At 50.1% G+C, this 42,299-nt stretch carries 38 protein-coding genes and 2 pseudogenes; 16 read left to right on the top strand and 24 right to left on the bottom strand.

What is annotated here, in order from left to right:
• The 14 genes from truB to EBS36_04775 all read right to left on the bottom strand — a co-directional run.
• Nucleotides 1-810 (bottom strand): tRNA pseudouridine(55) synthase TruB (gene truB, locus EBS36_04840; GenBank protein NBU32478.1); only part of this gene is annotated, 810 nt, incomplete at its 3' end.
• 3 nt (nucleotides 811-813) lie between these two features.
• Nucleotides 814-1,794 carry a bifunctional oligoribonuclease/PAP phosphatase NrnA gene (locus EBS36_04835; protein ID NBU32477.1) on the bottom strand — a complete coding sequence of 327 codons (981 nt, stop codon included), beginning with the start codon at nucleotides 1,792-1,794 and terminating at the stop codon, nucleotides 814-816.
• Nucleotides 1,794-2,234, bottom strand: a complete 441-nt coding sequence (gene rbfA, locus EBS36_04830; GenBank protein ID NBU32476.1) for a 30S ribosome-binding factor RbfA — start codon at nucleotides 2,232-2,234, stop codon at nucleotides 1,794-1,796. The genes EBS36_04835 and rbfA overlap by 1 nt, the downstream gene beginning before the upstream one ends.
• A 35-nt stretch (nucleotides 2,235-2,269) precedes the next feature.
• Nucleotides 2,270-4,900, bottom strand: coding sequence for a translation initiation factor IF-2 (locus EBS36_04825; protein ID NBU32475.1), 2,631 nt, complete (start codon nucleotides 4,898-4,900; stop codon nucleotides 2,270-2,272).
• 150 nt (nucleotides 4,901-5,050) lie between these two features.
• Entirely contained in the window at nucleotides 5,051-5,311 is a 261-nt protein-coding gene (locus tag EBS36_04820; protein NBU32474.1) for a YlxR family protein, read from the bottom strand.
• Nucleotides 5,312-5,374: 63 nt separating this feature from the next.
• Entirely contained in the window at nucleotides 5,375-6,346 is a 972-nt protein-coding gene (gene nusA / locus EBS36_04815) for a transcription termination/antitermination protein NusA (GenBank protein NBU32473.1), read from the bottom strand.
• A 2-nt stretch (nucleotides 6,347-6,348) separates the two neighbouring features.
• On the bottom strand, nucleotides 6,349-6,816 hold the full coding sequence (gene rimP, locus EBS36_04810; protein NBU32472.1) for a ribosome maturation factor RimP: 468 nt from the start codon (nucleotides 6,814-6,816) through the stop codon (nucleotides 6,349-6,351).
• Nucleotides 6,817-6,933: 117 nt separating this feature from the next.
• Nucleotides 6,934-7,662, bottom strand: a complete 729-nt coding sequence (locus tag EBS36_04805) for an HAD family hydrolase (protein NBU32471.1) — start codon at nucleotides 7,660-7,662, stop codon at nucleotides 6,934-6,936.
• Nucleotides 7,663-7,664: 2 nt separating this feature from the next.
• Nucleotides 7,665-9,407 (bottom strand): proline--tRNA ligase, encoded by a 1,743-nt coding sequence (locus tag EBS36_04800; protein NBU32470.1) that lies wholly within the window; start codon nucleotides 9,405-9,407, stop codon nucleotides 7,665-7,667.
• A 78-nt stretch (nucleotides 9,408-9,485) separates the two neighbouring features.
• Nucleotides 9,486-10,325: a GNAT family N-acetyltransferase gene (locus EBS36_04795; protein NBU32469.1), complete on the bottom strand. Its 840-nt coding sequence runs from the start codon at nucleotides 10,323-10,325 to the stop codon at nucleotides 9,486-9,488.
• A 2-nt stretch (nucleotides 10,326-10,327) separates the two neighbouring features.
• A complete protein-coding gene (locus tag EBS36_04790) occupies nucleotides 10,328-11,482 on the bottom strand; it encodes a flavodoxin-dependent (E)-4-hydroxy-3-methylbut-2-enyl-diphosphate synthase (protein ID NBU32468.1) in 1,155 nt (384 codons plus the stop codon).
• 46 nt (nucleotides 11,483-11,528) lie between these two features.
• Nucleotides 11,529-12,833: an RIP metalloprotease gene (locus tag EBS36_04785; protein ID NBU32467.1), complete on the bottom strand. Its 1,305-nt coding sequence runs from the start codon at nucleotides 12,831-12,833 to the stop codon at nucleotides 11,529-11,531.
• A complete protein-coding gene (locus EBS36_04780; GenBank protein ID NBU32466.1) occupies nucleotides 12,833-14,038 on the bottom strand; it encodes a 1-deoxy-D-xylulose-5-phosphate reductoisomerase in 1,206 nt (401 codons plus the stop codon). The genes EBS36_04785 and EBS36_04780 overlap by 1 nt, the downstream gene beginning before the upstream one ends.
• Before the next feature lie 3 nt (nucleotides 14,039-14,041).
• Nucleotides 14,042-15,481, bottom strand: a complete 1,440-nt coding sequence (locus EBS36_04775) for an aldehyde dehydrogenase family protein (protein ID NBU32465.1) — start codon at nucleotides 15,479-15,481, stop codon at nucleotides 14,042-14,044.
• A 37-nt stretch (nucleotides 15,482-15,518) separates the two neighbouring features.
• On the opposite strand from EBS36_04775, the pseudogene gabT reads away from it, so the two are divergent.
• The 5 genes and pseudogenes from gabT to crtI (EBS36_04750) all read left to right on the top strand — a co-directional run bounded on the left by gabT (nucleotide 15,519) and on the right by crtI (EBS36_04750) (nucleotide 21,037).
• Nucleotides 15,519-16,843: pseudogene (gene gabT / locus EBS36_04770) on the top strand (4-aminobutyrate--2-oxoglutarate transaminase).
• A 36-nt stretch (nucleotides 16,844-16,879) separates the two neighbouring features.
• Nucleotides 16,880-17,533, top strand: a pseudogene (locus tag EBS36_04765) (monooxygenase).
• A 58-nt stretch (nucleotides 17,534-17,591) separates the two neighbouring features.
• Nucleotides 17,592-18,407, top strand: a complete 816-nt coding sequence (locus tag EBS36_04760; GenBank protein NBU32464.1) for a carotenoid biosynthesis protein — start codon at nucleotides 17,592-17,594, stop codon at nucleotides 18,405-18,407.
• Nucleotides 18,404-19,504 carry a glycosyltransferase gene (locus tag EBS36_04755; GenBank protein ID NBU32463.1) on the top strand — a complete coding sequence of 367 codons (1,101 nt, stop codon included), beginning with the start codon at nucleotides 18,404-18,406 and terminating at the stop codon, nucleotides 19,502-19,504. The genes EBS36_04760 and EBS36_04755 overlap by 4 nt, the downstream gene beginning before the upstream one ends.
• Before the next feature lie 18 nt (nucleotides 19,505-19,522).
• Nucleotides 19,523-21,037 (top strand): phytoene desaturase, encoded by a 1,515-nt coding sequence (crtI, locus tag EBS36_04750; protein NBU32462.1) that lies wholly within the window; start codon nucleotides 19,523-19,525, stop codon nucleotides 21,035-21,037.
• Here crtI (EBS36_04750) and EBS36_04745 read toward each other — a convergent pair.
• On the bottom strand, nucleotides 21,034-21,675 hold the full coding sequence (locus tag EBS36_04745; protein NBU32461.1) for a CDP-alcohol phosphatidyltransferase family protein: 642 nt from the start codon (nucleotides 21,673-21,675) through the stop codon (nucleotides 21,034-21,036). The genes crtI (EBS36_04750) and EBS36_04745 overlap by 4 nt on opposite strands.
• 111 nt (nucleotides 21,676-21,786) lie before the next feature.
• Here EBS36_04745 and EBS36_04740 point away from each other — a divergent pair, with 111 nt between their 5' ends.
• From EBS36_04740 to EBS36_04725, 4 genes are read left to right on the top strand one after another with little or no spacing between them, the layout of a single operon-like run.
• Nucleotides 21,787-22,848 (top strand): polyprenyl synthetase family protein, encoded by a 1,062-nt coding sequence (locus tag EBS36_04740; protein NBU32460.1) that lies wholly within the window; start codon nucleotides 21,787-21,789, stop codon nucleotides 22,846-22,848.
• 1 nt (nucleotide 22,849) lies between these two features.
• Nucleotides 22,850-24,379, top strand: a complete 1,530-nt coding sequence (gene crtI, locus EBS36_04735) for a phytoene desaturase (GenBank protein ID NBU32459.1) — start codon at nucleotides 22,850-22,852, stop codon at nucleotides 24,377-24,379.
• A gap of 20 nt (nucleotides 24,380-24,399) precedes the next feature.
• Complete coding sequence (locus tag EBS36_04730; protein ID NBU32458.1) at nucleotides 24,400-26,043, top strand: hypothetical protein; 1,644 nt, start codon at nucleotides 24,400-24,402, stop codon at nucleotides 26,041-26,043.
• A gap of 17 nt (nucleotides 26,044-26,060) precedes the next feature.
• On the top strand, nucleotides 26,061-27,038 hold the full coding sequence (locus EBS36_04725) for a phytoene/squalene synthase family protein (GenBank protein ID NBU32457.1): 978 nt from the start codon (nucleotides 26,061-26,063) through the stop codon (nucleotides 27,036-27,038).
• On the opposite strand, the gene EBS36_04720 is transcribed toward EBS36_04725, so the two are convergent.
• Both EBS36_04720 and EBS36_04715 read right to left on the bottom strand, forming a co-directional pair.
• The gene (locus tag EBS36_04720) at nucleotides 27,028-27,420 is read right to left on the bottom strand and encodes a lycopene cyclase domain-containing protein (GenBank protein NBU32456.1); all 393 of its coding nucleotides are present in this window, start codon (nucleotides 27,418-27,420) and stop codon (nucleotides 27,028-27,030) included. The two genes, EBS36_04725 and EBS36_04720, sit on opposite strands and share 11 nt — an antisense overlap.
• Nucleotides 27,417-27,770: a lycopene cyclase domain-containing protein gene (locus EBS36_04715; GenBank protein NBU32455.1), complete on the bottom strand. Its 354-nt coding sequence runs from the start codon at nucleotides 27,768-27,770 to the stop codon at nucleotides 27,417-27,419. The genes EBS36_04720 and EBS36_04715 overlap by 4 nt, the downstream gene beginning before the upstream one ends.
• 85 nt (nucleotides 27,771-27,855) lie before the next feature.
• On the opposite strand from EBS36_04715, the gene pknB reads away from it, so the two are divergent.
• Together pknB and EBS36_04705 are read left to right on the top strand one after the other, a co-directional pair.
• Nucleotides 27,856-29,721, top strand: coding sequence for a Stk1 family PASTA domain-containing Ser/Thr kinase (gene pknB / locus EBS36_04710; GenBank protein ID NBU32454.1), 1,866 nt, complete (start codon nucleotides 27,856-27,858; stop codon nucleotides 29,719-29,721).
• Between the two features lie 6 nt (nucleotides 29,722-29,727).
• Entirely contained in the window at nucleotides 29,728-30,621 is an 894-nt protein-coding gene (locus EBS36_04705; GenBank protein ID NBU32453.1) for a DMT family transporter, read from the top strand.
• Here EBS36_04705 and EBS36_04700 read toward each other — a convergent pair.
• On the bottom strand, nucleotides 30,618-31,943 hold the full coding sequence (locus tag EBS36_04700) for a 3-deoxy-7-phosphoheptulonate synthase class II (protein ID NBU32452.1): 1,326 nt from the start codon (nucleotides 31,941-31,943) through the stop codon (nucleotides 30,618-30,620). The genes EBS36_04705 and EBS36_04700 overlap by 4 nt on opposite strands.
• Nucleotides 31,944-32,073: 130 nt before the next feature.
• Between EBS36_04700 and EBS36_04695 the strand changes: the two genes are divergently transcribed.
• Together EBS36_04695 and EBS36_04690 are read left to right on the top strand one after the other, a co-directional pair.
• A complete protein-coding gene (locus EBS36_04695) occupies nucleotides 32,074-33,297 on the top strand; it encodes a pyrophosphate--fructose-6-phosphate 1-phosphotransferase (GenBank protein NBU32451.1) in 1,224 nt (407 codons plus the stop codon).
• A 12-nt stretch (nucleotides 33,298-33,309) separates the two neighbouring features.
• Complete coding sequence (locus tag EBS36_04690) at nucleotides 33,310-33,864, top strand: TetR/AcrR family transcriptional regulator (protein NBU32450.1); 555 nt, start codon at nucleotides 33,310-33,312, stop codon at nucleotides 33,862-33,864.
• Between the two features lie 25 nt (nucleotides 33,865-33,889).
• Here the strand turns inward: EBS36_04690 and EBS36_04685 are convergent, their stop codons facing one another.
• From EBS36_04685 to EBS36_04675, 3 genes are all read right to left on the bottom strand, one after another.
• The gene (locus EBS36_04685) at nucleotides 33,890-34,978 is read right to left on the bottom strand and encodes a hypothetical protein (protein NBU32449.1); all 1,089 of its coding nucleotides are present in this window, start codon (nucleotides 34,976-34,978) and stop codon (nucleotides 33,890-33,892) included.
• An 88-nt stretch (nucleotides 34,979-35,066) separates the two neighbouring features.
• Complete coding sequence (locus EBS36_04680) at nucleotides 35,067-35,570, bottom strand: hypothetical protein (protein NBU32448.1); 504 nt, start codon at nucleotides 35,568-35,570, stop codon at nucleotides 35,067-35,069.
• A 156-nt stretch (nucleotides 35,571-35,726) separates the two neighbouring features.
• On the bottom strand, nucleotides 35,727-36,431 hold the full coding sequence (locus EBS36_04675; protein ID NBU32447.1) for a 1-acyl-sn-glycerol-3-phosphate acyltransferase: 705 nt from the start codon (nucleotides 36,429-36,431) through the stop codon (nucleotides 35,727-35,729).
• A 135-nt stretch (nucleotides 36,432-36,566) separates the two neighbouring features.
• On the opposite strand from EBS36_04675, the gene EBS36_04670 reads away from it, so the two are divergent.
• Entirely contained in the window at nucleotides 36,567-38,363 is a 1,797-nt protein-coding gene (locus tag EBS36_04670; protein NBU32446.1) for a long-chain fatty acid--CoA ligase, read from the top strand.
• An 8-nt stretch (nucleotides 38,364-38,371) separates the two neighbouring features.
• Complete coding sequence (locus EBS36_04665; protein ID NBU32445.1) at nucleotides 38,372-39,655, top strand: DUF2029 domain-containing protein; 1,284 nt, start codon at nucleotides 38,372-38,374, stop codon at nucleotides 39,653-39,655.
• On the opposite strand, the gene EBS36_04660 is transcribed toward EBS36_04665, so the two are convergent.
• Nucleotides 39,652-40,782, bottom strand: a complete 1,131-nt coding sequence (locus tag EBS36_04660; GenBank protein NBU32444.1) for a glycosyltransferase family 1 protein — start codon at nucleotides 40,780-40,782, stop codon at nucleotides 39,652-39,654. The two genes, EBS36_04665 and EBS36_04660, sit on opposite strands and share 4 nt — an antisense overlap.
• Nucleotides 40,783-40,858: 76 nt before the next feature.
• Entirely contained in the window at nucleotides 40,859-41,077 is a 219-nt protein-coding gene (locus EBS36_04655) for a hypothetical protein (GenBank protein ID NBU32443.1), read from the bottom strand.
• Nucleotides 41,078-41,212: 135 nt separating this feature from the next.
• On the opposite strand from EBS36_04655, the gene EBS36_04650 reads away from it, so the two are divergent.
• Nucleotides 41,213-41,833 (top strand): hypothetical protein, encoded by a 621-nt coding sequence (locus EBS36_04650; protein NBU32442.1) that lies wholly within the window; start codon nucleotides 41,213-41,215, stop codon nucleotides 41,831-41,833.
• Nucleotides 41,834-41,843: 10 nt separating this feature from the next.
• On the opposite strand, the gene EBS36_04645 is transcribed toward EBS36_04650, so the two are convergent.
• On the bottom strand, nucleotides 41,844-42,299 hold a 456-nt coding region (locus EBS36_04645), incomplete at its 5' end, for an anthranilate phosphoribosyltransferase (protein ID NBU32441.1).

Below are 42,299 nucleotides of genomic sequence, written 5' to 3'. Positions count from 1 at the left end.
TACCTGACCATTATCACCGAGCACGCCTACCGTGCCCGACGCATCAATTGGGGCCGGTACTCTGACTCCATGCAGGGCGCGCTCGGTTTGCTCTTCATCAATTTGCACACACTTGAAGGTTGAGCGGATCGTACTAGTTAGATCCAGAACTTCTGGCGCTAAAGCGAGTTGCTCGAGTGAGCTCATGGCCGTAAATGGTCCGCTTCGGGTTCGGCGAAGTGAGATTAAATGACCGCCAACGCCCAGGGCATTACCTAAATCACGAGCTATCGCTCGAATATAAGTTCCAGCACTGCAGACTACTCGAACTTCAATGTCGATGACATCCAACTCGGGGTTATCGGTGGTTGAAAGTGTCACGCAGTCGTGGAGAGTAACCTCTCTTAGCGGAAGTTCTACTTCTTCGCCAGCACGAACCCGAGCGTACGCTCGCTTGCCATCGACTTGGATAGCACTAACTGAGCTTGGTCGTTGCATGATGTGGCCACGAAAATCGCGCAGGTTTTCGATAATTTGTGCTTGAGTCAGGCCTCTGGTACTCGATTTCGTGACCACTTCACCCTGAGCATCATCGGTTGTCGTTGAAATACCTAGCCGAATAGTGCCTACATATTCTTTTTCGGACTGACTTAGATAGCCAAGTAATCTGGTAGCTTTGCCGACGCCGATAATAAGCATTCCAGTTGCCATTGGATCTAAGGTGCCAGCGTGGCCCACTTTTTTAGTGTTAAAAATCTTGCGCAATTTGCGCACCACATCATGTGAAGTTGGACCTTGTGGTTTGTCGACTAATACGATGCCGTCCACCAGTACCTAAACCTTTGCTAGCGCTTCTTTAAGGTCCAGAATCATCTGTTCCAGATTGTCCGATCCGGTGTATCCAGCGGCGTAACTGTGTCCACCGCCACCTAAGGCAGTACCTACTGCACCGACATCAACTGTTGTTTTGCTGCGCAGTGAACCTTTCCAGAGGCCGTCATCTCCTTGCTTAAAAATTGCTGATACTTCGGCTTCTGAGGTGCGGCGCAAAGTATCAATAACTCGCTCCATTGCTAATTCGGGCAAACCACGACGCTCATTTACAGAGATTGAGGTGTAGACAAGTCCACGGCCATTTGCCGCATCAGGCAATAACTGCGCCCGCTTCAAGGCATCCGCCAACATCTGAATTGCCTCAAATGATTCATTATCAAATAGCTCGATTGCCAACTTTGCATGATCGATTCCAGTCGCAAAAAGTCGGGCCGCAATCTGCATTGTGTAAGCAGTAGTTGAGTTGTACCGGAATGAGCCTGTGTCAGTTGCTAGCCCGGCATAGATAGCCGATGCAATATCGGCATTTAGTTCAACCTTAAGCAAATCAATCAATTCCAAAGCGAGCTCAGCGGTAGCCGCAGCGTCTGGATCAACCAAATGAAGTTTGCCGAAGCCAGTAAATGATGGATGATGGTCAATCGCAATGGAATTTTCTGCGCAAGCTAACGTTTCCTCGAGTACTCCAAGTCGTTCATGTGAAGATGTGTCGCACGAAATAACTAGATCCGCTGGCTCCAAATTTTCAGGAGCGACTACTAGGTGTTTTCCTGGCAAAACCTGCAACGACTCCGGAACAGCAAAGCCAGGCTCACCAACTGAAACCTGAACTTTCTTGTTTAGGCTTTCTAGTGCCAAGCCGATTGCCAGCGCTGAACCAAGTGCGTCTGGGTCTGGGCAGACATGTGCAATTAACAGAACAGATTGTGCCTGCTCAATTAGTTCTACTGCCCCAGTCCAGTCTTGGTCGAATTCAATCATCACAAATCGTTATCCATCACATCGCCAGAGGCGCGATAAGGATCTGCGTCCCCCGCATAAGTGGCTTTTGCGGCTTGGGCATTGACCTCTTGATCTGCCTTCTTAGCTTCCCGCAGTAAGTCATCTATGGCTCGCACGGTTTCGGGTAACGCGTCACGAATAAATTCGATAGTTGGCGTGAATTTGATGCCGGTACGCTTACCAATCTCGCTTCGCACTAAGCCCTTTGCCGACTCAAGTGCCGCAGCAGTTCCAATTGCCTCTTCCTCAGTTCCGTAAACCGTGTAAAAAATTGTGGCATCGCGTAAATCAGGAGTTAACCGAGCTGCAGTAACCGTAACGAAACCTAAACGCGGGTCTTTGACCTTAAGTTCTAAGGTCTCGGCAGCAATCTCTTGGATGCGCTCGCCCAAGCGGCGAGCTCTGGCGACATCAACCATGGCTAATCTCCTTTCCTACTCGATACGAACCCGAACTAGTCGAGTTTCTTTTCGCGCAATTCGTAGGTAACGATTACATCGCCGACCTTGATGTCATTGAATGAGCCAAGTCCGATACCGCACTCGAATCCTTCCTTAACTTCGGTCGCATCATCTTTGAATCGACGGAGTGTATCGACCGAAAGTTCTTGATGCACGATTGCGCCATCGCGCATGAGGCGAGCTTTGGCCTTTCGCTTAATTAGGCCGTCAGTGACAATACATCCGGCGATGTTTCCAAACTTGCTCGACCGGAATACTTCACGAATTTCAGCGCTACCCAGCTCAATTTCTTCATACTCTGCCTTGCGCATACCTTTAAGCGCCGACTCTATGTCGTCAATGACTGAGTAGATGACGTTGTAGAAGCGGATTTCGACATCTTCGCGATCGGCCAGTTCTCGCGTCTTGCCTTCTGGTCGAACGTTGAAGCCGATGATGAGCGCGTCTGAGGCGGCAGCAAGAGTGACGTCGTTTTCCGTAATAGCACCAACGCCTCGGTGGATTACGCGCAATGACACATTCTCGTCACCAATATCAAGGGCGAGTAGTGCATCTTCCAGCGCTTCTACCGAACCGGAGACGTCACCTTTAATAATGATCTTAAGTTCGGCTATTTCGCCCTTTTCCAAACTGCGCAGAACGTCATCTAGAGTATGACGCTTGCGACGCTTGGCCAACTCAGCGTTGCGCTCGCGGGCCTGACGCGACTGAGCAATTTGGCGCGCAGTTCTATCTTCATCAACCACTAGGAATGAATCGCCAGCGCCTGGAACTGAAGTAAGTCCGAGCACCTGAACTGCTCGAGCCGGGCCAGCCGATTCAACAGCGACACCATCTTCGTCCAGCAGTGCGCGAACGCGACCGTAGGCATCGCCAACAACAATTGAGGCACCCGGGGTCAAAGTTCCACGCTGCACCAGAACGGTTGCAACTGGTCCGCGACCGCGATCTAGATGTGCTTCGATGGCGACACCCTGGGCATCCTGGTTTGGATTGGCCCGAAGATCAAGGCCAGCATCAGCCGTAAGTAAAACTGAATCAATAAGTTCATCAATGTTGAGCATGCTCTTGGCAGATACGTCCACAAACATGGTGTCGCCACCGTACTCTTCAGGAACCAATCCGTATTCAGTTAACTGACCACGAACCTTTGCCGGGTCAGCGCCTTCCTTATCGATCTTGTTTACAGCTACAACAATCGGAACACCAGCAGCCTGAGCGTGATTGAGTGCTTCAACAGTCTGTGGCTTTACACCATCATCGGCAGCGACAACCAAAATGGCAATGTCAGTTACCTGAGCACCACGAGCACGCATAGCGGTGAACGCTTCGTGACCTGGGGTATCGATGAAGGTAATTGCCCGATCGATGCCTTCATGTACGTGATGGATTTGATAAGCGCCAATGTGCTGGGTGATGCCACCGGCTTCACGCTCAATTACGTTGGTCTGCCGAATTGCGTCAAGTAATCGAGTTTTACCATGATCAACGTGACCCATGACCGTGACAACTGGTGGACGAATTTCCAGCGTGTCTTCGTCGCCTTCATGGCCAAATTCCAGGTCGAAGGATTCTAAGAGTTCGCGATCTTCGTCCTCGGGACTAATAACCTGAACGTCATAGTTAAGTTCGGCGCCGAGCAAAGCCAAAGTGTCTTCATCAACTGATTGAGTTGCCGTCATCATTGCGCCGAGTTTGAAAAGCAACTGAACCAATGCAGCCGGTTCGGTGCCAATCTTTTCCGCAAAGTCGGTTAGCGATGAGCCACGTGGCATCCGCAGTACCTGACCTTGACCCATTGGCAGAGTTACACCACCGATGGTTGGTGCGACCATGTTGTCAAATTCTTGCCGCTTCGCGCGCTTTGACTTACGACCTTTAGAGGGGCGACTGCCAGACTTACCGAAAGCACCGGCCGCATTGCCTCGACCTCCGGTAGCACCAGGACGCCCTGGGCGACCACCAGGACCGCCAGCACTTGGAGCACCTCCAGGTCCGCCAGTGCCAGCGCCAGGACGAGGGCCTGCGAAGCCACCGCGATCTGGACGATCACCGGTTCGGGCGCCTGGTCCGCCAGTGCGTGGACCGCCTGGTCCCCCCGGGCCGCCAGGACGTGGACCGCCTGGACGTGGGCCACCAGCACCAGCTGGACGGGGACCACCTGGGCGAGCTCCACCATCGCCAGTACTAAATGGATTGTTACCAGGACGGGGGCCGCCTGGACGAGCTCCGCCAGTACTAAATGGATTGTTACCAGGACGGGGACCGCCTGGGCGAGGGCCAGGACGTGGTGCGGGCGGCCTTGGAATTGCGCCGGGTGTTGCTGTGGGAGCTGCCGGCTGTGAATCGACGGGCTCGTCAGTGACTTCTGCGACAACCGCTTCAGAAGGTTCAATCGGCTGTTCGGCTGCTTTCTTGGTAGCAGCTTTTTTGGTAGCAGCTTTTTTTACTGCACCTGGAATTACTTCTACATCTAACTCAGGGAACTTCGCTTTTAATTTCTTAAAGACAAAAGGTTCAACTGATGATGATGCAGATTTAACAAATTCATTAATTTCAGCGAGTTTGCTGATGACTTCGCTACTCTCGACATCTGCTGCCTGAGCGATTTCCCAGACCCGAATCTTGGCTGCCACGTTTCTCCAGTCTGATCCGGGTGCTAAGCCAATAGTTACCGGACCGTTTGTGTTTCCTTGGCGTTCATTGTTGAACGCTCTGCTTGCGCACGCTCATTGTTAGAACGCGACCGTGTTGGTTGACATACGGAACTCCCATTACGTAAGTGTTGATGTTGCAAAATCTGCTACTGCGGTGACATCGAGTGAAGTTGGTACTCGCAATGCGCGAGCAATCGCTTTCCTCCCGATTGCAGTGCTGAAACATTCAGGATTAGGGTGCAACCATGCCCCCCGACCTGAGGCGGTCTGGCTGGCGTCAATCACCGCGTGATTGTCGCTGCAAACTACCCGAATCAGCAGATTCTGCGGTTCGCGACCCCGACAGCCAACGCACATGCGAGATGCAGTCATAGTCATGAACCTTCCCTAGTTTAGTCCGAACTTGGACTTAGCCCTATTTTTTGCCTGAAACTGGCGGGTTTAGGCAAGCGCAGTATCGGATTTGATGTCGATTTTGGCACCTGTGAGTCGAGCAGCTAAGCGGGCATTTTGTCCTTCACGGCCAATAGCTAAGGACAATTTATAGTCCGGAACGACAACCCGAACTACCCGATTTTCAAGATCTAGCACTTCAGCTGAGACCACGGGGGCTGGCGAAAGAGCGTGAGTGACATACTCGGCCAAGTCGTCGCTGTAATCAACGATGTCAATCTTTTCGCCATTTAGTTCTGTCATAACCGCGCGAACTCTCGAACCCATCGGACCAATACACGAGCCCTTTGGATTAACGCCGACAACAGCAGTGGCTACTGCAATCTTGGTGCGATGACCTGCTTCGCGGGCTATCCCCTCGATTTTTACTGTGCCATCTGCAATTTCTGGTACTTCGAGTTTGAATAGCTCCTCAACAAAGCGCGGATGGCTTCGAGACAACGTGATGATTGGGCCTTTAGGACCCTTTTTTACCGAAACTATGTAGCAACGGATTCGGCGACCATGTGCATACTCCTCGCCAGGGACCCATTCTTCGGGCGGAAGCACACCTTCAACTACGCCTAGGTCAACGAAAATCAATCGTTTATCACTGCCCTGCTGGATCACACCTGAAACGATGTCGCCTTCTTTTGCGGCGAACTGGGCGACCGTTGCATCGTCATCAGCCGCCTTGAGACGCTGGGCAATAACACCTCTGGCGAGCGAAGCGGCCACCCGACCAAAGCCTTGTGGCGTAACTTCTTGCTCACTAACCACATTGCCGTCATCGTCAAACTCTCTTGAGAAGACAACTACGTGACCGGTTGCCCGATCCAGGTGCACTCGACTATTCGGTAATGAGTCTGCGGTGTGCTGATAGGCAACATTTAGCGCTTGCTCGATTGACTCGACTACATAGTCAAGTGAGAGTCCCCGCTCACGGGTCAAACCTTTTAGCGCTGTCATGTCGATGTCCATAACTAGTCCTGTTCTTCTTCATCAAGTTTTTTGAATTCAACTTGAATAGTCGCTTTGGAAATATCTGTTATGTCGACTTCATGTACCTGGCCCTCAACCGTCAAAGTAACCCTCGGTTCAATGAACCCGGTTATTCGGCCAGTTAGATTGTGTGAACTTCCCTTGATCTCAACTAAGCGTCCAATGTTGCGTCGCCAATGTGCCGGCTTAGTTAGTGGGCGGTCAACACCTCGAGTCGAAACTTCAAGAAGGTATGGCATTTCGCCCATTACAGTGCTGCCGTCAAGGTAGGTGGAAATAGCACGCGAGGTTTCAGCTATGGCAGTTAAATCAACGGGCTGATCGGCATCGATTATCACTTCGAGAACTCGGCGTCGACCGGCCGATGTCAATACGATTTCGTCTACTTCGTAACCAAGTTCGGACACAACAGGACTAAGGTGTTGGGTTAATTCAGCAACCGTAGCCATATCTAGCGCCTTTTCAATTTGGTCGAGCAGTTATGACCGCAAGGATACGCCAGAAATCGATGTCGGCATATTGGTATTCGAATTTGTTTACTAAAAACCAACTATTGTCTGGTCAAACTAGGCGTTTTCTGCACTATTCCAGTTATTAACAATGTGCAAAACATCTGCCAAGCGCTGGGCAATCGCCGCCGGAACAACTCCCAAATCTGGCGTTTCTGCAGCCGGCAACTTGGAATGCGGGATCCAAATTCCGCGCATTCCCACCGACTGCGCGCCGTGGATATCATCAAACATCCGATCGCCAACAAAAGCCGCTTCATGCGGTTCAACATCCAAGTTGTAAAGCACATCGGCAAACACCGTTCTGTGTGGTTTGCCAGTTGCTACATCGCTAGTGAATAGCAGGTAATCAAAAAGGTGCAGTACTCCATCGCGTTCAAGTACTCGTTCATGATGCCAACGAGGCCACATGGTGTTTGATAGCACCCCCGTGCGAATGCCGCGACCGCGCAATGCCTCAAGTAGTGGAACCGCGTCTTCGTCGGTGTAGGTATGGGGGTCCCAAGCCGTCAAGTAACTTTCCAGTGCAGCTTGATGATTTGGGCTCGAAGTGTCCACACCTGCATCAACAAACAGATCTTCTAATACGCCCGTGCCAACCTCGCCCATTGTGTTCAACTGGCGAGACCACCGCGACTGTTCTGCAGTGTGCAGTGCTTCGGCTAGTTCTTCAACTCGATCTGCATCATATGTGGCGGCGTAAGCTCGCCATTGCTCGCGTAAGTCAACAGGGTGCCACGGTGTTAGCGTGCCACCCCAATCGAAAATTACAGCCTTGATTGACATGGCTAGCCTGAGACGACCTCAACGATGTGTGAGTGAGCTTTAGCGAATTCAACATTTGCTTGTGCGCCAGAATGGCGATCGCGAACTTCAACCACGCCATCGGCTAGCCCCTTGCCGACAACAACAATTGTTGGGATGCCCAATAACTCTGAGTCATTGAATTTAACGCCTGGTGAAACTCCCCTGCGATCATCAATCAAAACTCGGATTCCACTGCTTTCAAGTGACTGGGCTAATTCGTCTGCGGCTGAAAACACCTCATCATCTTTGCCGGTGGCCACAATGTGGACATCCGCAGGCGCTACTTCCCGTGGCCAAATCAAGCCTTTTTCATCATGGGATTGTTCAGCAATAGCAGCGACCGCACGGGATACCCCGATGCCATACGAGCCCATTGTTACCGTGACTAGCTTGCCGTTTTCATCAAGAACTTTCAGGTCAAGAGCTTCGGCATACTTGCGACCGAGCTGAAAGATGTGTCCAATTTCGATTCCTCGGGCAATGTTCAGCGGCGCTGAGCATTGGGCACAAGAATCGCCTTCGCGGATCTCTGCAGCGTCAACCACTTCATCCCAACTGAAATCACGGCCAGCAACTAGGTCGTAAACATGCGTATCCACTTTATTAGCTCCGGAAATCCACGAAGTTCCGACGGCAACTCGTGGATCGACAGCAAAGCGGATCCCAGACTGAGAATCTGTGCCCAATATTTGTGGCCCGATGAAACCTTTAACCAACTGCCTATATTTGGCGAAGTCGACATCTTCAAATGGGCGAGCTGTTGCTGGATGAACAGCGGCTTCAAGTCGCTTAACATCCAATTCGCGATCGCCAGGCAGACCAATTACCAATGGGCTTTGCGACCCATCAATGTGTGTGAGCATAACCACGACGCACTTTAAAGTGTCTGCGGCCGTAACTGAGCCGCCGAAATTTGTGTTTGAAAACTCAACCAAATCTGAAATCGAACTTGCACCTGGCGTTGCCTCTTCGTGGAATGCCGGAACATCGCTGGCATCAACCTGTGCTAACGACGGAGTCACAATTGCTTCAACGTTGGCGGCGTGGCCACAAGATGAACATTGCACAAAAGTGTCCTCGCCGATTTCACATGGCGCTAAAAATTCCTCGCTAGCTGAGCCACCCATCGCACCCGAAGTTGCCGAAACAATAACGAACTCCAAGCCAAGACGCTCAAATGTTTTGATGTATGCCTGACGATGCTTTTCATAAGACAGCGCAAGTCCGGCCTCATCAATGTCAAAAGAATAAGAGTCCTTCATGACGAATTCACGGCCACGTAAAATTCCAGCCCTAGGACGAGCTTCATCTCGGAACTTCGTCTGAATCTGGTACAGACTTACTGGCAGATCTTTGTAGGAGGAATATTCACCTTTGACCATTAAAGTGAACATCTCTTCGTGCGTAGGGCCCAATAAGTAATCGACATCTTTACGGTCTTGTAGGCGAAATAAAGTTGGGCCGTACTCGTTCCAGCGAGAAGTCGCCTCGTACGGTTCTCTTGGCAATAGAGCTGGGAAGTGCACTTCCTGGAAGCCCGCGTGATTCATCTCTTCGCGGATGATCCGTTCGACATTTCGATAAACCTGATACCCAAGTGGGAGCCAAGAGAAAATGCCCGGTGAAATACGGCGAACGAACCCGCCCCGAACGAGCAGTTTGTGACTAGGGACTTCCGCATCTGCTGGGTCTTCCCGCAGTGTTCGTAAGAACAGGGTCGACATGCGTAACACTAGGTGGCTCCTTAAAACTCAGACTGCTTAATCGTACCGAGAACTAAGCCAGCAGCGACTCACCTGTCATCAGAAAAGCACGGTGGCGAAACTGTCAACCTGCTTGAAGCCAACTTTTTCATAGACGGAGATGGCTGACCTATTGAAATCATTCACATACAAGCTGACGGTTGGCGCAATGTCAGCTAGCACATATCTGACCACTGTTGAAAGCGCAGAAGCCCCAACACCTTGACCGCGCAATTCTGGATTCACCCAAACTCCCTGCAACTGGGCAACGCCAGCGCCTACGCTGCCAACTTCAGTCTTGAAAGTAACTTGATCATTATCTATTCGAACAAACGAGTGTCTGGCGGAGATAAGTTCACTGATCCGATTTCGATAAGCGGGCCCACCGCCATTGTCCACAGGAGAGATGCCAACTTCCTGAGTAAACATCGAAACACAAGCTGGAAAAATCACATCTAAATCCGTTAAGGATGAGTAGTGGACCCGATCATCGCCGGCAATCAGACTTGGAGTCTGGGTCATCATCAGTGGTTGATTTGGCCGAATAGCTCGGGCCGGCCCCCATGCGTGCTCGAGCATGGACCACAGTTGTAGCACCTCATTTGCTGGACCAACAATCGAAGAGCACTTACGACCTTGTCGGACCAACAAGTCGGCAAAAACCTTCTGAGTCGGCTGCGTAGTTGCTATCGGAACCAAGTTTGCGCCAAATAACATCGCCGACTCCAGTCGCTGCCCAGCAAAAGCACCCACAATTTCCAAAGATCTGCGATTTATTCCAGCCAGACCGTGTTGCTCTAGGCGGGATGCGACGTAACTATTTCTAACTGGATTAGCGCAAATAAGTTCATTAAGTTGGTCGAGGCTGTTGGCATCGATTGGACGGAGTTCGAACCCCATCGTTATGAAATGGAAACGCTTGGCGCTCCGGTCTCGCCCATTTCAGCAGCTAGTTTGTGTGCCTCCTCGAGCAAAGTGGCTACGATTTCTGATTCGGGAACTGTTTTGATAACTTCGCCACGAACAAAAATCTGACCCTTTCCATTTCCGCTGGCAACACCTAGATCGGCTTCGCGAGCTTCACCAGGTCCATTCACCACACAGCCCATAACTGCCACACGCAAAGGAACTTCAAAGTCTTTCAATCCTTCAGTAACCTGCTCTGCCAAGGTGTAGACATCAACTTGAGCGCGGCCACAAGATGGACACGAAACAATCTCGAGGCCACGCTGTTTCAAATTCAAGGACTCCAGAATTTGAATACCGACTTTTACTTCTTCAACTGGTGGTGCTGATAGTGAAACGCGAATTGTGTCGCCAATACCTTGTGATAAAAGTGCACCAAAAGCTACCGCAGATTTGATGGTTCCTTGGAACTGTGGACCGGCCTCAGTTACCCCCAAGTGCAATGGGTAGTCACACTGTTCAGCAAGTAACCGATAAGCCTGCACCATAACCACTGGGTCGTGGTGCTTAACCGAAATTTTTAGATCGCGGAAACCATGTTCTTCAAAAAGTGAGCACTCCCAGAGCGCTGACTCAACTAGTGCCTCTGGAGTCGCTTTGCCGTACTTCTCCAAAAGTCGCTTATCCAAACTTCCAGCATTCACGCCGATACGAATTGGTGTTCCAGTTTCACCTGCTGCTTTGGCAATCTCTTTGACCTTGTCATCGAACTGTTTAATGTTGCCCGGATTTACTCGTACCGCTGCCACGCCAGCATCGATTGCGGCAAATACGTATTTGGGTTGGAAGTGGATGTCAGCGATAACTGGAATACTGCTCTTCTTAGCAATAATCGGCAGGGCATCTGCGTCATCCTGACTCGGCACAGCCACGCGCACTATCTGGCAGCCAGATGCCGTCAACTCAGCAATTTGCTGAAGCGTTGAATTTATGTCGGCGGTCAGTGTGGTGGCCATTGATTGGACACTAACTGGCGCTCCGCCACCGACTAAAACGGGACTCTTATCGTGACGCAGTAACAGCTGTCGACTTTTCCGACGTGGGGCTAATACGGGAGGGGGAAGCTCTGGCATTCCAATCGGTGCTGACATGTTTCTATTATCGGGCACGCCACTAATTTCTGCCTGATGCAGGTGACTAGAACGAGATGGGCTTTATCAAATCCAGCAGAATCGACAGCACGGCAATTGAGATTAGAAACACTCCCATTAGCAGTGCCATCGGCATCATTCGGGCGGTGTCAACGGGCCCAGGATCGGGCTTTTTACGCAATCTGGCCAGCTGCTTTCTGAGGCCTTCGTAAATAGCTCCAGCAATGTGACCACCATCTAGCGGTAACACAGGTACCAAATTGAAGATGAAGAGGAACATGTTGATTGATGCAATCAGCATGAGAAATGCATAAATCTTGTCTGATATTGCAACTGAATCTTCAGTAGCGATTTGCCCACTGACTTGACTGATGCCAACAACGCTGATTGGCCCATTTTCATCTCGGGGCTTTGAGGTGACCAAAGTCTCACTCATGCTTAACGTAGCTTTTGGGAATGAGAGCAGCGCGCGCAAGGTTGTTTTAACTTGCCCATATATGTAGCCAGGCATTTCCAGAATATTTCTTCGTTCCGTGGCATTCTGTGGCCGAATTCCGACAAAGCCGACTGTTTCCTTCTTGCCAGTGTCGTTGCCTTGCTCGTCGTAAACTGGAATCTCGCGCCTTGCCAGTTTGATACTCAGAGACTGCTTTTCGCCATCGCGCAGAATTTGAATCGTCGCCCGCTTGCCGGCTAGCGGATCAATAACTGTTCCCAGCGAAAGCCAGTCAGTCAGCGTCACGCCATTTACCGAAACCAACTGGTCGCCAGGTTTTAGTCCAGCCGAATAAGCCGGCGAAAATAGACCACTGCCACACGAATTATCCGTTGACAGGATTCCTTCGGGGTTAGCAGTCGTTGGAACGCAATCAACCACTTTGGCAATGGTCGTGGTTGGAGTTGAAAGTCCAAGGCCAACATTTGCAATTGAGATCAATACGCAGGCGATGAGGAAATTGGTGAATGGTCCGCCGAACATGACGATAAATTTCTTTGGGGCAGATAGTAAATAGAACGCCCTATCTTCTTCGCCTTCACGAATCTCTTGAAGTGAGGCCGCTCGAGCGCCTTCAATTAACGAAGTGAAGGTTCCCTCTTCACCCTCGACAAGTGGTTTTCTGCGTGGTCCGAACATCCCGACTATTCGAACATAGCCACCAAGCGGTATGGCCTTTAGTCCGTATTCGGTGTCTCCTTTTGATTTAGACCAAAGTGTGGGGCCAAAGCCAATCATGTACTGACTTACTCGGACGCCAAAGCGCTTAGCTGGCAACATGTGACCCAGTTCGTGCAATCCGATTGATGCCAGAAGCGACAAAACGAAGATGACGACTCCGAGCAATCCCGACATTAACTACTCCCGCGCTCATTTAGTTGCCGGGCAAAGTTCGTCGCCCAGTCACTGGCCCTAATTACATCCTCAATTGTCAGGTGTTCATCCGACACGAATCCGCTGATGATGTGCTGCTCAACTGTTGCTTGTACTAATTGCATTATGCCCAGATATGGAAGTTTCTCACCTAGAAAAAGATCCACTGCCACTTCGTTGGCAGCATTCATAACCGCAGGCGCAGTGCCGGCAAGTTGCCCAACTCGCTTGGCGGTTTGCACGGCCGGAAATAACTCGTCATTAACTGGCTCAAACGACCACTGGGTAGCACTCGACCAATCGCAAGCGGCGCTACTGTCGGCCACCCGGTCTGGCCAAGCTAGCCCTAGTGCAATCGGCAGGTGCATATCGGGCGGACTTGCTTGCGCAATTGTTGAACCATCAATAAATTCCACCATTGAGTGAACGACTGATTGTGGATGAACGACAACTTCAATTCGATCCAATGGAACAGAAAAAAGTAAATGTGCCTCAATAATTTCAAGACCCTTGTTGAACATCGTTGCAGAATTGATTGTGACCACGGGCCCCATGGTCCAAGTTGGATGATTTAGAGCTTGTTCGACTGTCACACCAGCTAATTGCTCGGCCGTCGCATTGCGAAATGGGCCGCCGCTGGCGGTGAGAATAAGTTTTCGCACCTCGGATTTGCTACCTGAGCGCAAACACTGAGCTAGTGCCGAATGTTCTGAATCAACCGGGACAATCTGCCCTGGCTGGGCTAACGAAGTTACGGCCCGGCCACCGATTACGAGGGATTCTTTATTGGCCAATGCCAACTGGGTGCCGGCCTTCAAGGTAGCAACTGTTGGTAGCAGTCCGGCAGAGCCAGTGATGCCGTTCAGAACGACATCGCATTGGCTGGAGGCAAGTGCGGCAGCGCCATTCGCTCCAGCGAGCACCTTGGGAATTGCTTTCCCATTTGCCTTGTCCTGCAAAATCTGAATTAGTTGCTCAGCCCTGGTCTCATCTGCAATGGCAACCGAGTCAACGCTGAATTTGATTGCCTGTTGGGCAAGTAACTCCAGATTGCTACCAGCTGAAAGTCCAACCACTTGGAATAGGTCAGGATTATTTTCGACAATCTCTAATGCCTGTTTGCCAATTGATCCAGTAGCGCCAAGAATTACGATTCGGCGGGGTGTCGATTTAGAAATTTCGGTCACCTACTAGAGCGTTAAGTCAGTGAGCACCATGATGCGCTCGTGGGTTAAATCTTCCATTGCCCAACGCACACCTTCTTTACCCACTCCAGAATTTTTCAAGCCACCATAAGGCATGTGATCTGCCCGGAAAGCTGGCACATCTCCGATGATAACGCCGCCAACTTCCAAGGTACTTTGCGCCAAAAATGCTGTTTGTATGTCATGAGTGAATACTCCAGCTTGTAAACCGTAATCCGAGTCATTGACTACCGCGAAGGCTTCTTCCGTTGACTTAACACGAGTGAGCACGATAACTGGTCCGAATACTTCACATGCTGAAACTTTTGCCTTACCGGGCACATCAGTAAGAACCGTTGCTTGGTAATAAGCGCCATCACGCTGACCTCCGGTTAAAACCTTTGCACCGCCAGCCACTGCTTCATCAACCCATTGCTCAACTCGCTGAGCATTAGCCTCATTAATCAGTGGCCCGACAACTGTTTTCTCATCGTAGGCATCAGTTAGCGTAAGGGCTTGTGTTTTGTCGACTATCTTCGGCACAATTTTGTCGTAAATCGCATCATGAATTATCACGCGCTGCACCGAAATACAGGATTGCCCAGCTTGTGACGCACCGAATGTTGCAATCCGGGTGGCGGCGAATTCGATGTCTTGTTCACTTGACCAGTCGTCAAGCACTACAGCGGCAGCATTGCCACCTAATTCGAGGATGACATGTTTATGCGGGATTAGTTTTTGAATCTCATAGCCGACGGTATCTGATCCCGTGAAGGACAAAATTGGCAAGCGTTCATCGGTTGTGATTCGTGAGGTCGCTTCACGAGAGATTGGCAGAATCGACCACATTCCTGCCGGTAGATCAGTCTCACTCAGGATTTCACCAAGAATCAGTGCGCTAATCGGTGTGGCTGCGGCCGGCTTGATGATGATCGGAGCACCGACTGCTAACGCAGGAGCTACTTTGTGTGCAACTAAATTGAGTGGGAAATTAAATGGTGCAATCCCCAGCACTGGGCCCAGCGGAAACCTTCGAATGACACCGATGCGCCCTTCACTTGTTGCATCTGTGTCGATGCGTTGAAGTTCCCCGCCAAATCGCCTAGCTTCTTCTGCTGCCCATCTAAAAGTACTGATTGCGCGATTAACCTCAACGCGCGACCACATAATCGGCTTACCGCCTTCGTCCGTGATGATTCGGGCAACCTCCTCATGGCGTGCCTGCAACTGATTTGAGACATGCATCAACGCGGCGGCTCGCTTAGCAGCCGATGTTGCCGCTGCCTCGTGCCTGACTGACCAAGCGGCAGCAACTGCACGCTCAACATCATCATCTGTTGGCAAATAGTGTTCGGCCACAAGGCCACCGGTTGGGTGGTTAACCTGAACAATCTGGTCACTCACCGTGGCCTTTCCGGCGATCCAAAACGGGTAGGCAGATTTCATACCCCTACGGTACGCCCCTTGTGGATACGATTGCATCATGACTGCACAAAATACCGATAGCGTCGTCAACGGAATCGTTCAGAAGCGAGTCTTAGCCACTGCTATTCCAGGACCGCAATCACAAGCACTTCACCTTCGTCGAACTAGAGCAGTCAGTGCTGGAGTCGGCGCTACCCTGCCCATATTTGTTATCCAAGCTGGTGGCGGAATAGTTGTCGATGTTGATGGCAATCAGTTAATTGACTTTGGTTCTGGTATCGCAGTAACCAGTGTGGGCAACTCTGCTCCCGCTGTCGTTGACCGCGTTATCGCCCAAGTTAAAGACTTCACGCATACCTGCTTCATGGTCACCGAGTACGAAGAATATGTCGAGGTGTGTGAGGCGCTAAATAGACTTACTCCGGGCTCACACGAAAAACGTTCTGCCCTTTTCAATACAGGCGCCGAAGCGGTGGAGAACGCGGTCAAGATTGCCCGAAGTGCTACTGGTCGGCAAGCAATCGCAGTATTTGAACACGGATATCATGGTCGGACAAACCTAACGCTTGGCATGACCGCTAAGAACATGCCGTACAAACATACTTTTGGCCCATTTGCGCCAGAGATTTATCGCTTCGCTACCTCATATCCCTATCACGATGAACTAACCGGTGAGCAAGCTGCTTCGCTGGTGGAAGTAACATCGCAGCAATTGTGCTCGAGCCGATACAAGGCGAAGGTGGCTTTGTCGTGCCGGCTCCTGGATTTATATCGGCCCTAGTTGATTACGCAAAGGCTCAAGGGATTTTGTTTATTGCCGATGAAGTTCAGACAGGTTTTTGCCGAACCGGAAACTGGTTTGCCAGCGAGTTCGAAGGCATTGTCCCAGACCTAATCACTACAGCCAAAGGAATTGCTGGTGGAATGCCACTTGCTGGAGTAACTGGCCGTGCTGAAATCATGGATCGCATTCATCCCGGTGGCCTTGGTGGCACCTATGGCGGCAATCCCGTTGCTTGCGCTGGCGCACTTGGATCGATTGAAACTATGGAGAAGCTCAATCTGGTCGATCGAGCTCGGCAAATCGAGGCCATCATGTTGCCGCGGCTGCATGCTATTTCCAGTCAAACTGGTGTGATCGGAGATGTTCGTGGTCGGGGCGCGATGATTGCCGTTGAGGTAGTAAAGCCTGGCACCAAACAAGCAGATGCAGAACTAACAGCAAAAGTAGCTAAGGGCTGTCACGCAAACGGCCTAGTGGTGCTTACCGCTGGCACTTATGGAAATGTGTTGCGCTTCTTGCCGCCACTGGTGATCTCAGATCAGTTATTGGAAGAGGCACTACAAATCATCCACGAACAATTCGTTTCAGCTACCGCCTGAGCAGACATCACACCCTAGGTACGACACACTAGTTACATGGGTAAACAGTTCGTCGTCCTTGATGTTTGGACGGTTGAGCGCAAACACATCCCACGCGCATTTCTCCTAATGGGTTTGCAGCGCAGGCCAATTCGTCGAACCGATGGACTTTCTTTTTGGAAACTTATGGGCACTGGTTCAGGTCGCACCTTTACTATTCGGGACGCAGATCCAACCCAATGGGCAATTTTGAGTGTTTGGACGCAAGAGTCAAAACACCAAGCATTTCGAGAAAGTAAAGTGTTGGCACAGTGGCAAGCCATTTCAAAAACTCATGCGCACCTAGAACTTGAGCCACTGAGCGCCAAAGGTTCCTGGCAAAAGCAGAATCCGTTTAAGCCGGAAGTGACTTCGCGATGGACAGGGCCAACAGCAGCGTTAACCCGAGCACGGATAAAACCAAGATGGTGGATTAGTTTCTGGCGTGCGGTCCCCCCTGTTTCCTTTGACCTAAATAAGACCGATGGGCTAATCGCCTCAATTGGTATTGGAGAAGCACCGGTTGGTCTGCAAGGAACCTTTAGTGTTTGGCACAGTATGGATGCCATTACTCAATTTGCCTCCCGGCAACAGCCACATCAAAAGGTAGTGGCTCGCACTGCCGAAACAGGTTGGTACGCTGAAGAACTTTTCGCTCGGTTTAAGGTATTGCGGGCAACTGGTGAGTTGGCCGGAGCAAATCTTGACCAGATAGATCTGGGTGACGGCAATGAGTAATCTGCAACTGCGCCTCAAAATTGTGCCAGCCGCTTTATTGGTACTTACCATTGCATTCAACATTGCTTGGCCAATTGCCAGTGGCCACACTCGAACAGTACTGACAATCTTGGGTGTGCTTAGTTTCTTTGCTGAGTCGACAATTCATGCCTTTGTTTATCGGGGAACGAAATTTGTACTCACATTTCTATTTGCGGTGCTGTCACTTTCGTTTTTGGCCGAAGTAATTGGAGTGCACACTGGCCTACCATTCGGGAACTATTCCTATGCCCCGACACTGGGCTGGCAGCTTTGGCAAGTGCCATTACTCATTCCACTGGCCTGGTTCATGATGATGTATCCCTGTTGGTTGATTGCAATTCGGTTAACTGTAAGTCGAATCTGGCAGATCGCCATCGCAAGCTGGTTAATGGCTACTTGGGACTTGTTTCTCGATCCCCAAATGGTGACAGAAGGATTTTGGACTTGGCACGGTTATGCCAGCCGAGAATCTAACGATATTCCCCTGAGCAATTTCTTCGGCTGGCTCATGACTGCTGTCATTGTCTTCGCTGTTCTGAGCGCAGTTCTGCCAAAAAATTCGAGTCTCGATTTCGAATTAGCCAAACCTGAAGTTCGCAACTTAGACCTGGTCCCATTTTTAGCAGTGGCCTGGGTGTGGCTAGGTAGTTTCATCGCGAACATTGGTTGGTTCAAGCCATTTCTTGATCAACCAGATACCGCAATCAGTGGCTTGGTTGGAATGGGGATCGTCTTAGTGCCATTTTATTGGCGCTTGGTACGCCAACTACGAGTTAGTTATTCATGATGCACCAAATCATGCTCGTGAGCGCAATCTTCAGTTGGGTCTTAGCACTAATGGCATTAGTTAATCTGCGCACTATGGTGCGTCCGCTTAAGACAGATCCACCGGAAGTGCTTGAGTCCGTAGAAATCCTGATCCCAGCCCGGAATGAGCAATCAACGATTGCGTCCTGTGTAACCTGCGCTCTTGCCCAAACAAGAATCTTTGACTTGAAAGTTACGGTTCTAGATGATGGCTCGAGTGATGACACACTGGCCGAACTTAACAAGATTGTCGATAAGCGGCTAAAAGTTCTGCCAGGTGATGAAGAGTTGCCGAAAGGTTGGCTGGGAAAGCCCTGGGCTTGCGCTCGGCTGGCTGCCCAATCAAAGGCAGAATACTTGGTCTTTATTGATGCTGATGTCGACCTAAATGTAGACGCAGTTGCCCACGGCATCGAAATGATGCACCGGGCAAATCTGTCATTAATTAGTCCGTATCCAAAACAATTGGCCCAAACTATCCTGACTAGATTAATTCAGCCACTCTTGCAATGGTCGTGGCTATCTACCGTTGTACTTTCGATTGCAAGAACGACGAAGCGTTCTAGTTTGGCGGTGGCAAATGGTCAATTCTTAATTTGTCGCAGATCAGATTACGAACTCGTCGGTGGACACAGTTCCGCAGCAGACCAAGTACTAGATGACATCATGCTCCTGCGCTCGTTTTACAAGGCTGGTTTGACCGGGACTGTGGCAGATGGCACCAAGTTGGCCACTTGTCACATGTATGAAACTGACCGTGAGCTTGTCGATGGATACAGCAAGAGTTTGTGGCGAGCATTTAATGGCATCGTCGGCTCAGTATTTACTAATGCGCTCTTGTTCATTGTTTACACACTCCCGCTCTACGGACTGCTAACCCAAGACTGGCTGTTGGCCCTGCTAGCACTCATTGGGGCAAGTTACGGCCGCTGGATTGTTGCGGTACGAACCGGGCAACACCGAATCCCAGATGTGTTTACCCACGGTTTGGCGATTGCGGTCTTCGTTGGTCTAAATATCTTCTCGTGGTTAAAACACCTCTTAGGCAGGAACACCTGGAAAGGTAGATCTGTTTAACCGCGTAAAGTTGCCAGTGTGGCAAAAATTGCAGTTATTGGGGCAGGCATGGGCGGTATGGCCTGCGCTGCTCGCCTGGCTGCCAAGGGGCACCAAGTTATCGTTTACGAAGCGACGGCCACCTGGGGTGGAAAACTTGGCAGCCAAATATTCGAACAACATAAGTTCGACACTGGACCGAGTCTGCTGACTTTGCCTGCCGTTTACCGTGACCTGTTCTTGAAAACCGGCCGGCCACTGGAAGAATCCATTGACATTGTTGAACTAGACCGAGCTTTCCGATACCAATTTGCTGATGGCTCAGTGTTAAATCTGCCGGGAGCTGGCATAGGTGCTTGCGCTAGCGCAATCGGTGAAGCATTCGGCAGTCGCAGTGCCGACGAATGGCGCGCATTCATGCAGCGTGCGGCAAAAATGTGGAAAATCACCCGCGGTCCGTTCTTAGAATCCCCCCTTAGTGGGATGCGCAGTTTGCTGGCGATGTCTTGGCGGTTGCCCGAACTAGTCACGATTGCTCCTAGCAAATCTTTACGCTCGTTAGCCAGGCACTATTTCACTGATCCACGGCTAGTTACTTTGGTGGATCGTTATGCAACATACAGCGGCTCAGACCCACGGCAAGCTCCTGCAGCATTAGCAACTATTCCCTACGTTGAACAAACTTTTGGTGCCTACCATGTTGCTGGCGGCTTGCGCGAACTTGGACGCGCACTATTCGATCGATGTGTATCCCTTGGTATCCATTTTGAATTCGATTCTCGAGTATCAAATGTTGTCAAGAATTCCAACTTATTTGCGCTTACCATTAATGAGTCGCGCACCGAAAAGTATGAAATTGTAATCGCTAATGCAGATGCGCACACGGTTTATCACTCAATACTTGATCAAACACTTCCAGAGGTACGAGTCGCCAAAAAAAACCTCAAGAAGGTATCACCTTCGCTTTCTGGTTTTGTTATCAATATGGCCTTGACCGGCAAAACTCCAGAGCTAGCCCATCACAATGTTTTCTTTCCCACTGATTACGATGATGAGTTTGACTCTGTGTTTGGCAAACGGGATTCAACTTTTGGCACTGGAATAAAACCAAAGCCCACGCCAAAGCCTGCTATTTATGTGTGCAACCCACAAGATGAATTAATGACTCCTGCGGGTGACGAATCTTGGTTTGTTTTAGTAAATGCACCTCGCCATGATCCAGAGTCCGGTGTTGACTGGCGATCAGATGAATTGGTCTGGGATTACACAAAAAACATCATCAATCAGCTCGGTACCGCAGGTTTTGCTGTGGCTTCACGCACGAAATGGCAAAACACAATTTCACCAGCCCACCTTGAACAGCGCACGGGTGCTTATGGCGGGTCAATTTATGGAAGTTCAAGCAATGGTATGCGTGCCGCTTTTTTGCGACCGCGCAATATCACCGACATCGAAAACTTCTATCTAGTTGGAGGTTCAGCTCATCCCGGTGGTGGCTTGCCTCTGGTTGCGATGTCGGCCGAAATTGTTTCTAACTACATCGGTCGCGCTTAATTCGCCCGAAGTTCCCTGCGATAAAGCGCAAACAATTGGGTGAAGCCAATGAATGCGAGCCAGAGCCAAGCCCATGCACAGATATCCATAAACGCCTGAGTTTGACTTGGTGCTATTGCGCAAGCTGTAAATGCAATCACGCCCAAAATTATCCGAGTGGGCTTTTCCGCAATAGTTACTTTGCCAATCCGCCGATAACCAACTGATGCGGCCCGAGTTCGCATGTACTCATGCACCAAAGTCAAAGTCCCAGCAATCAAAGTCACGATTGGATTGGCACCAGCAATCAACAGCATTGCCAGGATGGCAACATCGACAACTCGATCCATCATTGAATCCAGAAATCCGCCCCATTCAGTTACTGCATTTCGGCGAACCGCCAAGACTCCATCAATTCCATCAAGGAGTCCAAGAACGAAAATGCCGACTGCAATAACCCAATAAAGGTCTGCAGCCGGGCTTGCCGCTACCAATGCAAGTGCGAGAACTCCCGAACTCAAAGTAACGGCGTTTGGCCGAACCCGAATTAACGGAGTCGTGATTAGAAACATTAGTCGCAGCCAAATGCGGATTAAGCCAGTTGGCTGTGCTTGACCATGCAGGCTAACCCAAGCGGATTCATAATCGGCGTACTCCACCTATTCAGTATCCCCGATGCCAATCAGGAATTATTCATCCCCCGCCGATGACCAACTGATGGGAGCAAGCCTGCAAATAGTTGCTGTACCGAATACCCTAAGAAGGTGCCAATTCATCCACTCGACGAGAACGACCTTCGAACCCGTATTCAGGTCACATTGGATGAATTCATTGCAGATCATCGTGCAGTTTTGAAAACGGTAAGTCCAGATGTGATTCCCCTTGTGGACAGCTTGGAAACTCTGCTCAAGGGCGGCAAGCGTCTGCGCCCAGCATTTGCATATTGGGGTTATCGGTGTGCCGGTGGTGACGATAACGAAAACATTGTTCGGGCAGCAGCGAGTTTGGAATTTTTACAGGCTTGCGCCCTAATCCACGACGATGTTATGGATGACAGCGATGTGCGTCGCGGAAATCCAGCCGCACATAAACAGTTCGAGACATTGCATGTCTCAAATCAATGGACAGGCGAACCAAAGTTATTTGGCAGCGGCGCAGCCATCTTAATTGGTGACTTAGCTCTGTCTTGGGCGGATGAACTTCTCAGTAATAGCGGCCTCACAGTAGAAGAACATCGCCGAGCCAAAAAGATTTACGACTTAATGCGCACTGAACTCATGGCAGGACAGTATCTCGATTTACTTGAGCAAGTCCGTGGCGATACCACTGAAGCTACTGCACGAAATGTGATTCGGTACAAGAGCGCCAAGTACACAATCGAAAGACCACTACATATCGGAGCCGTTATTGCCGGCGCATCATCTGCACATCAGGATTTATTGTCCGAATACGGCTTAGCTTTGGGCGAAGCATTCCAGCTCCGCGACGACGTGTTGGGTGTTTACGGTGACAAAGTAGTGACTGGCAAGCCAACTGGCGATGACCTCCGTGAAGGAAAGCAAACAATGCTGATTGCTCGTGCCCGAGAACTAATGGACGAGTCGGCCACTAAAACTTTCAAGTCCACATTTGGTCGAAAAGAGTTAACTGAAGATCAAGTAACGACACTCCAAGATTTAATTAGTGACTGTGGCGCTTTAGCTGAAATCGAGGCACAAATTGAAGCACTAACCGCGCTGGCTCTTGATAGTTTGCAAAGCCCGATAATCGAATCGCAAGCCCGCGAAGCCCTTCAACTACTTGCCGTAATGGCAACCCAGAGAGCAGCCTGAAATGGACCTATTACGTTGGTTACCCGGTACTACCAGAACAGTGAGTGGTCCCACTGACGAAGTAGTAATTGTTGGCGCTGGACTTGCCGGCCTCAGTGCGGCCATGCGACTTGCTGGCGCGGGTCGCAAAGTCACTGTTTTAGAGAAGGAATCTGTTCCCGGTGGTCGCGCCGGCCGGATAACTGATCGCGGTTATGGCTTTGACACTGGTCCCACTGTGCTGACCATGCCAGATTTAATTGCCGACGCTTTTGATTGTCTTGGCGAGGAGATGAGCAACTGGTTGACCTTGGAGCCAGTCGACCCGCTCTATCGCGCTTTCTACCACGATGACAGTGTGCTGAATGTCTACGCCGATGTTGACCAAATGGCACAAGAAGTTTCAGATGTAATCGGGCCCGATGAAGCCGCAGGTTACCGCAAGTATGTTGATTTCGTTTCCAAACTCTACAAATACGAGATGCGCAACTTCATTGATCGCAACATTGATTCGCCGCTGGACTTGGTGTCGCGAGACTTAATCAAACTGATCTCTATCGGTGGCTTTCGCAAATTAGCACCAAAAGTTAATCAGTACCTGAAAGATGATCGAACTCAAAGGGTGTACTCATTCCAAGCTATGTACGCAGGCCTGTCCCCATACGACGCACTGGCCATTTATGCAGTAATTGCTTACATGGACTCTGTGGCTGGCGTATTTTTCCCCAAAGGTGGCATGCACGCAGTACCGAATGCAATGGCGGCAGCGGCAGAGGCACATGGCGTCACATTCAAGTACGACACCGAAGTCACAACTGTGCGCATGAACGGAAAACGAGCAGTTGGCGTTGAGACTGCAAATGGTGAGTATTATGCAGCTGATGCGATTGTACTGAATCCGGACTTGCCGGTTGCTTATCGCGAACTTTTGGACCGCGAACCGTTAAGCGTGAAGCGTCTAACCTACTCACCGTCCTGCTTCTTACTCCTTGCTGGTTCGAGTGCCAAGTATGACCACATAGCGCATCACAATATTCACTTTGGCAAAAGTTGGCGTGGGGTCTTTGATGAACTGATTAACACAAAACAACTTATGAGTGACCCCAGCATTTTGGTAACCAATCCAACCCATGGTGATCCATCCTTAGCACCTGACGGCAAACAGATTTACTACGTCCTACTGCCAACGCCAAACATGGATGCGGACATTGACTGGAAACAGGTAGGACCTCGGTATCGCGACGAGGCGATTGCTACTTTGCAAGCGCGCGGCTACACCGACTTTGGCAGCAGTATTGAAGTAGAGCACATCACTACGCCACTAGATTGGCAAGATCGCGGCATGGAACGAGGTGCGCCATTTGCGAGCGCGCACTCATTTTTCCAAACAGGACCGTTCCGGCCGGGCAACCTTTACGGCGAAAATGTAGTCTTCACTGGGTCAGGAACTCAACCAGGAGTAGGCGTACCAATGGTTCTTGTTTCCGGTCGCCTCGCGGCCGAGCGAATCATCGGCAAAGACAAGAATTATCTTTCGCGGGCAATGCGCTAACTCACTAGTAATCTGACAAGGTGAGTACTCGAACCTATGCCAGTGCGCAACAAAGTGTGTGGACTTACGCGCCACCGGGTTTTCTAGGTTCATGTTTTCTTGCGATTGGCTCACTGGGTATCGGCTGGTTTCCAATTTCGGCAAATGCTTTACAGTGGCCGATTGTAAATTTTTTCCAGACCCAAAATCTTGGCATCGCTCTTGCCCGGGCATTTCTAGTCGTCGGTGCTGCCCTACTAATCCAAGCCTGGTTAATGGTTGGGTTAGACGCGGTTAAAGGTCGCATCGAGCAGATTCAAACACTGCACCTGGCGCTTCTTAGTTGGTGTACACCACTACTGATTGCCGTTCCACTATTTAGTCGAGATGTTTACTCGTATTACATGCAAGGACAAATGCAACTTAGTGGTCATAGTCCTTACACTTCTGGCGTTGCCGTGGTGCCTGGCTGGTTCAGTAGCGGTGTAGATCCGCTCTGGGGTGACGCGCCTTCACCATACGGTCCGGTGTTCTTGCTAATCGAACGTTTTGTTGCCGGAATCACTGGCGAATCTGCACTCACCTCAGTACTGTATTTCAGAATCTTCGCTGTCATTGGCGTAGCGCTGATGTGCTGGCAATTGCCCAAGTTGGCACAACGCCATGGCATAAATCCAATCGCAGCATTGTGGCTCGGTGCACTTAATCCACTTGTGGTTTTTCATTTTGTGGCAGGGGCGCACAATGATTCGCTGATGATTGGCTTTGCATTATGGGGAATAAACAAGGCCCTAGATCGAAAATTTGCAAATGCACTTTTCCTAATTACGCTCGCGCTGGCTATCAAGCCATCTGCATTTGTTGTTTTGCCATTTTTTGGCTTGTGGCTACTCGCTGTTCTTACCCGCGAGACCAACTGGGCCAATCGCTGGCGAGTGATTGAAACCAGGAATGTTATTGAACATAATGAAGCACAAAATCCTGAAATTGAGATTGTTGAAAAATCTCAATACACCTTGGTCGGAAAAACATTAGCGGTCTTGGCTGCGGTACTGGGATCTGTGCTGATCTTGGCCATCTTTTCGCTATTAGCGGGAGTGCACCCATTTGGCTGGATTTCAGCCCTAGTGCGACCTGGCAGTGTTCGAAGCTGGCTTGCGCCTTCCACCCTCATTGGAATGATGTCCTCAAATTTCTTCCATGTCCTTGGATTTGCTTCACACGCTGACAAAATCATCATGATTTGTCGACTAGTGGGCCTGTTCTTTTTGGCGGCTGGGCTGATTTACATCCTAAATTCAATTCAACGTAGATCAATCACCCGAAGTATCGCACTGGCATTTGTGGTTTTGGTCATTTGCAGTCCTGCGGTTCAGCCCTGGTACCTACTCTGGTTCATTCCACTTCTAGCGGCTACCGGACTAACTCAGAAGCATCTGCGCGTAGTAGTTAGTTTTGTGGTTGGCTTTGCAATACATGACATCGCCAACTCAGCAGAAACTGGAAATTCGTTCTTAGGTTTTAGTGACACCGTAGCAATCGTCATATCTGTTTTAATCCTGCTAGTTGCCATAATTAGCTCACCGCGCGAACGCGCGCTGCTACTTGGAACAGCTCACGACTCGGGGATGCTTCCAACCGGTGTTGCCGAACTTACCCGCTGGAATGCGATGCGATTCCAATGAACTGGCAGAATTGAGCTGTGAGCAACCGCGATTTAACGGCAGCAGGGATAACTGATCCAGAACTTCGGGCTAGTTACGAACTTTGTCGACAGCTAAATGCGGCACATGGTAAGACCTATTACTTGGCTACTCTCTTGTTGCCACCCGAAAAACGGCCTTATGTTCACGCACTTTACGGATTTGCTCGCTATGCCGATGAAATCGTTGATGACCTTGCCTCGACCCTGACTAATGAGCAAAAGGCACAGGCGCTCAAAACCTGGGGCGATAACTTCCTAGCACAGTATGAATCCGGTCAAACCGATGATGCTGTTTGCAAAGCCGTGCTAGACACAGTTCGTCGCTGGAACATCCCACGCGAACATTTCGAAGCGTTCTTGCATTCAATGACCATGGACCTAACGATTGGCACTTACCAGACCTACGAGGATCTGCACGAGTATGTTTATGGCTCAGCGGCGGTAATTGGGTTGCAGATGGTGCCGATTTTGGAACCATCAGACCAACAGGCATACGAACATGCGATGCAACTGGGAATTGCCTTCCAGTTGGCAAACTTCATTCGCGATGTTAACGAGGACTTAGATCGTGGCCGGATCTATCTGCCATTAGCTGAATTAGCACAGTTCGGTGTTACTCCGGAAATTCTAAATCAGCGTGTGGCAACCCCAGAAGTAAAGGCAGCTTTAAAGTTTCAAATTGCCCGAGTGCGCGATCTTGAAGAAAAATCGCGTGCTGGTATTCAAATGCTGAATCCTGCTGCTCAGCCCTGTATCGAAACTGCGCGAATTCTCTATTGCGGGATAGTGGAAGCCGTCGAAGCAATCGATTACGAGGTGTTCAAAAAGCGCGCTAAGGTCTCACTGGCTCGCAGATTGCAAGTCGCTGTGCCTGCTTGGTGGAAAGCGCGCCGGCTTTGGCGGAGTACGAGCCAACAACAAAAGCCAAATCAGTCTGATGATCCAGACGGTGATTTTGTGGTTATCATTTCTTGATATTGCTTTGTGAAAATCTAGGCGGACCAGCTTTGGGTTCGCGCTGGACTCCTCTGCGGCCGAGCCAAACCCACAAAGTTAATGACAGTAAGACTAAGGAAAACCCGAACATTAAATCCTCAACGGGCGCGTAAATCAATCGACCATGTCCGATGATTGGCGGGGCATTATCTATTGGCGTGCTTGCGCCGATAATCATTTCCCCGCTGTAGCGCACAATGCGCAGTCCAGTCAGTACACCATTTGAGACCAATTGAAAAAAGAAAATAATCGCATATGACATCCAGAAAATTCGACGGGTGAGCAACCTTGTGCGGAACACATACAGATCATTGAGCGCAGCTAAAAGTACCGCAACCAGTGCGATCTGCGTATAAGTCATTTCGTATCACCAGTACCTGTTTCCGACTCATCGCCCACTGACCAGTTCTTCATACTTCGAACAGCTTCCAAAGTCAGAATTGAACAAATGGGAATTGCGATGAAAAAGCAGATTTCCTCTAGTGGCACATTGGCGATTGCGATAATCCCTGTTACGTATTGAGGTGCGAAACTCCAATGTGCTCTAGAGATGGCGTAAACATCCCAAAGGGTAAATGTGAAAACAACGGGAACCAGTGTGAGCACGAGTCGCTGCCAGCGACGATAAACCCGGGTTCGCAGAAAAATCTCAAGTGATGCGGTGCCAAGTAAGCATGTTGCCAAGACACCTAGATAAGCGAACTGTCGCATCTGCATCAACTCCTCACGGATAACACGAATCTATCGTGCCTAGTGCCTACCGAGCGGTAACGGACAGTGCACTTAGAATTGTGGGGTGAGTGATGCAACGCCAGATCTACATCTTGGCACGGTGATTGACGAACGATATCGAATTGATGAACTCATCGCTCGCGGTGGCATGGCAACCGTCTACCGAGCCCTAGACCTGCGCCTGGGTCGAACTGTGGCCATAAAAATTCTCGCCCCAGCTTTCACTGCTGACCCTGGCTTTGTCGAACGATTCATGCTAGAAGCACGCTCTGCTGCAGCACTTACACATCCCAATGTGGTGGCTGTGCATGATCAGGGAGTTTCTGGCGGCTTCCCGTACTTGGTTATGGAATACGTGCCCGGCCGCACAATTCGCCAACTACTGGCGGTTAATGGTGCAATGGCCAGCGCTCACGCACTTGAGGTAATGAAATCAGTTTTGGCCGGCCTAGCTGCAGCTCACGAGGCTGGCTTTGTCCACCGCGATATCAAGCCAGAAAATGTATTGATTACCGATACTGGCTTGATTAAGGTCACCGACTTTGGTTTAGCTCGGGTAATCGATGATCGCCCAGTCAGTGATTCAACTGGCGCTGTCTTGCTAGGCACAATGGCCTACTTATCACCTGAGCAGGTTCAGCAGCGGGCACTAGATCAACGGTCGGATGTTTACTCGGCAGGTATTCTGCTTTTCGAAATGCTCACCGGGCGAGTCCCATACAGCGGCAATTCGCCAATTGAAGTCGCCTATATGCACGTCAACAATGATGTGCCAGCTCCAAGCAATTTTGCCCATGATGTGCCACCTTCGGTTGATCATCTAGTCTTGGCTGCTACTCGGCGTAATCCAAATGATCGGTTTGCTAACGCGCATGTGTTCTTAGACGCGGTCAATCGAGCTTCGTCTGCAGTTCCCGCCGCGGAAGCGTTAACTACAGTCTTGCCAACCCATCAAACGGTAGTTATGGCAAATCCTGGCCTTTCGGCACCGCCCGTAACACCAAGCCTTGCTCCGGTGCGAGTAGGCAAACGGGCCACATCCAAGCGCGTAAAACGCAATCGAATAATCGCAGGCGTAATTTACCTGGGTGCGGTATTGGCCGGCTTGGGCTGGTTCCTTTCGTCTGGAGCTAAATTTCCAATCCCAGATGTCGCTGGGCAGTCAATATCAACTGCAACCTTGAATTTGGAAAAGGCAGGCTTTAAAGTCACCTCAGCTGAAGTATTTTCTGAGACTGTGCCTAACGGAACAGTAGTTGAGACCGATCCTGCTGCTAATGAATCAGCTCGAAAAGGTGCACTTATCACCTTGAAAGTTTCTAAGGGCCAAGAACGCTACATAATTCCAAGTGATCTGGCGGGAAAAGACCCAAACGAGGTAACCGGTATTTTGCAAGACCTTACTCTTTCGGTAGCAAACACGGTTGAAGTCTTCGATGACAAGATAGCCAAAGGCAAAGTTGTTAGTTCTAATCCAAAGGGTGGCACCAAGGTAAAGCGGAACACACCCGTAACACTCAATGTCTCTAAAGGTCCAGCGCCCGTGATTGTGCCACCTATTGCTGGCCTGAACATTGCAATAGTGACTAAGAAGTTAGAAAAACTGGGATTGGTTGTTGACATCAAAGATCAGATTTTTGATTCAAGTCCAGTTGGTTCAGTGCTGTCCAGTGATCCAACCCCTGGTACAGGTCTGAAGAAAGGTGAAACAATTCACCTGACTATCAGCAAAGGTCCGCCACCCGTTGCTGTGCCAAATGTTGTTGGCCTCGATGTCGACTCGGCCAAAGAGATTCTGGCCAATGCTGGCTTTGAAGTCAGCGTTCAAAGTGAGGTAGTACTTGTTGTTTTGAACAAGGTTTACTCACAAGACCCAGCCGGAGGTTCGATGGCTACGCCAGGCACCACGATTACTCTGACAATCGTGTAATCAATAATGACCCGCTTAACAATTCGACCCAGCACTTCGGCCACTGCCCTACTTATTTTTGTCACGGTAATTTGGGGCTTCACATTCGTCACCAATCAATACGTCCTGAAAACAATGCCGGCCACAGATCTACTTGCCTGGCGATTTTGCCTAGCTGCACTTTTGATGTTGGCTTTTAGGCCAAAAGCGATTAGCCAACTTTCTCGAACCGAACAAAAGCATGGCGTAATTCTTGGTCTTTATCTCGGCTTGGGTTATCTGGCCCAAATGATTGGATTAACCAAAACCACAGCAACCGCCTCAGGATTCATCACAGGAATGTTTGTGGTGCTAACACCGATTGTTGGCGGCCTAATTCTGCGTCAAAAAATCTCGGCATTTGCTTGGCTTGCCGTTGTCTTGGCTGCAGTTGGGCTTTCCTTAATTGCGCTCAAAGGAACCACGGTCGGCAGAGGCGATTTGATTACTTTGGTTTGCGCCGTAATGTTTTCATTTCACATAGTTTTTCTCAGTCGCTGGTCCAAATCTGAAATCGTTTTTGGCTTAACTACTTTGCAGTTGCTGGTCACTGGAATTTTCAGCCTATTACTCAGCTTGGCTACTGGTGGACCAAGCGTATCGAGCGATGGCATGGTGTGGCTCTCCATCGCCATCCTGGTTTTGTTTGCCTCATGTTTGGGTTTCTTTGCTCAGACTTGGGTGCAAAGTAAGGTAAGCGCAACCAGAGCTGCCATCATTTTGACGATGGAACCAGTGTTCGCAGGCATCGCAGGAGTCACTATTGGAACCGACGATTTGAGCAAGAGATTAGTTGCTGGAGCACTCTGTATTTTGACTGCCATGTACTTGGTGGAACTCAGGCCCAACAAACCCGAGGCCATAATTTCCTTAGAGCGTTAACGAATTCGCAGCATGTCGGCGACTTGGAAGGCCAAGTCCAGACTCTGCACTCGGTTCAACCGTGGGTCACAGGCAGTTTCATATCGGAAGGGTAAATCGGCTTCGGCGACTCCACTGACACCACCTAGGCACTCGGTTACATCATCACCAGTTAGCTCGATGTGGATTCCGCCTGGATGAGTGCCAGCTGCGCGGTGGACTTCAAAGAAACCCTTAACCTCATCGAGCACATCATCAAACAAGCGGGTTTTGTGTCCAGATGCAGCTTCCTTGGTGTTGCCATGCATTGGATCACACATCCAAACCACTGGCTGGTCAGTATCTTGAACCGTTTTCACCAGCGCCGGCAACACATCACGAATAGTGCCTGCACCCATGCGCGTAATGAAAGTTAGTCTGCCTGGGATCTTTTCGGGATTCAGCTCATCCAGTAGAGCGTGCACAATTTCGGGCGTGGACTTAGGACCGAGTTTTATGCCAATTGGATTCTTGATTTTGGAAACAAAATCAATGTGCGCACCATCGAGATCGCGCGTTCGCTCGCCTACCCAAACGAAGTGACCAGAAACATCGTACAAATTTCCCGAACGAGAATCTATGCGAGTCAATGGCTTTTCGTAATCTAAAAGCAGAGCTTCGTGGCTAGCATAAACATCTGCCCTTCGGAATTCTTCTGGATCTGCGCCGCATGCTGTCATAAATGAAATAGCCCGATCAATGTCGGCGGCCATTTCTTCGTAGCGCTTCCCCGGTGTTGACTCGCTCACAAAATCTTGATTCCACGCGTGCACCTGTCGCAGGTCAGCATAACCACCTTGTGTGAATGCGCGTACGAGGTTCAATGTGGCGGCACTGGCGTGGTAAGTCTGTACCAAGCGCATCGGATCTGGAGTACGGGATTCGGCGGTGAACTCAAGTCCATTGACTGCGTCGCCACGGTATGACGGAAGTGAAACATCGCCAATTGTCTCCAGGCCAGCGCTTCGCGGCTTGCCATACTGTCCGGCAATTCGACCTATCTTGACCACCGGCAGCGATGCTCCATAGGTGAGCACGATAGCCATCTGCAGCAGCGTCTTGAGTCGAGCGCGAATAGAGTCAGCGGTATTTGCTGCAAAAGTTTCAGCGCAGTCCCCGCCTTGTAAAACAAAAGCCCGACCTAGGGCGACTTCACCCAGTTTCGTCGTCAGGTCATCACACTCGCCAGCGAAGACCAATGGGGGTAAACCGCGCAGAATGCTTTGTGCCTGCGCAAGTGCCTCAGCATCTGGCCATTCAGGCTGCTGTGCGGCTGGCAAATTGGGCCAAGTAATTTCACTCACGCTATCTAGGTTAGTCGGGCAAGGCGAGTAACACTAAATCCAGAAACGAAATCTCCCGGCTGAAGTGCTTTTAGTTTTAGGAGCTAACCACGATGCGCGTAAGTAAAATGTGCCCGATAGATTAGAAGCCATGACTGTTAAAAAAGTAGCCCTCTTAACCGCAGGCGGTCTAGCCCCTTGTTTATCTTCCGCAGTTGGCGCACTTATTGAGCGCTACACCGAAGTCGCTCCGGACATCGAGATCATTGCCTACCGCAATGGCTACCACGGCCTACTTCGTGGCGATTCAATCAAGGTAACTGATGAAGTTCGGGCCAACGCTCATTTACTTCAAGCATTCGGTGGCTCGCCAATCGGCAATAGCCGAGTCAAGCTCACCAACGTTAAAGACTGTGTGGCTCGTGGCCTGGTCAAAGAGGGTGAAGACCCGCAGAAGGTTGCTGCCGACCAACTTGTTGCCGACGGTGTTGATGTATTGCACACCATTGGTGGCGATGACACCAATACTGCGGCCGCAGATTTAGCGGCTTACCTCGCTGGAAATAATTACGGTCTCGGTGTTGTCGGACTTCCTAAAACCATTGACAACGACGTCTTCCCGATTGCGCAGTCACTAGGCGCTTGGACCGCTGCCGATGAAGGTGCTCGCTACTTCAGCAATGTAGTTTCAGAACACACGGCAAATCCACGCATGTTAATCGTGCACGAAGTTATGGGTCGTCACTGTGGCTGGCTAACGGCAGCAACAGCTGTTAGCTACCAGAAGTTTCTTGATGAAACGAAGTGGCTAGACGCTTTTGGAGTTGCCCGGATTCGCCGTGACATTCACGCGGTTTATGTACCCGAACTCGACATTGACTTGGCCGCCGAAGCAACTCGCTTGAAGGCTGTCATGGACGAACTTGGCAATGTGAACATCTTCCTAAGTGAAGGTGCGGGCGTTGATTCCATCGTGGCCGAACTTCAGGCACGCGGCGAAGAAGTTCCGCGTGATGCCTTCGGCCATGTGAAGATTGACAAGATTAACCCTGGTGAATGGTTTGCCAAGCAGTTTGCTCCAATGATTGGCGCCGAGAAGGTGCTGGTTCAAAAGAGCGGCTACTACTCCCGTTCCGCCCCTGCCAATGCGCGAGATCGCGAACTCATCAAGGCCTGCGCCGAAGTTGCAGTTCAGGCAGCACTTGATGGTGTGAGTGGCTTGGTCGGTCAAGATGAAGATCAGGGCAACGTAATTCGTGCTTGCGAGTTCGAGCGCGTAGCCGGAGCTAAGCCGTTTGATACAAATCAAGATTGGTTCAACGAATTGCTGAACAACATCAACCAGCCAAAAGGTGCGCCTGTTTCAGGTCACTAATAATCTCGAAATATGCCTACCTCGAATCGCGCGCTGAAAGAGAATGCAATTCTCGAAGCAACTTTGGCGCAGCTTCAAGAAACTGGCACGGCAAACATTTCGATGCAGCAAATCGCTAATCGCTGCTCTATGACCCGCAGTGCTGTGTATCAATACTTTGCATCGGTTGAAGATATCTTTGCCGAACTAGTGATTAACGACATGGCCGATTTGGTGAATCAGATTGAGGCACAGATTCAAGACATTTCTGATCCACTGCTGCAGATCCACGCTTGGGTTGAACAATCACTGGCTCACCTATCGGATGGACAGCATGCCCAAATCCGAAAGTTAAGCGAAATTAATCTCGCTGATGCCAAGCGAAACCTGCTTAGAATCCTGCATGGTCAATTCATGTTGACCTTGATGAACCCCGTGGCCAAGGTGTATCCAGATAACGCCGAATCCGCATGCGCTTACATTTCCGCTATCGTGAACTCTGCTGCCAATCGAATTGATGCCGGGGCCGACTTTGAAGTTGAACTTAATGCTGCTTTGAAGTTTGTAACCGCAGCGCTCGCCAATTAAAAGCCGGCCCCCGTAAATCAATTAACTACTTTGAGACTTTTACAGTCCAAGCAAACGTAGTTCGAGCACCGCGAAGATTCTCGGCGGCCGTAGCCGTCACTACGCAATCACCAGCAGCTAGACCTTTTACATACACATTCTTTGCAGTTGCGGTGATAGAGCACAGTCTGCTGTTGTTTACCGCCCACGTCAGCACCTCACCGCGGTTAGTCACTAGCGGCAACTTGGCAAGTTCAGTGGATCGACCTTTTATTAACCTAAAGGTGCTCGGCTTCGTGGACCACTTCGCAACAGTTTGCGATTTTTTAACTGGCGAGCTGAAGGCAATCAATTGCAGAGTGTCTAGGCTGCGATCACTAAGACCATTGAAGTCTCGTTCGATATAAATTCCACAGGTCACCAACTGGCAATCAACATTGCCCTTAGAGCCCTTGAATTCGCCCCAAACTTTAAATGGAACCGGCTTGCTAGCATCGACCCCACCCATACCCAAAGCAGCGGGCCAGACCGATGCCCAGACAGCATTGGCATTGTCACAGTTGGTTGGTCGAGCTGACACATCGCTGATAGCACACTCGCGAACATAAACACCTTGGTTAGTTGCCAGACCATTGATGGTTATCGTAAAGACCTCGCCGGCATCTACGAAGTTGGTTGCCCTGCTTGCGGTTATGGTCAAATTGCTAACCTTGATTGGGATGAGAGTGTCCAAACTGCGATCGCTAAAATCGACATGGTCACGCATTGTCATAATCGCGCAGTTGGCTGGTGCACAATCTTTCCCATTGATAGTGCGTAAAACTTTGAACGGCTGACTTTGCGACGGATCTGATGCGCCACGGCCAGGTCCAATCCAGAGGGATGAGCCAACATTTTGCTGCTTTGTGCAGTCATTCGGGTCACTGGACGGAGCACCATTGATGAGATAGCACTCACGGACATAAACACCTTTACCGGTCGGCAAATTGTTTACTTTGACCGAGATGATCTGGCTATCCGCAATTCCAAATGATTGGGACAAGCTGATTGAAAGGCTGTCGGCTTTCGCTGACGTAGCAGTTAGGCCACTAATCAGAAGCGCTGCGGCCAATGCAACCTTGAGTTTCTTTAACATGATGTTCCTTCTGTATTTGCGTTTCGAGATGACTTGTCTTGCATTGATAACTTGCTGTTTTGCCTGAATTTGTAGACCTCTCGAAGTTTTATTTGAATGTGATTGGCACGATTACATCTGCACTTCGGTTCTCACTGTCGGTGTGATCAGCTCGAGTAACGACGGCACATTTGGTGACTTTGCAATCTGTCTCGTCAATCATGCGGGCAACGGTTACTTTCACTTGAAATGAGCCCAGCTTGGTGAATTTCTTCACCGCACTCGATGGCACAAACCACGGCTTGTGTGAGGTAATCCAAATAGATCCTTTTGATGAGCCCTTGATGTTGATTCCGCCGTAGCAATGTTCAGGCTTAGTGTTCGGTTTGGGCATTTCACAAAAAGCGACATAGATTCCAAAATCGCGGTTGTACTTTTTTCCAACTACCGTCAAGGTTTGCCCGTCAACTACGGCTCGGGCTGGAGTTACTGTCAAAATCTGACCGGAAGCACCTCGACCTGATGCCGATTTGCCCTTAGTTGTGGCGGCAATACTACTTAACGGCATCACCAAACAAAGTCCAAGAGCAATCAGGATTTTTGCAAACTTCACAAATAGAAAACTATTGAAAATTCAATTTTTAATTCTGACAAAGTGTCAGACAAATAGGCGGATTTGTGAGGTTGCCAGCGGGCTTTGCGAATTGATTAGCGCCAAGTGTGTGCCAAGCGCGGGGTTCGCCATTTAACAGGGCCAAAGGCTAGCAACTTAACTTTCTGGACGCTTCGCCTTGGCACGAGATGCGTACATATCGACATACTCTTGGTGGGTCAGTTCCATGATCTTGTACATGATTTCGTCGGTGAGTGAACGAAGAACAAACCGATCTTCTTCCATTCCGTAGTAGCGCGAGAAATCAAGTGGCTTTCCAATTCGAATGCCGACATCGACGTTGAAGTTTGGTCTAGTCCGACCAATCGGTTGCACTTTATCGGTATTGATCATGCCGATCGGAATAACGGGTACGCGTGCCTCCAGTGCCATTCGGGCGACGCCAGTTTTACCGCGATACAACTTTCCATCTGGTGACCGTGTGCCTTCTGGATAAATACCAAGCAAGTTTCCTTCTTTGAGGATTCGAACGCCGGTGTCGATAGCCGCGGTACTTGCATTGCGGCCACCAGTTCGATCGACTGGAACCTGGCCAGCTCCTTTAAAGAATGCAGCCGTCACTTTCCCTTTTACACCAGTTCCAGTGAAGTACTCACTCTTGGCCAAAAACGTGATCTTGCGCGGCACTTTAACGGGCAAAAAGATTGAATCAGAAAATGACAAATGGTTGCTGGCCAGAATTGCTCCACCTTCAGCCGGAATGTTCTCCAGCCCAATTACCCAAGGGTGAAACGACACGTCGATAGCTGGGCCAATTGCCACATTTTTGAGAAACTTGTAAAAGCCTTCAGATTCTGACACAACCAATACGCTAGTCACCCTGGGCCCCAACTGCAAAACACTTGCCGAAAAAGTGGGGTTAGCCCAAATTTAAGTCGCTAAACCTGCCACACTTAAGTAATCTTTTCGGAAATAGCGAAGTGAGGTTTCAGTCAGATGCGCGAACTTTTTGAGCCGCCACTCGCCCCACAAATTTCCACTGGCAACCTATCCGACCACGTTGAATACAATGCCAGAGCTCATCCAGAACACGCTGTTTTTGCCACTGCTTCAGATGCTGGGTGGAATCCAATTTCGAGTGTGCACTTTCGCAATCAAGTACGCGGCGTTGCCAAGGGTTTAATTGCAGACGGGATTGCCACTGGCGACCGAATCGCCATCTTTGCACGCACTGTGTATGAATGGTCGGTTGTCGACTATGCCATCTGGTATGCGGGGGCAATCAGCGTGCCAATCTATGAGACTTCGTCCCCCGAGCAAATCGAATGGATGATGTCGGATGCCAATGTGGTGGCAACTTTTTTTGAAACTAACCGAAATGTAGTTTCCTTCAATGAGGTTGCTGAACGATTGCCGAAAATGACAAATCGATATGTATTTTCCGAAGGCGCTCTGGCTGACCTGACCACTCGTGGGCAAGAAATTTCTGATGAGGTGTTGGAGCAGCGACGTACCAAAGCAACGCCTGAAGACATTGCCACGATTATCTATACCTCGGGCACAACCGGTCGGCCAAAAGGCTGCATGCTTACTCATGGCAACTTCATGGCGGAATGTGACAACTTGATTCAAATCTTGCCGGAGGTTTTTGGAACTCCTGAAGCTTCCACATTGCTGTTCCTGCCTCTTGCACATGTATTCGGGCGAATGATCGAACTGGCGATGTTTCGTGGCCGAGTAACTATTGGGCATTGCCCCAATCCAACTGCCTTGTTAAAGCAACTGCAATCCTTCAAGCCAACATTCTTATTGGCGGTGCCTCGGGTATTTGAAAAGGTCTACAACACCGCTGGCACCAACGCGCAAAAAGAAAGTCCCATCAAAGGCAGAATTTTTGACAAGGCAGCAGCCGTTGCGATTGCCTACAGCAAAGCGACCGAGAACGGCAAAGCCTCGCTTATTTTGAAATTCCAGCATTCACTTTTCGACAAGTTGGTGTACAGCAAGCTGCGCACAGCCATGGGTGGTCGCGTCACGCATGCCATCTCCGGTGGCGCATCATTAGGCGCACGGCTTGGGCATTTCTATCGTGGACTTGGCATCATGATTTTGGAAGGCTACGGCATGACCGAAACCACTGCTGGAGCCACAGTGAATCGACCGCAAGCGCTAAAGATCGGCACGGTTGGCAAACCGGTTCCAGGCACCGGCGTGCGCATTGCCGATGACGGCGAAGTGCTACTGCGCGGTCATCACATCTTTAAGGGCTACTGGAATAACGAGGCGGCAACTGCTGAACTGCTCGGCGAAGATGGCTGGCTACATAGCGGTGACATTGGCGAGCTAGATTCGGCGGGCTTCCTGAGGATAACTGGACGGAAAAAGGAATTAATCGTCACTGCCGGCGGCAAAAATGTTGCGCCAGCGGTGCTTGAAGATCGGCTTCGGGCCCACCCGTTAATTAGTCAGTGTGTAGTAGTTGGTGACGCCCTGCCCTACATCGCAGCCCTAGTGACTCTTGATGAAGATGCACTACCTGCGATCTTGGAAGCTAACAAGATTGCAAAAGAACCAATGGCTCAATTGGTCACTAGCAAGGAAGTTCGGGCCTTAGTCCAGCAAGCGGTGAACGATGCTAATAAAGCGGTCTCTAATTCTGAGGCGATTAAAAAATTTGTTATCTTGCCGCACGACCTCACCATTGACAATGGCTATTTGACCCCGAAGTTAAGTATTCGTCGGCATTTGATTACCGTAGATTTCGCTGAGCAAATCGCCAGCATGTATCGCTAGAGGAAGCCATGGCCACGAAAAAGCCTAAAGTTCAAGCAGTACGCAAGCCTCAAACTACAGCCCTGGAAGTGCATCCAGCGCTGATCATTGGATTAATTGTCAGCGCATTTATCGCAACCCGATATTGGGCAGCGGCTGCAGGCTTACAGTGGATTAACTACCCAAATGGCAAGGCGCTGTTTTCTGATGTCACGCTTTATGACTTCTGGGGATTCAATATTGCTAAGGGAACTTTCCCAAATGGTCCGGGCATTCCAACCGATCAACTTTGGACAAATGATGCTTGGCAATATCCGGCGCTAGCAGCAATGATATTTATCCTTGGTGTCAAAATTCACACCGGCATGTCGGGCTTCATCTCACTTGCAATAGCAGCTGATGCTGTTCTGTTGGGACTCTTGATTTGGGCAGGCCGGCAGCAGAAATACGCAAATGGTCGAGTTGCCAGCAAGGCCAACTACATCCCAGCTTTGATTTGGTTGAGCGCGCCGCTATTAGTTGGTCCACTACAAGTTGGCCGCTTTGACGTTTTTCCAACACTTGCTATTGTTGCTGCCCTACTTGCAACAACAAGTGCCAGACGCTTTGGCATCTTCATCGCCCTTGGCTTTTTGCTAAAAGTGTGGCCAGTCTTTGGCTTACTTGGGCTAGCTAAATCGAAATTTAAAGAAGGTTTCTTGTGGTTTGCTGGCGTAAGTGTTTCGGTGACCGCACTCTTATATTTGTGGTGGCCGGGCAGTTTGTCCTTCATCACTGGCCAGGGTAAGCGTGGGTTACAGATTGAATCAATCGGCGCTCTGCCCTACATGATGTTTGGTCAAAAAGATGATCGCAATGCCATTGCGTTTCGCTACGGTTCTTGGGAAGTTAATGGACCAGGAACAAAATATGTCTCACTGGCCATGACTCTGGTGTTGGTGATCTTGATCGCAATTCTGGCTTGGTGGCGTTGGCAGGGCCGACTCGAAGCAATTCCTGGTGCCGACATTGCCTTACTTGCCGTTTTAATTTCAATGTGTACGAGCCGAGTGCTTTCACCGCAATATTCAATCTGGGTAATGGGACTTTTGGCCGTGGCTGCTTTTAGTCAACAACCACGCTTCTGGACCATCGCTGGCCTGCTGTTAACTTCAGTGGCACTTGGTCAATACCTGTTCCCTGGGAAGTACAGCAACTTCCAGCTTCTTCATACCGATGGAGTGATGATTCAAACTTTGCGTATTGTCTGCTTGGTTGCGGCAACCGTGATGTGTTGGCGCAATGTAGTTAAGCGGTTGAAGCCGGCCAACTAATCCAGAAGCAGTTTTAAGGTAGTAGCGGCGTTATCCCAAGTCCAGTGCTGTTCAATCCAAATTCGGCCAGCAGCGCCAAGTTGTTTGCGAAGCGGTTCGTCATTGAGTAATCGCACACAAGCTCGAACAATCTCTTCCTGACTTCGCCCCTGCACAACTAAGCCGGTCTGTCCGTTTAGCACCGCATCTGGCGCGCCACCAGAATCGCCAGCAATAACTGGTAAGCCACTTGCCGACGCTTCTAGATAAACAATGCCTAAGCCTTCAACATCCCAGCCCGCATTTCGGGTGCGACATGGCATGGCAAATACATCGCCCGTTAGATACCAAGTAGGCAAGTTCGCATAATCAACTCGGCCGGCAAAGTGCACCGAATTTTGCAACCCTAGCTCGCGAACTTTCTTCTCAAGCGCCCCGCGATAAGGACCATCGCCCACAATCACAAGCGCTACATTTGAAACTTCGCGAGCAATTGCAGGCAATGCATCGATAAGAGCGTCTTGACCTTTGCGTGCCATTAAGCGCGAAACACAAACAATTGTCGGCCGACCGCTAAACCCGATCTGTTCGCGCAACACATTCGCCGAAGCCAACTGAGACGGATTGAATAACACCGGATCCACTGCGGGCGCCAGTTTCACTAACTTGTTTTGATCTTGTTTGCGCAGCGCTGTGGCAATGCGAGTTTTGGTGTAGTCACCTAGGTAAGTAAGCACATCAACCGATGTGCCAATCTTGCGAATCGCAGAAGAGGTGACTGGTGTGCGCGCCCAGCCAACTTCATGACCATGAGTTAGCGCCACGATTTTGGTAACACCGAGTGGTCGAAGTTTAGGTGTCATCAAGGCAAGTGGAGCTGCTGCGCCGAACACCACGCGAGTTGCCCCAGTCTCGGCAATAACTTGGCGAACTAATTTAAAGGTTGAATTAGTTGGCAATAAAACAGCATGTGCACTGCGCACAACTCGATAGGCCTGCTGGGCATCAAACTCGGCATCTCCAGCAAACTTTGAGGTAACAACGGTCACATCAGCGGGATTAAACCTGCGAACGAGTTCATACACAAAAGTTTGGATGCCACCGGAGCGTGGCGGGAAGTCGTTGGTTACGAACACGGTATGGGTCATGCGGCTGCCACCGCACTACTGCGCCCCGCGCCGGATTGACCCTCAAACCACATGAGTCCATCTTGCCCTAATGCGGTTAGCCAGTTGCGCTGGCTCCATCGGAATTAACATCCGAGTTAGCAGAGCCCGAACCTTTAATCAAGCGCAGTGGCTTTACTAATCCGGCATCGGCCAGAACTTGTAGCACTGGCGCATCCTGCTCAATTGATGACGGCATAGGTCCAAGTAACGCGGTGACGACACAGTCACCACATTCAATGTCGCGGACAACGCAAGTTTGGCAATCTATTAACACGGCTACTCCTTAGGGGACTTGCAGTTTCTACCGATGGGACGGGTCTTGAATTAACTCAAAAGTAATTTGCGCCTCTGACATTTTTTGTCGGCATCTAGCCCTAAGGTTTAGTCAGTGCCTAGATTGAGGTTTTAAATGCTTGATGTTGGATTCATACTGAACCGCTCCCCATTGGGCCGGCTTTGGACCGACAGCGTTTTTGTGATCGTTGACCTTGAAACCACTGGCTTTTCTTCTAGCTTTTCGGCAATCACCGAAATCGGCGCGGTAAAAATTCGTGGCACCGAAGTTTTAGAAGAATTTCAAACTTTTGTGAACGCGGGCGTGTCGATTCCTTGGCGCATCACCGAAATTACCGGAATTTCCCAAAGTCACATTGATGATGCTCCAACACCCGATATAGCACTGGCCGAGTTCCTGGACTTCGCTGAATTTCATGTTGAAGATCAAACAACCGGCTACCCAATTTTGGTTGCCCACAATGCCCCGTTTGATGTTGGGTTCTTGAAGGCAGGCTGCGCACGACATGACATCAATTGGCCGAGTCCAACAACTTTAGACACAGTCAAGTTTGCTAATCGATTCTTACCTAGAGGCACCGTCGACAACTACAAACTCGATACATTGGCAAATCATTTTGCCGTACCCACTGCTCCGAATCACCGCGCACTTGATGATGCCAAAGCCACGACCGAAGTTCTATGGAATTTAATTGATATCGCTGTGCAACGAGTAAGTGCTGATTCGAAAAAGTAATTCTGCGCAATTAGTTCGCGCTTAACGCAAAGCGCTGGCTTACTGAAATCAACACATTCAAAACAGTCGCCGCCGCGCCAGAATCAAGCGACTGGTACGCAACTGGCAGCGCCTTAGCGGTGCGCGATGCGACTGGCTCGGAAACATCGCCAAAGTGAGCTAGTCCCCCAGCGGCGTCATAGGCCACCAAAGCTCCAGCGGCATTCAACGCAACCACATCACGAATGTAAGCGAAGTTGCCGTCACTGCGACCCGAGACAATCGCTCGAATCACATCGGCGTTAAATGCTGGATCGCCACCGCGTAGATGCTCAATAGTTGCGGGCGCTAAACCGAGGCTGGCTGGGTCGAGCACGCTGTGTCGCACTGAGCCGTCAGTCACATCCCAAACTTGCGAAGGACTTGAGGTTGAAAGTTCATCAAGGCCCTCGTCACTTCGCACCACAATCGACTTCAAGCCACGCGA

Source organism: Actinomycetota bacterium, from assembly GCA_009923495.1.
GTDB lineage: Bacteria > Actinomycetota > Actinomycetes > S36-B12 > UBA5976 > UBA5976.
This window is presented reverse-complemented; position numbering and strand designations above follow the sequence as displayed.

Coding starts and splice junctions, on each gene's coding strand:
- EBS36_04835 (NBU32477.1), bottom strand. CDS start 1,794: ATGATTGAATTCGACCAAGACTGGACTGGGGCAGTAGAACTAATTGAG.
- rbfA (NBU32476.1), bottom strand. CDS start 2,234: ATGGTTGATGTCGCCAGAGCTCGCCGCTTGGGCGAGCGCATCCAAGAG.
- EBS36_04820 (NBU32474.1), bottom strand. CDS start 5,311: ATGACTATGACTGCATCTCGCATGTGCGTTGGCTGTCGGGGTCGCGAA.
- nusA (NBU32473.1), bottom strand. CDS start 6,346: ATGGACATCGACATGACAGCGCTAAAAGGTTTGACCCGTGAGCGGGGA.
- rimP (NBU32472.1), bottom strand. CDS start 6,816: ATGGCTACGGTTGCTGAATTAACCCAACACCTTAGTCCTGTTGTGTCC.
- EBS36_04805 (NBU32471.1), bottom strand. CDS start 7,662: ATGTCAATCAAGGCTGTAATTTTCGATTGGGGTGGCACGCTAACACCG.
- EBS36_04800 (NBU32470.1), bottom strand. CDS start 9,407: ATGTCGACCCTGTTCTTACGAACACTGCGGGAAGACCCAGCAGATGCG.
- EBS36_04795 (NBU32469.1), bottom strand. CDS start 10,325: ATGGGGTTCGAACTCCGTCCAATCGATGCCAACAGCCTCGACCAACTT.
- EBS36_04790 (NBU32468.1), bottom strand. CDS start 11,482: ATGTCAGCACCGATTGGAATGCCAGAGCTTCCCCCTCCCGTATTAGCC.
- EBS36_04785 (NBU32467.1), bottom strand. CDS start 12,833: ATGTCGGGATTGCTCGGAGTCGTCATCTTCGTTTTGTCGCTTCTGGCA.
- EBS36_04775 (NBU32465.1), bottom strand. CDS start 15,481: ATGAAATCTGCCTACCCGTTTTGGATCGCCGGAAAGGCCACGGTGAGT.
- EBS36_04760 (NBU32464.1), top strand. CDS start 17,592: ATGAGTAATCTGCAACTGCGCCTCAAAATTGTGCCAGCCGCTTTATTG.
- EBS36_04755 (NBU32463.1), top strand. CDS start 18,404: ATGATGCACCAAATCATGCTCGTGAGCGCAATCTTCAGTTGGGTCTTA.
- crtI (NBU32459.1), top strand. CDS start 22,850: ATGGACCTATTACGTTGGTTACCCGGTACTACCAGAACAGTGAGTGGT.
- EBS36_04720 (NBU32456.1), bottom strand. CDS start 27,420: ATGACTTATACGCAGATCGCACTGGTTGCGGTACTTTTAGCTGCGCTC.
- EBS36_04715 (NBU32455.1), bottom strand. CDS start 27,770: ATGCGACAGTTCGCTTATCTAGGTGTCTTGGCAACATGCTTACTTGGC.
- EBS36_04705 (NBU32453.1), top strand. CDS start 29,728: ATGACCCGCTTAACAATTCGACCCAGCACTTCGGCCACTGCCCTACTT.
- EBS36_04695 (NBU32451.1), top strand. CDS start 32,074: ATGACTGTTAAAAAAGTAGCCCTCTTAACCGCAGGCGGTCTAGCCCCT.
- EBS36_04690 (NBU32450.1), top strand. CDS start 33,310: ATGCCTACCTCGAATCGCGCGCTGAAAGAGAATGCAATTCTCGAAGCA.
- EBS36_04685 (NBU32449.1), bottom strand. CDS start 34,978: ATGTTAAAGAAACTCAAGGTTGCATTGGCCGCAGCGCTTCTGATTAGT.
- EBS36_04670 (NBU32446.1), top strand. CDS start 36,567: ATGCGCGAACTTTTTGAGCCGCCACTCGCCCCACAAATTTCCACTGGC.
- EBS36_04665 (NBU32445.1), top strand. CDS start 38,372: ATGGCCACGAAAAAGCCTAAAGTTCAAGCAGTACGCAAGCCTCAAACT.
- EBS36_04660 (NBU32444.1), bottom strand. CDS start 40,782: ATGACCCATACCGTGTTCGTAACCAACGACTTCCCGCCACGCTCCGGT.
- EBS36_04650 (NBU32442.1), top strand. CDS start 41,213: ATGCTTGATGTTGGATTCATACTGAACCGCTCCCCATTGGGCCGGCTT.